The organism is Epibacterium ulvae (assembly GCF_018678075.1).
Classification (GTDB): domain Bacteria; phylum Pseudomonadota; class Alphaproteobacteria; order Rhodobacterales; family Rhodobacteraceae; genus Epibacterium; species Epibacterium ulvae_A.
This window is the reverse complement of record NZ_JAHHIR010000030.1, coordinates 1-56901: the sequence shown is the minus strand read 5'-3', so window position 1 is coordinate 56901 and position 56901 is coordinate 1. Positions and strand designations below refer to the sequence as shown.

Below are 56901 nucleotides of genomic sequence, written 5' to 3'. Positions count from 1 at the left end.
TGCGGTCGTTGGGGCCGGCCCGGCTGGTCTGGCCACTGCGATTTCGGCTGCGGAACGCGGGCATCACGTCACCCTGTTTGAACAGATGCGCACCATCGGTGGGCAGCTCAACATGGCGCGTCAGGTTCCGGGGAAAGAAGAGTTCCATGGCCTTGTGGATTGGTTTCAGGCACGTATCGCCTCTTTGCCGATCACGGTGCATCTGAACACACGCGCCGACGTTCAACTGATGTCCCAATATGATGAGGTCGTTGTGGCGACCGGTGTAACTCCACGCGATCCTGAGATCCCCGGACAGGACCTGCCGCATGTGCTCTCGTACATTGATGTCCTGCGCAACAAGGCAGCCGTGGGGGACCGCGTTGTGATCATTGGGGCCGGTGGTATCGGGTTTGACGTAGCAGAGTACCTTTTGCATCCCAGTGAACACACCTGCCCCGCGTCAGGGCCAGACCCGCAAGAGTGGCGCACGGAATGGGGCATCGGAGATCCGACGCAACATCGCTCTGGCCTTTTGCCTGAGGGGCCTAAACCGCCGATACCTGCGCGCCAGATCACCCTAACGCAGCGCAAGGCGGAACCGCTGGGGCGTGGGCTGGGCAAATCAACCGGTTGGATCCACCGCACCAAATTGCGACGGCAAGGCGTCCGTTTTGTACAAGGTGCGCAGTATCGCGAGATCACCGAGGCGGGCTTAATTGTGCAAATCCGCGAACAATCGCCCGAGCTCTTGGAAGCAGACACCGTCGTTCTTTGTGCCGGCCAAACCTCTGAGAATGGATTGGCCCAAGCCTTGGTCGCGCTAGGTTCGTCGCCCCATGTGATTGGCGGCGCGGATTATGCCGGTGAGCTGGATGCAAAACGGGCCATTGATCAGGGCACGCGACTCGCGGCACAGCTTTAACTGGCAAAATTGCTCAGTTCGCTTACAAATCTCGCAACAAACAAAGGTATTCAGCTGTCATCGGGAATTGAGGAGCAATCAAGCGCAACACCCTTAACCAGTTGAAGTCGCGATTGTTTCCCTGTTTCCAGAGTGAAAACGATTTCCCGAAAACCCTTGAATTATCCCACGCCCGCCGCGAAGCTGCCTCAATCTTCTTGCAAGACTGAGCACAGCACAGGAATGATTTAGGAGACGGAAATATGGATCGGCTGACCGAAATGGAAGCCTTTGCCAATGTTGTAGACCAAGGCGGTTTTACGGATGCAGCCAAGAAGATGGGCATCTCGAAATCTGCGGTCTCCAAACATGTCTCCAGCCTCGAAGCGCGGCTTGGTGCACGGCTTTTGAACCGCACAACCCGCCGGGTTTCGCCCACTGAAATTGGTCTGGCCTATTATGACCGCGCGCGGCGTGTGTTAAATGATGCCGGTGAAGCGGATGCGTTGGTGACATCGATGCAATCCGCACCTTCCGGCCTATTACGGATTTCGGTCGCGACTGATTTCGGCGTCAACCACCTGTCCCCTGTGCTGTCGGACTTCCTGCGTGACTTCCCGGATATCACCGTCAATATGGTGCTGAACAACCGTTATGTTGAACTGATCTCCGAAGGGTTTGACATGGCTGTGCGTATTGGTGAGCTGGAAGACAGCTCCCTGCGGGCCCGCAAGCTGGCGGACACAACCAAACGGATGATCGCGTCACCCGCCTATCTCGAAGAATTCGGCCGTCCGCAAAAGATAGACGATCTGAACCATCACAAGTTGTTGCATTATTCGAACCAATCCAGCGGCAGTGTCTGGCGTCTGACCGCTCCGTCCGGCGAAAAACGCCAGGTGCGCACCAGCGGCTGGTTGTCAGTAAACGACGGGCAATCGCTGCTGACGGCTGCGATCTCGGGCCTTGGGATCGCGTATCTGCCCAGCTACCTGTATGCGGATGCGATGTCAGAAGGTTTGGTCGAAGACGTCATGCCTGGCCTGCCGGTGGAAATCCAAGGCATCTATGCGGTCTACCCGCCGGGTAAATTCACCCAGCCCAAGGTCCGTGCCTTTATCGATTTCCTAGCGCAAGCCTACGCACACAAAGATCCCTCGGTCTGGTAAACCGTCTTCCCTCATTTGGGCGGTAACAAGACCACTTCGACGCGGCGGTTGATCTCTCGACCGGCCGCGTCTTGGTTTGTGGTCAGCGGTGCCATATACCCGGCGCCTGCGGCCTCCATCCGGTTGCGATCCACACCATAGACTTGTTGCAACTGGCGCATCACCGCTTCGGACCGTGCACGAGACAGCGCGGTATTGGGCGCGAGATTGCCGACGGTATCCGTGTGACCCACCAATAGGATCCGCTGCTCGGGCTGTGCCTCCATAAAAGTCGCCAGCGCGTCCAGGCTTTCATATCGCTCTTGGGCCAAGGTGGTTGAGCCGGATTGGAACTCTAACCCAGCCAAAACCGCATGGCCCGCACTGATCAGACGGCTGGTCAGGTCCTGGTCGGTGTCCGCTTGCGTCTGGGGCCGTGTCGGTTGGCTGACCTCAGCTTGCGGCGCGACAGTTGGGGTGACAATCACATTTGCATCACCCGTGCCGATCTCGACAAGCTGCACGAAATTCGCGCGCCCAAACCGCGACACCAGAAGCGTTATAAAATCCCCCGCAGCGGATTTCGCCGAAAGAAACAGGTAGTCCCCGAAATCAACCGCCATATCGGGCGCGGGCACCACATCCACGGCAAAGCGGAAATCAAAGCCGCCGCATTCCACGTCGTGACATTGAAACAGAACCTCATACCCCTGCGTCTCGATCTGGGATCTTAAAGGGTCAAACACCTGCAAGGTGGTCTGGCCGCCGTTGATCCGCCAGGTTCGCCGCAGCACGCGCCCCTCGGCCAACTCCATGGCCACGGCCCCATCACGCCATGGCCCAACGGGAATATCGTAGCGCGCAAAGGGCATGTCGCGATTGGCCAAGGCGTTTGCGCCCAGCGGCAATTCCAGTTCGCCGGCATGGGCCGACAGCGCGGCGCACAAGGCGATCATGCCGGTTAACGCCGTTCGACGATTTGGTATTCGCAGCATGTCAGATCATCACGCGCTTCTGAGTTCTCGGTAGTGATAGCCGCCGACGATGTTCAGACCCAGCTGATCATAAAGCGCATTTGCCCCCAGATTGGATTGGGTCACCAGCACCGCGAGTTTATGCGCTTTGTTGCGCAGCGCCCATTGGGCGGATTGATACATCATCCATTTGGCCAACCCCTTGCGGCGATGCTCAAACTGCACTTCTAACGCGTGCAGCATGGCGTATTCACCGTGGGTCGCAACAAAGGCCGAGGCCGCAGGTTGGTCATCCACCCGGCCAAAGATCGATGTTTTCGGCGCGACAACCCGTTTCATGATCGCAAGACGCGGTGCGTTGATGCCGCCTTCGGTCCAGATGTCCTTTTGAATGGCCAGAGGCGGCCAAACGGTAAAGGTCGTCACACGTGGAAGCACCGCTTCGGCCAGATCCGCCGTGCGGCCGGTGCGAATAAAAACCGGGTCCTTAACTTTGAAATCCTGTTCAGCCAGCCAGTGATCCAAGGCGTCATCGCCGTCCCGGATCATAAACAACGGGGTTTGGCCCATGTCCCGCATGGCTGAAATGGCGTTTTCCAGATCCGCAGGTTCGAACTCACCATCGACGGTTGCAGCGGATACCCGGCTGCCGCCGCCCCTGCCCTCGCGCAGGGTAACAGCCCCCAAACGTTCGACCCGCGCCGCAGGCCATGTTGCATCAATGACATCGTAAAAGGCTGGTTCAGCCACAGGCACCGCATCGCTCATATCTGCAACCCCGCCACCAGTGCGTTCAGCGCCGCTTCGATCCGCGCGCCATCGGTGCCCCGCAAGACGACATTGGCACCAAAGGCTCCGTTTTGTTGAAAAGGGTAGCAACCGATAGATAGATCCGCGAAATCATCGGCAACCTGGCTGAGGATCTCGGCAATGTCGCCTTCGCCGCGATCAACCCGCAACGTCTGCGACAAAAGCGGCGCGCCCCCAGCAATCGTGGCCAACACACCCACAACCATAGCCTGAAACACCGAAGGGACACCTGCCATCACATGCACATTGCGGATCGTGAATCCCGGCGCGGCCGAAACTGGATTTTCGATTAGTGCAGCTCCTTCGGGGATCCGCGCCATGCGGAGACGGGCGGCGTTCATCTCTTTTCCGGTTTCCTGGTAGTGCGCCGCGAGAATAGCGCGGGCATCATCACGTACATCCAGATGCACACCAAAGGCCCGTGCGATGCAATCGGCGGTGATATCATCATGGGTCGGACCGATGCCGCCGCTGCTAAAGACATGGTCATAATTGCCCGAAAGCGCGGTAACGGCCGTTACAATCGCCTGGGCATCATCGCTGACAACACGCACCTCTTTCAGGTCGATGCCGTGATTGGTCAATTCACCTGCGAGATAGTACATATTGGCATCTCGCGTGCGGCCAGACAGGATTTCATCGCCAATGACAAGCATGGCAGCAGTGGGGTTGGTCATCCGAGATCTCCCATATGTTGGCCTTATGTGTGCAAGATAGACCTGCCCACAGATCGTGCAACTGATCAATGTCACAAAGCCGTTGATTTTTCGCAATTGTCTGACATGCATAGGCCATGAATTTTCCAACGCCCCTGATCCCCGCCACGCTTGTGAAACGCTACAAACGCTTTCTTGCTGACTGTCAGCTTGAGGACGGGCAGGTGATCACCGCCCATTGCGCCAATCCGGGCTCAATGATGGGGTTGGCCGAACCGGGTATGCGTATCTGGCTGGAACCCAATGATGATCCAAAGAAAAAGCTGAAATACGGCTGGCGGTTGGTCGAACATGACGGCGGGCATTTTACCGGGGTTGATACCTCTGTGCCCAACCGAGCCCTGCGCGCGGCATTGGAAAGCCGCGCCGTGCAAGAGCTTGCCGACTACACCGATGTCCGTCCCGAGGTGAAATACGGTGAAAACAGCCGGATCGACTTTTTGCTCAGCGCGGCTGGGTTGCCGGACTGCTACGTCGAAGTCAAAAGCGTGACCCTATCGCGTCAGCCTAGATTGGCTGAGTTTCCGGACAGTGTGACAAAACGCGGCACCAAACATCTGATTGAGCTGGCCGAGATGGTCAAATTGGGCCACCGCGCGGTCATGTTGTACCTGATCCAACGCACCGATTGTGATCGTTTCACTTTGGCTGCGGACATAGACCCCACATATGCGGCGGCTTTTGCGGAGGCTAAATCCCAAGGTGTGCAACATTTGGTTTATGACACGGTAATTTCGCCTGACGGTATAGAGATTGGAAAGCCCGTTCTGACTGTATAACGCGCAAGCGTCAGGGGCACTGGCCCTTCGTCGGAAAACCCCTTAAATACGGGCCAACAGGTAAGCATTGGAGCCCTTGATGAGATCAAAAGACGGCCGCACCACCAAAGACGGCATCCGCATCTACCAAGACGCGGATTTTGCTGGCATGCACGCTGCAGGCAAGCTGGCGGCGCAGATCCTTGATGACATCGCACCGCATGTTTTCCCCGGCCAGACCACCGGTGAAATCGACCGTCTGATCACGGAAATGGTTGAGGCGTCCCGCTCGACCTCAGCCACGATCGGCTACAAAGGCTACCAGCATGCCAGCTGCATAAGTGTGAACCATGTGGTCTGCCACGGCATCCCAAGCGACAAAAAGCTGAAAGACGGCGATATTATGAATATCGACGTCACTGTGATCTTGGATGGATGGTTTGGGGACACCAGCCGGATGTTTGTAGCCGGCAAACTGCCCCGCAAGGCGGAACGTCTGATACAGGTGACCCACGACTCCCTGATGAAAGGGATCGAGGCCGTCAAACCGGGCAATACATTTGGTGATATCGGCCACGCAATTCAGGTCTATGCCGAAAGCCACCGGATGAGCGTGGTGCGTGATTTCTGCGGCCACGGTTTGGGCCAAGTGTTCCACGCACCGCCAAACGTGCTGCATTATGGCCGCCCCGGAACTGGACCTGTTCTGGAAGAAGGCATGTTCTTTACAATCGAACCGATGATCAATCTAGGCCGTCCGGAAACCAAGGTTCTGGCAGACGAATGGACCGCTGTGACCCGCGACAAATCGCTGTCCGCGCAGTTTGAACATTCAATCGGTGTAACCGGCGACGGGTTTGAGATTTTCACACTATCGCCCGCCGGTAAATTCCACCCGACATGCGCATAAAAAATGCAGGAGGTCACCCTCCTGCAAACTCAACAGATCAAGATGTTGAACAGGTTGGGGGGGGGGCCTTTATAGTTCACAATTTTTCTTGTGCGCTAACTCGACCAGAACTTCGTGGCGCTCATTTGCTGCCTCCAAAGCCTGTTTCGCATTTTGGTAGTTGCCGATAATTGCCGGCCAAAACAGAATTGCCGCCGCGACGTTTTTACCAGACGCGGTTTTTCCCTTTTCTGCCTCGGCGCGAATTTCTTCTAACTGTACCAGTTGAGTAGCGATTTGCTCACATGTCAGATCACGGTCACCTATATTAGACTTGGTTACAACGTCGGGTGAAACACAGGCGGAAACGGCAAGCAGGGACACCAAAAGCAAGCCGGGTGTTTTGATAAATTTCATAGTTTTTCTAGTACTTTCAATTTCTTTCCCAGCCTGTAGTTGGAATTCAGGCTTTTCGCGTGAGTTGTATAAATTGCAAGGACGCGAACGTGTAAAAATGGCTTTCCAAATCTCAAAAACGCGTCAAGACGTTGCTTGAAGATCACAATTCTTTGATCGCTTAGACAATACTCAGAAGTGCAGCAACCTCATCCATGCCTTCAAACACTTCCGCGTTGTGCTGTGCCAGCCGTGCGCCCGTGCCATGGGGGACATGGCCCAGACAGCGCATGCCTGCACGTGCGGCGGCCATAGCGCCGGTTTCGCTGTCTTCGATCACCACACAGTCGCGCGCTTGCACGTCAAAATGGCTTGCTGCCGCCAGAAAAATCCCCGGTTCAGGTTTGGCCACACCAAGCGAATGCGCCGAGAACATCGCATTTGGGTGAAACACCTCCCAAAGACCGTTTTGATCCAAGGTGATCTTCATCTTTGCTTCGCTGCCGTTGGAGGCCACACAAAACGGGATCTGCGCGTCCTCTAGCTGCTCCAACAGGGCGGGAATGCCAGGCACCAAATCGACCCCTTCTTCGAGGCGTGCGTACATTTTTGCATAGATCTGATCGACCCAACCATCCGCCAGATCTGCACCCATTTCGCGCGCTTTAGCCAAGACACCCTTCATCGTGCCGCCCACAAACAAATCCATACATTGATCCATAGTGACGTTCAGCCCGTGGGTCGCCAGATCCTCGATCAGCACATGATTGGTGGTGATTTCACTGTCCACCAGCACTCCGTCACAATCAAAGATCACCAATTTCGGCGTGGGATGGGTCACGGGCATACGGGTTTCCTTTGGGCTATTGGACCGCTTTGATAGCAGCGGAATGTAACGGGCTATGCGGCGCCGTCGAACCACATCAATGTTATATGGGTGTCGCCGTATTTGCGACTGCTCTCCAAACTGAACCCGGGCGGGCATTGCATGGGCGCGTTTTCTTCCCAGACAATCAGCGCGTCCTTGGCGAGCCAGCCGCCCGCCAGCGCCACATCCAGTGCCTTTTGACCCAGATCCTTGCCATAGGGCGGGTCGAGAAAGATCAGATCATAGGGTGCGTCCGGATTGGCGCCGATCTTCAAAACATCCCGTCGCATCAGGTGACAGTGATCTGAGGCGCGGCAAAGGTCTATATTCTTTTTGATCAGACCGGTGGAAACCCGTCCGTCATCAACAAATGTCACCTCAGCCGCGCCACGCGACAGCGCCTCCAACCCCAACGCGCCGGTTCCGGCAAACAGGTCCAAGACACGTGCATCAGGAATAGCGCCAGTGTGCGTCAAGACACTGAACAGACTTTCACGCACCCGGTCCGTTGTCGGGCGCAGATGGGCGCTTGCGTCGCCTTTCCCAACCGAGGCCAAGGCGCGACCACGAAAATCACCGGCGATGATCCTCATGCTTTCAACAGGGGCTTCAGATCCGCCGCAGGGTCCGCCACGACGGATTTATCAGCCGTTTTCCCGGCATCGATCAAACGCTTGGCCACCATATAGGCGCGCGGATCGTTCATCGCATCAACCGCAACCAATTGATCCCCTTTGAAATACCAAAACGAGCCCTGCGTGCCCTCCCCCTTGCGGGTGACAACGTGATCGTAGCCCGTGTTCAAGCCAGCGATCTGTAGTTTGACGTCATATTGATCCGACCAGAACCACGGCTGTGCGACATAGTCCGTGTCGGCTCCCATAATGTTCTGTGCGACCACTTCGGCCTGATCAATGGCGTTGGGCACGCTTTCCAACCGGATGCGCTGCCCTTTGAATGGGAACGACGCACAGTCTCCGGCGGACCAGATGGACGGATCGGAGGATCGCCCCTGTGCATCCGTTTTGATGCCATTGTCGATCTCAAGGCCCGCGGCCTCTGCCAATTCGGTGGCGGGCGCGATGCCAACGCCAACAATGACAAAATCCAGATCCAAGGTGCTGCCGTCGCTCAGCTCAGCTCCGGTGACCCGCCCATTGTCGCCCAGCAAACGCACAAGCCCGGTTGCTTCGCGGATTTCGACGCCATGGGAGTGGTGCAGCGCGCGGAAGTAGTCAGACGTTTCAGTCGCGGCGACACGTTGCAGGATGCGATCTGCCATCTCGACCAACACGACCGAGACGCCGCGTTTGGCGCAGACCGCCGCGGCCTCCAGCCCGATATAGCCACCGCCCACAATCAACGCGCGTTTGCCAGCCGTCACATCCGGTGACATGCCATCCGCATCCGCCAGATCGCGCACCACATGCACGCCCTCCAGATCGCCACCGATCGCCGCGGGCAAGCGGCGCGGATGCGATCCTGTGGTCAGGGCGAGCTGGTCATAGGACATCTCCCCATCATCCAGCGTCAGCGTTTTGGACGCGGGATCAATGGCTTGCACACGGGTGGCCAGTTTTACTGTGATTTTGCTCTCAGCGAAAAAACTCTCGGGCCGCAGGTAGAGGCGTTCTTTCTCCATCTCGCCCAGCAGGTAGGCCTTGGACAGTGGAGGACGTTGATAGGGCAGCGCGGTTTCCGCGCCGATCAATGTGATCTCGCCGTCAAACCCGCCCTTGCGCAGTTTTGCAACCAACGATGCTCCGGCCTGTCCTGCCCCAACTACAACGATATGGCCCATAAGGTGCTTGCCTCCTGATAACATTCTGGTCACGGTTCCGGTGGAACGTATATTCCGGGTGCTAGGAAACGCAAATGCAAGAAGAGGAACGCGCGATGATTTCTGTAGGCGACCAACTGCCTGATACTCAATTAACCCGCATGGGAGCAGACGGCCCCGAGCAGGTCGCAATCAGCGACTTGACCAAAGGGCGCACCGTTGTGATCTTTGCCGTCCCCGGCGCTTTTACGCCCACGTGTCACTCGGCCCATGTGCCAAGCTTCATCCGCACCAAAGACCAGTTTGCCGCCAAAGGCGTGGAAGAGATCATCTGTGTCTCGGCCAATGACCCGTTTGTTATGCAAGCCTGGGGCGCCGCAACCGGTGCCGCAGATGCGGGCATCGCAATGCTTGGCGATGCGGAAAGCACATTCACCGATGCGATCGGCATGCGGTTTGATGCGCCCCCTGCCGGTCTGGTCGGCCGCTCCAAACGCTATGCCATGCTGGTCACCGATGGTGAGGTCAAGCTTTTAAACCTCGAAGAGAGCCCCGGCCAGTGCGAGATTTCAGCTGGTGAGACCCTTTTGGACGCGATGTCCTAAGCCGCCATTCTGGGGGCGCAATAGGCTGCGCCCTCACTCTGCCAAAGCGTCCATTTTACGGGCCAGCTTGGCGTCCAAGGCGCTGATGCCGTCAACGTCATGGGTGGTCAGCACAACCTCCACCTTGTTGTAAACATTTGACCATTCTGGGTTATGGTTCCATTTCTCAGCCCAGATCGCGACTTTTGTCATCCAGGCAAAGGCGTCGACGAAATTGGCGAATTTGTAGGTTTTACAAATCGCATCGCGCCCGTCGACCATTGCCCAGCCAGCTTGAAACAACGGGTCCAGCAAAGGGCCGCGTGTCGCGTCAGACAGTTTCTCGGTCATTCTTGTTCCTCCACATCTGCTTTGCGGAAGGGACCATAGTCGGTGAGCACTTCAATCTCTTCCTCAATGGCCGCGCGTTCCGCCACCAAATACCGCTCAACCGCGTCCGCAAAGCCTGGATCACGCATCCAATGCAGACTGTGTGTCATGGTCGGCAAGTAGCCGCGCGCCAGTTTGTGATCACCCTGCGCGCCGGCTTCAACCCGTGACATCCCCCCGGCAATCGCCAGATCTATCGCCTGATAGTAGCACAGTTCAAAGTGCAGGCAGGGATGATGTTCGCTGCAGCCCCAATATCGGCCAAAGAGCGTCTCACGCCCCATGAAATTCAACGCACCGGCAACGTATTGCCCCTCGCGCTCGGCCAGAACCAGCGTCATGTCATCGGCCATCGTATCATGCGCGATATCAAAGAACGCACGGGTCAAATAGGGAGAGCCCCATTTGCGCGCGCCCGTGTCCTGGTAAAACGCCCAAAACGCATCCCAGTGTTCTGGACGCAGATCCTGCCCGCTGAAACTGTGGATCGTACCACCAAAGCTCTGCGCCTGTTTACGTTCCTTGCGGATGTTCTTGCGTTTGCGCGACGACAGGGACGCAAGAAAATCGTCGAAATCCGCGTAGTCATCGTTCAGCCAGTGGTATTGCTGCCCGTTGCGAACCAAAAGCTGCATCTCTTCGCCAATTGCGCGTTCGGTGTCCGTGCAAAAGGTGATGTGAAGCGAGGACAATTGGTTGTTTTCCGCCAGCTGCACCGCGCCTTGCACCAGAGCAGAATGGCCAAGGCCTTCGTAACCGGGACGTACCAAAAACCGCCGACCAGTGGCGGGCGTGAACGGGACCGCGACTTGCAGTTTTGGGTAATAGCGACCGCCGGCATTCTCGTAGGCATGGGCCCAGTTGTGGTCAAAAACATATTCGCCCTGACTGTGCCCTTTTGCATAAAGAGGGGCGCATGCGATCAAAGTGCCGTCCTGAAATGCAGCCAGATACTGCGGCTGCCAGCCCGTTCCGGGTCCAACAGAGCCGCTTTTTTCCAAAGCGAGCAAAAACCGATGTGTCGTAAACGGATCCAGCGGGCGACCGCCGTCTTCAACTTCGGGGCAAGCACAGGCGTCCCAATCCGCCCCGCTCATCTGTTCGATGCTGGCCAATACCTGGATTTCGATTGCGGATCCGTCCATTGCCATCCCCTGCGCGATGTTGTCTAGGCTTTGCCAGTATCTGGGAAACGCCACATGCGGTTCAACCTCCGTTCGTCTCTGACGGCAGGCACATGTTCACAATACCGGCACTATGCGCCGCCACGCCCCGACATTGAGCGTGACAGTCATTTTGATCAGCGCTTGCGCAACGGGCTTACTTGATCTGGAACACCGCGTCGATTTCGACGGCAACGCCCATCGGCAGCGAAGGCGAGGACACGGCTGACCGCGTATGACGGCCCGCATCGCCCAGAAGTTCAACCAACAGATCAGAGGCCCCGTTGACGACCTGTGGCTGCTCGGTAAAGTCCGCGGTCGAGTTCACGAATGCACCCAGCTTTACCACCCGCACCAAACGGCTCAGATCACCCCCACAGGCGGCTTTCAGCTGCGCCAACAGGGACAAGGCACAACGCCGTGCCGCCGCCTGCCCTGCTGCGACGTCCACATCCGCGCCCAATGTGCCGGTGATCAACCCGTTCTCATCCGCTGAAATCTGACCAGAGACATAGACCATGTCGCCTGCAACCACATATGGGACATAGTTCGCCGCCGGGGCCGGTGCCTCGGGTAGGGTCAGACCCAGTTCCGCCAGGTTCGCATCAATGGTCATGTTTTCATTCCTTACAGTCAAAGAGGGTTTTGGCGCAGGCTAGCGCCGGCATCGCTTCAGGAAAAGAACAAAGGGGCCCATCAGAGGACCCCTTTGCGACACATTAAAATACAAACGCTGGAGTTTAACTTTCCCGGAAGGCCCGCACAAAGTAATCCGCCAGAGGCTTAACCAGATAGGTCAGCGGTGAGCGATCTTCGGTCCGAATGTAGCTCTCTACCGGCATGCCGGGAATCAAAACAGCGTTCTCGGGCAAGCGTTCCTGCTCACCTGGATCCAAACGGATTTCCGCCCGGTAATAAGATAGGCGCGATGCTTCATCCTCGAAAGAGTCGGCAGAGACCTGGGCCACGGTGCCAAACAGCTCTGGCGTTTCACGTTGATCCAACGCAGAAAAGCGCAAGGTCACCGTTTGGCCAACGAAAATCTGATCCACATCCGTGGGCGCGACTTCTGCAGCGATCACCAAAGGACGATCTTGCGGGACAAGATACAGCACCGGATCGGCTGGGCGAATGACCGAACGCGGCGTGTGCACTTCCATCCCGTAGATGATACCAGACACCGGCGCCGTGATATCCAGGCGCTCCAGACGCTCCAACAGGCTGCGCCGGTTTTCGGCTAGCTCCACCTCTTGGAAGCGCAGATCACGCAGACGAGTGATCGCCTCTTCGCGCTGCTGGGTGCCCAGCTTCAGGATTTCGATGTCCAATTCGGTAATCCGACCGCGCGCCTGTGCTTCTGACGCAACCAGTTCACCCAAGCGCCCCTCAAGATCCGCCTGGGTCCGGCGCAAGTTCAAAACGGTGCCAGCCTGAGCCAACCCGCGATCCAAAAGCGATTGTTGGTTGACCAGTTCTTGATCAATCAACTCCAACTGCAGGCGCATGGATTTTTGCTGCGCTTGAACACCGATGATCTGTTCATCAATTTGGTTGCGTCGCTTCTCTAGCTGATCGGATTCCCGTGCCACACTGTCTTTGCGGGCCATGAACAGACGTCGTTGACCCAACAAAAAGTCGATCACATCCGGGTTCTCATCCGCCATTTCGATCAACAAAGGATCAAAAGAAATGGCCTGCGCATTGTCACGCTCGGCCTCAAGACGGCCGCGTCGGGCCATGACTTCGAACAATTGGCCTTCGGTGATGGCCAGCTGGGAGTCCAACACGCTGGAATCAAGTTTCACCAGCAGCGCGCCAAGCTCAACCGCGTCGCCCTCACCCACTAGAATTTCAGAGACAACGCCGCCGTCGATGTGTTGGACGACCTGACGGTTCCGGTCCACTTCGATACGGCCCGTTGCAATGATCGCCCCGGCGAGGTTCGACATGACGGCCCAGGTTCCAAACCCACCGACCAAAAGCAGCAGCGCAAGAAACCCGATGAACAACGGCCGGCGTGCCGACCATTTCTGTGTATCGCTCATGTTACACCCCCGGCCTTTGCTTGGCCTATTGGTTTCTTCTTGGCAGCCGCTTGGATGTTTTTATGGTTGGATACCATTTCAGCAAGAACATTGTCCTTGGGCCCAAACGCAGCCTGCGCGCCGTTTTCGATAACCAACAGCATATCACATTCCTGAATAGCCGCCGGTCGGTGCGCCATGATCAGAACCGAGCGCCCTTCCTTTTTCATCTGACGGATCGCGGCGTTAAGCGCCATCGAGCCTTCGTTGTCGAGGTTTGAATTGGGCTCATCCAAGATTACGATCGCAGGGTCGCCATACAGGGCGCGCGCCAGTCCGACACGCTGCATCTGGCCACCTGACAATCGACCACCGCCCGCGTGAACCGGCGTGTCATAGCCTGCTGGCAGTTTCAGGATCATCTCATGCGCGGCGGCTTTGGACGCACTTGCCACAACTTGCTTAGCATCCGGATTGGGTGCCAAACGGGCGATATTCTGGCTTACGGTGCCTTCAAACAGCTGAATGCGTTGCGGCAGATAGCCAATATGCTGTCCCAGAACGTCCGGCGCATATTGATCCAATGACGCACCGTCCAAACGGACCGAGCCGGCAGCCGGACGCCATGTGCCCGTCAAAGCGCGCGCCAGTGTTGACTTACCCGATCCAGATGGGCCGATCACGCCAATCGCCTGGCCCGGTTCGACCTTAAAGGTCACGTTGCGCAACTGTGGCCGGTTCTCACCGGGTGGCACCACGGCCAACCCTTTGACATCCAGACGTGCTTTGGGTTTTGGCAATTCGGTGCGTTCGCGTTCTTCCGGAACTTTGCCAAGCAATTCGGCCAAGTTATCCCAGCCCTTAAAGGCCCGTTGCACCATGGCCCATTGACCCAGCCCCATTTCGATCGGCGCCAATGCGCGGCCCATCAGAATGGAACCCGCGATCATGGCACCGGGCGTCATGTTCCCTTGCAACACGAGATAGGCACCAAGGCCCAGCATCGCGGATTGCAAAAACAGGCGCAGGGTTTTGGTCAGTACCGTGAAACCACCACCCGTGTCACTTGCCACCACCGTATCGCTCAGCGCGGCATCGCGTGCCACTTTCCAACGATGGAACGCGGCGGTGCGCATGCCCATGGATTGGATCATCTCGGATTCTTTGCGGATCTCTTCGGACAGCAGATTGGCCTTATGCCCCGAGGAACTCGCTTGTGACTGCGGTTTCTTGGAGAATACCTGGTTCAAAATTGCAATCGCAACCAAGACCAGCCCGCCTCCGACCGCCAAGAGCCCCAACCACGGGTGGAAGAGTGCAATCCCGGCTAGGAAAATCGGCGTCCAAGGAAGGTCGAACGCGGCGCCCAAAACGGGCGACGACATCAGACGTTGAATGCCTTCCAAATCCTGCAGACCCGTTTGGGCCACCGGGTCGCTGTCCAAGGCGGATTTGCGGACCATTGCGTCAAATACACGCCGGTCCAACGCTGCTTGAAACCGTGCGCCGATGCGGGCAAGAATCCGCCCACGTGCATAGTCCAAAAGCCCCATCATCCCATAAAGGAAGAGGACAAGAATCGATAGGGCAACCAATGTTGCCTCTGATCGGCTGCCAAGAACCCGGTCATAGACCTGCATCATATAGAGCGGGCCGGTGAGCATGAGTAAGTTCACGAAAAAGCTGAACAATCCGACGGTCCAATACAGGTGTCGGCTTTGTCTACGCACAGAGCGCAGCTCGTTAATTCCGTCTTGTGTTTTATTTTTTTGCATGTTCGGAGTGCTGAAACCAATTTTCGACCATATATGCGCTTACATAACCCATACGTACAGGGTTTCTTTTGCCCTGTTCCTTATGTGCCACAAAATGATAAACAGCGACTTTAGCCCCCTGGGACGCCAGGAAAATAACTGTATGTGAACGAAGCATATTACCTGCGCCCCCTTACGGCGCTTTGAGACGAGACGGCGGTAACATGAAAATGAAGATGCGTGCGATCCTTCCTGCACTGTTCCTTGTGGCGGCCACTTTGGTGTCCGGCTGCGCAAAACCTACAGGCGAACAGATCGCCGAAGGCACCATTGCTGACCCCCATGAACAGCGCAATCGCGCGGTTCATGAGTTCAACCGTGGTGTCGACCGTTTTGCATTCCGTCCTGCCGCCAAGGGCTATGTTGCGATCGTACCGCCCGACATGGTCACAAGCTTCGGTCTGTTTGCTGAAAACCTGTCGATGCCGGGGCAGGCCGTGAACTCTGTTTTGCAGGGTAACTTCAAACAAGCCGGGATTGCGCTGTCGCGTTTTGCGATCAATTCTATCCTCGGGATTGGTGGTCTGGGCGATCCGGCCTCTGATTTCAACGTCCCACGTGTCGACACCAATTTCGGTGAAACGCTGCACGTCTGGGGGGTCGGCGAAGGCAGCTATGTCGAACTGCCTTTCTTTGGCCCGTCCACCGCGCGTGATGCGACTGGTCTGGTCGTCGACTTTTTCACAAACCCAATTGGATATGCCAAGAACAATCCCGCCGATAACATCGACGTATACGCCGAGATCGTGCGTCGTCTCGGGGATCGTGGCACATATTCCGATACAGTGGATTCGATCCTCTATGAGAGCGCCGACAGCTATGCTCAGGCCCGCTTGATCTATTTGCAGAACCGCCGGTTCGAGCTGGGCCAGGCCTCTGAGAATGCAGAGATCGATCCGTTTGAATTGAGCACGGAAGGATTTTAAGTCATGGACCGTCGAAATTTCCTATTGTCCCTGGGCGCAAGCCTGTCATTTGCTCCGGCTGCGGCCTGGGCGTTGGACAACACAAGCGCTAGCCGATTGATCGACAACCTTGTTGGAGACATCAACAACGTGATCGAATCCGGCAAAGGCGAAACCGCGATGTTCCGCGAGTTCGAGCGTATCTTTGCGAATTACAGCGACACATCCTACATCGCCGCCTATGCGATGGGTGTCGAAGCCCGTCGTGCGAGCAATAGCCAAAAGAAAGCCTTCTCCAAAGCATTCCAGGGCTACATTTCCCGCAAATACGGGCGCCGTTTCCGTGAGTTTGTTGGTGGCCGACTTGAAGTGACAGGCGTCAAGAAGGTCAAGAAATGGTATGAAGTCGACACCGTCGCCTATCTGCAAGGGCAGTCGCCGTTCAAAGTGACGTTCCTTGTCTCTGATCGTTCCGGTCAGGACCGTTTCTTCAATATGTTCATCGAGGGCGTGAACCTGCTGCTGACGGAACGTACCGAAGTTGGCGCGATCTTGGATCGCAACCGGGGCGACATCGACAAAACAATCGCGGAACTCAAGAAACTCGGCTGAGACGACCCACAGTTTCGACAGACAAAAAGGCCCCGCTTGGGGCCTTTTCTTATTTGTGCGGATACGTTGGGGGTCTCAGTTGCCAAAGATCCCGCGCAACACATTATCGATCGCACTACCAAGCCCCTGCCCCTGTCCGCCACCTTGTGGCGCGCGGCGCGGCGGTGGTTCATGGCGCACTTCTGGCACCTGCAATTCAGGCGGTGCACGCATGGGCAAAGGTTTCGGGGTCAGCCCGTCATGGACCCGCACCATCGTCTCTTTCCAGATTTCAGCGGGCAGACCGCCACCGGTCACCCCTGTCAACGGCGTGTTGTCGTCATAGCCCATCCAGACACCTGCGACGTAATCCGCAGTGAACCCGATGAACCAGGCATCACGGGCCGCCTGGGTGGTGCCGGATTTACCGGCCGCCTGCCATCCGGGCAACTGCGCACGGGTGCCGGTGCCATTGGTGATGACCTTGTCCATCATCCAGATCAGCTGTTGTGCTGCTTGGGTGCGGATCACCCGTTCGCCGATACCACTGTCATTGCGCAACAACGGTTCGTTGTCCTGCGACAGCTGCAGTTCAACCAGCCCATAGGGCGCCACAGACGACCCACCGTTCAAAATACCCGCATAGGCTCCGGTCATCTCCAACAAGCTGCTCTCGGACGCGCCAAGGGCCAGTGCAGGGCCATCCGCCAGACTGCTTTCGATACCAAAGTCGCCAGCAACCTGACGCACCAGATCTCGTCCCACCGCTTCGGAGATTTTGACCGCAGGAATGTTCAACGAGTCCTTGAGCGCCCGCGTCAACGTCACATTGCCGTAAAAGCGATGCGTGTAATTCTTGGGGCACCACTGCCCAGACCCCGGAATATTCAGACAGTATTCCGCATCCAACACCACATCATAGGGCGAATACCCCAGTTCAAGCGCGGTGGCATAGACAAAGGGTTTGAACGAGGATCCGGTCTGGCGTTTGGCCTGTGTCGCGCGGTTAAAGACGCCAGACACACGCGTCTGGCGCCCGCCAACCATCGCACGCACCGCACCATCGGCGCTCATCACCACAATTGCGGCCTGCGCTTTGGATCCTTCACGCACCTTATTGGTAAAGACATAGTCCAGCGCATCCTCGGCGGCTTTTTGCAGCCGTTGATCCAGTGTTGTGCGCAGAACCACGTCTTCGGTTGTCTCCTGCCCCAGGAAGTCGGGGATCGTGTCCATCACCCAATCGGCGAAATACCCGCCTGCACGGGCCTGCGCCGCCTTGGACAAGAGTGCGGGGTTTTCTTGGCTTGAACGGGTCTGCGCGGCCGTCAGATAGCCCTGCTCATTCATCAATCGCAAAACCGTCGCGGCGCGGTCTTGGGAGCGTTGCAGGTTGTTTGTGGGCGCCAAGGTGCTGGGAGCGGTCAAAAGCCCCGCCAGCATCGCGCTTTCGGCGGCGTTCACCTGATTGGCCGATTTGCCAAAATAACGTTGCGCGGCAGCTTCGACACCATAAGCACCGCCACCAAGATACGCTCGGTTCATATAGATAGAGAGGATCTCATCCTTGCTGTATTTGACCTCCATCGCCAGGGCAAACAGCGCTTCCTTGGCCTTGCGTCCCAGCGAACCACGTCGACAATCCGCCTCGTAAGCGGCCTCACTCTTCCAGTCCTGTGGATCGTAGGCAACGCCCAGACACAACAGTTTGGCTGTCTGTTGGGTGATTGTTGAGCCGCCGTGGCCAGACAATGGCCCCCGTCCTTCACGCAGGTTGATCCGTACCGCCGAGGCCACGCCGCGCGGACTGATGCCAAAGTGGCGATAGAATCGTTTGTCCTCGGTTGCGACAAAAGCGTGTTTCAGATGGGGCGAGACGGTTTCGGTCGTCACCACGCCACCAAACTGATCGCCGCGCCAGGCAAAGACCTCGCCGTTGCGATCCAGCATCGTCACCGAACCTTGCGCGCGCCCGTCCACAAAGCCGCGGAAATCAGGCAGGGAGATGTAAATGTTGGCCACAGCAGTCGCCAACAGAAAGCCCGCCACCAGACCAATACGCCAACCTGCCCCCCAAAGAGTGGCAAAGATCCGCCCAATGAACCAACGGATCCAGCCGAAAACACCCCGTCTACGTGGCGTGGCGGCCTTGGTCTTCGGTTTGCGCTTGCGCCCAAATACGACGCTTAAAAAGCCTTTACCGGCACGCTTTGGTTTGCGCGCCTTCTTCTTTGGTTTCTTACGGGCAGATCCATACCTGTTGTCCGCAACCAGAGACTTTTGTCCTGTTTTTCGTACCATGCCTATATCCTGCCCGGTTTGCCCGTTTTACCAACATTACTAACCGCAATTTGCTGGGTTGAGGGGCAGTTTGTTAGGAATTGCCCTTCGTTTTCTGCTTCATTTTTGTGCATTGATCAGTTTTTAAGCAAATTTTTTCATCTCAGCCACTTCCTGAGCACCCGAAAGGCGCGCCCTCCGTTTCATCGACTCGTCACAATCGTTTTGCTGCCAGTGCGAATGAACGGGCGCAATGCCCGAGAAAGGGTGTTGAGATGAAAATGATCATTGCAGCCATCAAGCCCTTCAAGCTGGAGGAGGTCCGCGAAGCGCTGACCCAAATCGGCGTGTCGGGACTGATGGTGACAGAAATAAAAGGCTTTGGTGCGCAAGCAGGGCATACCGAAATCTATCGTGGAGCTGAATACGAAGTGAACTTTGTTCCCAAGGTTAAGCTTGAGATCGTAGTTCCTGAGGCGCAGGCAGAACAAGTGGTGGAAACCATTACTCAGACTGCTCGCACCGGCAAAATCGGCGATGGCAAGATCTTTGTGCTGGATGTGGCACAAGCCGTACGCGTGCGTACCGGCGAAACCAACCACGAGGCGCTATAAAGCGTCCACAGGGAAGGAAATACGGACATGAAAAAATATACTCTTCCGCTAGCCGCGGCGGCACTTGTTGCCCTGCCCGGTCTGGCACTGGCCGACGATCCAGTTCCGGGTGTAAACCCGTCGACGGATACGGTCTTTATTTTGAACTCACTGCTGTTCCTGATGGCAGGTTTCCTGGTTTTCTGGATGGCCGCAGGCTTCTCCATGCTGGAAGCTGGTCTGGTACGTGCGAAAAACGTAACCATGCAGCTGACCAAAAACATGGCGCTGTTCTCGCTGGCCGCCATCTTTTACTGGCTGATCGGCTATAACCTGATGTACCCGCTGGGCACATGGTCCGTCGAAGGCGTTCTGTCTGGCGTTTGGGGCCCTGGTGTTCTGGAAGCTGTTGGTGTTGGCGCAGATGCTGTTGATGACTACGGCTATGCCACAACCGGTTCCGACTTCTTCTTCCAGCTGATGTTCTGTGCGGCAACTGCGTCGATCGTATCCGGCACCCTGGCCGAGCGTATCAAACTGTGGCCCTTCCTGATCTTCACAATCGTTCTGACCTCCGTCATCTACCCGCTGCAAGCGTCGTGGAAATGGGGCGGCGGCTTCCTGGACGAAATGGGTTTCCTGGACTTCGCGGGTTCCACCGTTGTTCACTCCGTAGGTGGCTGGGCGGCTCTGACCGGTGCCATCATCCTCGGCCCACGTATCGGCAAGTACAAAGACGGCAAAACCGTTCCGATGCCTGGTTCCAACCTGGCTCTGGCCACACTGGGTACGTTTATCCTGTGGATGGGTTGGTTCGGCTTTAACGGCGGTTCACAGCTGGCGATGGGTACCATCGGCGACGTTGCTGACATCTCCCGTATCTTCTCCAACACCAACGCAGCTGCGGCTGGTGGTGCCGTTGCGGCCTTGATCCTGACCCAAGTCTTGTTCAAGAAACCTGACCTGACCATGATCCTGAACGGCGCGCTGGCCGGTCTGGTAGCAATCACGGCTGAGCCTCTGACACCTACTCTGGGCATGGCGACCTTGATCGGTGCCGTTGGCGGTGTAATCGTGGTCTTCGCGGTTCCGTTCCTGGATAAACTGAAAATCGACGATGTTGTTGGCGCAATTCCGGTTCACCTGTTTGCCGGTATCTTCGGCACCCTGGTTGTTCCTCTGACCAATTCGGACGCAAGCTTAGGTACCCAGATCTATGCGATCTTGGTTGTTGGTATCTTCACTGTTGCCGCCTCCGGCCTGGTGTGGCTGATCCTCAAAGCCGTGTTCGGCATCCGTGTCTCCGAAGAAGACGAAGTCAACGGTCTCGACATGGCAGAGCTGGGCATGGAAGCCTATCCTGAGTTCTCGCCAAGCTAAGTCTTAACACTTACCTTAAACATGAAAGCCCCGGGTTCGCGCCCGGGGCTTTTTCGTTGTGGGTGACGTCTGTTGCTGATGACATCGACAGGCCAGACAGAAAAAAGCCGCCAAGCTCTCGCATGGCGGCTTCAATTATCTTGGTGATGAACGGTGGCGTCAGACGCCTGCTTTTACGATCGCTTGCGCCAGGATCGGCACCGTGTCTGCGTTCAGACCGGCGATATTCATGCGGCTGTCGCCCACCATATAGATCCCATCATCTGCTCGCATCTTCTCAACCAGATCAAAAGACGTGCCCAGCAATGAGAACATGCCGCGGTGCTGCGCGATAAAGCCAAACCGGTCAGATCCGGTCAGCTTTTGCAGCTCATCCGCCAGCTGTTGACGCAGACCCAACATGGCCAGACGTACATCTTCCAGCTCGGCTGCCCAATCGGTGCGCAGCGCGTCGTCATTCAGGATCGTGGTCACAATCCGCGCGCCGTGATCTGGTGGGAAGGAATAGTTCTGGCGGTTCAAAAACGCCAAAGTCCCTTGGTTCAACGCGCGCGCACCAGCGTCTTGCGAAATCGCCATCAACAGACCGGTACGTTCACGGTAGATACCAAAGTTCTTGGAACAGCTTGCCGCGATCAAACACTCAGGCACAGAAGAGGCCACCAGACGCACGCCCTGCGCATCCTGTTCCAGACCATCACCAAAGCCCTGATAGGCAATGTCGACCATCGGGATCAGGCCTTTTTCGACCACCAGATCCACCACGGCCTGCCATTGGGTCAGGTTCAGGTTTGCACCGGTCGGGTTGTGACAGCACCCGTGCAGCAGAACCACGTCGCCCATATTGGCGGTCTTGAGGTCCTCAAGCATGCCATCGAAATCCACGCCGCGCGTCTCACTGTCGAAATAGCGATAGGCGACGGTTTCGATGTTCAGATATTTCAGGATCGACAAATGGTTCGGCCATGTCGGGTTTGAAACAAAAACACGTGCGGCAGGGTTCGCATTGCGGATCAGCTCAAACGCTTGGCGTACCGCGCCTGTGCCGCCGGGTGTTGCTGCTGCTGCGATCTTGTCGCGCGCAACCGCCTCACCCAGTATCAGGTTGATCATGCCGTCCGCATAAGCCGGATCCCCTGCCAGACCCACATAGGACTTGCTGGCCTGGGTTTCCCAGATCTTTTGCTCTGCAGCTTTCACCGCACGCATCACCGGTGTGACCCCTTCGGCATTCTTGTAGACACCGACGCCCAGGTCCACTTTGGACCCGCGCGGGTCTTCGCGGAATTTCTGCATGAGCGCGAGGATCTTGTCCGCCGGTTGTGCTTTTAGATTTTCAAACATCAGTTCTCTCCAGTCGCGATCGGCAAAGTTGGAAAGGCACCCCATTCCACCCATGAACCGTCGTAAAGCGAATAATCAGTCTTCCCCAAGCGCTCCAGCGCGAGACACAGGATGGCAGCTGTCACTCCTGATCCGCAGGTCGTGATTGCGGGTTTGTTCATATCGACACCGGCCTGTGCAAAAACAGCGCGCAGATCAGCCGCCTCTTTTAGCGTCCCGTCGGCATTCAGAACCGTGCCAAAGGGCACGTTCTTTGAGCTGGGGATATGTCCGGCCCGCAACCCTTCGCGGGGCTCCGGCGCTTCGCCGCGGAACCGAGGGGCGGCGCGGGCGTCGATGATTTCATGGTCGCGCAGTTTCGACGCGGACGACACCTGTGTGGCATCGCGCACCAAATGGTTCTGCACCCGAACCGTCATATGGCGGTCGCGGATCACCGGCGGCAGATCTTCGACGGCGCGCCCTTCGGCCTTCCACTTGGGCAAACCGCCGTCCAGCACGGCCACATTGGTCTGCCCCATCAGACGGAACAACCACCAGACACGCGCGGCTGAGAACAATCCCTGCCAGTCATAGATGACAACCTGATGTCCGTCGCCCACGCCCATGGCCCGCAGACGAGACATGAACTTTTCCACCGGGGGTGCCATATGCGGCAGATCCGATCGCTGGTCCGAGACATCGTCGATGTCAAAGAACCGCGCGCCCGGAATATGCTCGGCGTCAAATGCCGCCTTGGCCGTTCCTGCGGCCTCTGGCCCACTTCCCACTGGCGGCATGGATGCATCCAAAATGCGCAAGTCGGGATCTTTTAAATGCGCTGCCAGCCATTCGGTCGAAACAAGTGTCTTTGGATCGTCCTGCATTCATGCCTCCCCGGAAAACCTGCAAGCATGGGTACTACCGCGCCTTAGACTGTGCAAGACGGGCCAACTGGTCATTTGGGATAAATTTGCCGCAGCTAAGGCTCTAGCTGTGATCTTTGAGCAGACGCTGCTTTTGACGCGACCAATCGCGCTTGGCCTCGGTTGCGCGTTTGTCGTGCAGCTTCTTACCCTTGGCGATGCCGATTTTGATCTTGGCCCGGCCCTTGTGGTTGAAATACAGCACCAGGGGCACAAGCGTCATGCCTTTGCGCTGTGTGGCATTCCACATCTCGGCCAGCTCACGCCGGGACACCAACAGCTTGCGCCGCCGCCGTTCCACATGTTTGAATACCTTGGCCTGCTCATAGGGCGGAATGTAGGAGTTCACCAACCACAATTCACCATCTTCCACCGCCGCATAGGAATCCGCGATGTTTACCCCGCCGCCACGCATCGCTTTAACTTCCGAGCCATACAGAACAACCCCGCACTCAAGATCGGTGTCGATTGCGTAATCGAAACGTGCGCGCCGGTTTTCGGCGACAACTTTGTAATTCGGGTCAGTGTTTTGTTGCTTCTTGGCCATGGGAGGCAGATGTAAGCGGGCTGCACGCCAGACGCAAGAGAGCGCGTGTCGCTCCGCGTGCCAGAAAACGCAGACACCTCAGCCACGCGCGGATGTGTGATCGGCCAATGACACAGCCGTCGACGCGCGTGCCCCCACCCTCAATACGGCCCCGGCCCATAGTGATGGATGTTCAAAAACACCGCCCCTGCGCTTAACCCGCGATAGGCATGGTGTTGGTCCGCTGCAAAACGATACCCCTGCCCCTGGTCAAGCTGACGTTTCTGCCCCGCGACCTCAACCTCCATCGCGCCGGACAAGACGTAGACATCCTCAACCAGACCCGCGACATGGGCTTGTGATTGATGGAACTGGCCTGCGTTCAACGTGATCTCAAAGGTCTCCACTCCCAGCGCCGCATCAAACGGGAACACAATGCGCACCGAAATACTGCCGGGAAACTGGACGGCTTCATAGCCTTCGGTGCAGGTCGCCTCTTGCAACAATGCTGACAGAGAGACCTGAAATCCTTGGGCAATTTTCCACAAGGTCGCAATGGTCGGGCTGGATTCCTGACGTTCAATCTGCCCCAGCATTGCTTTGCTCACGCCGGTCAACTCGGACGCCTTGCTGAGGCTTAAGTTCTGATCATTCCTCAACCGCCGCAAATTCTGCGCAATGGTGTCTTCTCTCATACCTGACCAGTACCTCGTGTCGTGCGGCCTCAAATCGCCCTTGTGCGTTATAGCGCACAAACCTATATTGGACGTTATAACGCACGAACTCTAAACGCAGCCGCAGGAAATGGAAAGCCACATGGCCACGCCTTTGAAACTGTCTCATATCGCAGCCGGTGCTATAGCGGTTTTGGTGGGCTACACCAGTTCGGTTGCTATTATTTTTCAAGCAATTGACGCAGTTGGCGCAACGCCTGCGCAAGCCGCCAGTTGGATGATGGCGCTGGGGCTTGGCATGGGGCTCACCTGTCTCATTCTGTCGCTAAAATACAAGATGCCGATTCTCACGGCCTGGTCGACGCCGGGGGCTGCATTGATTGCGGTGGGAATGGATGGCGTCACTCTGGGTCAGGCCGTCGGTGCCTTTGTCTTCTCTGGCCTTTTGCTGACCCTCACTGGCATGACGGGATGGTTCGAAAAATTCGCGCGTCTCATTCCGGATACGCTGGCCAGCGCCCTGTTGGCCGGGATCCTGTTTCAATTTGGCCTCGCCGCCTTTGAAGCGCTCAACACAGACCCAACTTTGGTTTTGATCATGGGCGGATGTTTCGTGGGTGGGCGGCTCTATTTTTCGCGCTATACCGTGCCTGTGTGTTTCGCCATCGGCTGCCTTTGGGCGTGGAGTGCGGGCAGTTTCGGGACGGTGACTGGTCTGAATTTCGCCATCAGCGCGCCGGTGTTTGTGATGCCTGAGTTCTCATTGCAGACGCTCATTGGTCTCGGCCTGCCGCTTTACATCGTCACCATGTGCTCGCAGAATATGCCGGGCGTCGTGACGTTGCGCAGCGCAGGCTATGCGCCGCCCGTGTCTGCCAGCCTGACGGTGACCGGGCTTGCGTCCCTGCTGCTCGCGCCGTTTGGCGGTTATGCATTCAACCTTGCGGCCATCACCGCAGCCATTTGCGCAGGGCCCGAGGCCGATGATGATCCCACAACCCGGTACAAGGCCTCCATTGTGGCCGGCGTCTTTTACTGCGCGGTCGGTCTGGGCGGTGCGGCGGTCATCAGCCTCTTTTTGGTGGCGCCACCCGCGTTGGTCGCAACGATTGCTGGCCTCGCCCTTCTTGGCACCATCGGCAACAGCCTGTCGCATGCGTTGCTGGATGCAGAGGGGCGCGAAGCAGCGCTGATCACCTTTATGATCACAGTGTCTGGCATCAGTTTCTGGGGCATTGGTGCCGCCTTTTGGGGGCTGGTTGCGGGAATCATTGTGAACCATGTGCTGACCACACCATCCAGAAAAGCACGCCGCACCCAAGAAAACCTCCACCTGCACGCAGCAGAACCTAACCAAAGCCACCAAAAGTAACCGAACACGCCCCCGAGATATTGCCATTATTGCGCAAATAGTGTCCCTGTGGGCCAGAATTAAGGGAAACAGCAAAATGCCGATGTACCGATCCAGAACCTCTACCCATGGCCGCAATATGGCTGGTGCGCGTGGCCTTTGGCGCGCGACCGGCATGACCGACACCGATTTTGGCAAACCCATTATCGCCATCGTGAACTCCTTCACCCAATTTGTCCCCGGCCACGTCCACCTCAAGGACCTCGGCCAGATGGTTGCGCGTGAGGTTGAGGCCGCAGGCGGTGTTGCCAAGGAATTCAACACAATTGCTGTGGATGACGGGATCGCCATGGGCCACGACGGAATGCTGTATTCCCTGCCCTCGCGCGAAGTGATCGCGGACAGCGTCGAATATATGGTCAACGCCCACTGCGCGGATGCGATGGTCTGTATCTCCAACTGTGACAAGATCACGCCGGGCATGATGATGGCCGCGATGCGCCTGAACATTCCGGTGATCTTTGTCTCGGGTGGTCCGATGGAAGCAGGCAAGATCGATATTGCCGATCTCGACATGAAGAAGATCGACCTGGTTGACGCGATGGTGGCTGCCGCCAATGACAAGTTCACCGATGAGCAAGTGCAGCACATCGAAGAGAACGCCTGCCCGACCTGCGGGTCGTGCTCTGGCATGTTCACCGCCAACTCGATGAACTGTCTGGCCGAAGCGCTGGGTCTGGCCCTGCCGGGTAATGGCTCTACACTCGCAACCCACGCAGACCGCAAACATCTGTTCCTGGAAGCCGGTCGCAAGATTGTTGAGATCACCAAGCGGCACTATGAGCAAAACGAAAAGGGTCTGCTGCCGCGTGAGATCGCGACATTCGACGCCTTTGAAAACGCCATGAGCCTCGACATTGCGATGGGTGGCTCCACCAATACCGTCTTGCACCTGTTGGCAATTGCCCATGAGGGCAACATCGATTTCACCATGACCGACATGGATCGCCTCAGCCGGCATGTGCCGTGCCTGTGTAAAGTCGCACCAAATACTGAGAATGTGCATATGGAAGACGTCCATCGCGCCGGTGGCATCTTCTCGATCCTGGGTGAGCTGAGCCGCGCAGGTCTTTTGCACACGGATGTGCCAACCGTGCACTCCAGCTCCATGGGCGAAGCGATTGCCAAATGGGACATCAAAGTTGCCAACAACACCGACGCCGAAGAGCTGTTCAAAGCGGCCCCAGGCGGCGTGCGCACCACCGAAGCCTTCAGCCAATCCAACCGGTACAAAGAGCTGGATACCGACCGCGAAGGCGGCGTCATCCGCTCCAAAGAGCACGCATTTAGCCAGGACGGCGGCCTTGCGGTTCTGTTCGGCAATATCGCGCGCGACGGCTGTATCGTGAAAACCGCGGGTGTGGATGCATCCAACCTGACCTTCACCGGCTCTGCCTATGTCTGCGAAAGCCAGGACCAGGCGGTGAACGACATCCTGACTGGCAAGGTCAGCGAAGGCGACGTTGTGGTGATCCGCTACGAGGGTCCACGCGGTGGGCCGGGCATGCAGGAAATGCTCTACCCGACGTCCTATCTGAAATCCAAAGGCCTGGGTAAAGCCTGCGCGCTGCTGACGGATGGTCGCTTCTCTGGCGGAACATCCGGCCTGTCCATTGGCCACGTCTCCCCCGAAGCGGCAGAGGGCGGCGTGATCGGTCTGGTCGAACACGGTGACACAATTGAGATCGACATCCCGAAGCGGTCCATCCAATTGATCGTCTCGGATGAGGTGCTCGAAGAGCGTCGCAAAGTGCAGGATGAGAAGGGCTGGGTACCCGCAGAGCCACGCAAGCGCAAAGTGTCCACCGCGCTCAAGGCCTATGCAAAGCTGACAACCAGCGCGGCCAAAGGTGCCGTGCGCGAGGTCTAATAGCCCGATCTGGTAACAGCGAAATGTTTAAGTGAAACGGCCTGCCTCGCGCGGGCCGTTTTTATGTCAAAAGTACAACTCCCGCGCCCGCACGATCCATCGGCGATGCCGATGCCCCGTTTGATCTTGGGCCTAGCGCCGCTTCGCGGCGCTAGGCCCAATGGGATGAGGGCATTTTAAATGCCTGAAAGACGGGCGGGAGCAATTGCTCGATCGTCATACCTAGGTGGCAAATCTCGAACTTTACACGCCGAGTTTGGCGTGGACCTCATCCAAGTCGATCTCCCCTATCGGCATCTTGTTCGCAGGGTTCTCAAAATCGTATTTGAACACTTCGAAATCGCGTTTGTAGATTTCATAGACCAGATGCATCGACAGATCGTCGAAGTAGTCTTCTACTGGATGGGCGCGTTTGGGGCCGTGGCCTTCGCTCTCGTTGAAACGCGGAATGGTCGCAAGATCCACCGGATTGGGGGTCTCAATCGCGTCCATCACCTGCTGCATGCCCTCGTTGAATTTCTCGGTCCAGATGATCTTGTCATACCGGCCACCGTTACAAATGAACGTCGAGGCATGCCCGGAGGTCGATGACCAATGGATATCCGGGTCCATCGGCCGGCGGAACCGCACCGTATCGCGTACGAAGAGCAGGAACCGGCGAAAGCTCTTGATCTGGTCAAACTCCTGTTTGCCATCATCGCCACCCACCTCGATCCCATACTCGTAGGTCAGTTTTGGCACCAGATTGCCGCGATAGCGTTTTCCATTGCGCTGGATGCCGCAGATCTTGTCAAAAAACGAGCTGAGCACTCGTGTGTAAGGGTTGCGCACACAGGTAAAGGCATAGGCCTCCTGCGCTTTGACCACCTGACTGATCGGATCTTGGCTGTGATCCAGCGCCCATTTGTGCAGCCCATCGGTTGCATCATGGATGTCGCCGTCAAAAAATCGCCCGTGGTCTGAGTAATACATGATCTGACCAATGGTCGAGCACGCGCATTTGGGCACAACCCGATATACAACGCTTTGGCTTTCGGTCATCCAGGTTCCAGGAAACCCCATGTGCACTCCTTATTTCTTACAGCCTAAGAGATTATCGCAAATCCGCTGCATTCTTAAGACTTAAGGTAAAATACAGTACATTGCGGTTTATTCACCCTGTAATCCCGCTTATCAAGGGAAACAATTCCCAGTGTCAGGATTAATCGTTTCATAAATGGCCAAAATTGCCTACATTCTTCTGTGTCACAAAGACCCCGAGGCCGTTGTGCAGCAGGCCAACCAACTGACGGCTGTGGGTGACTATATCTCTATCCATTTTGACGCCCGCGCGCCAAAAGCGGACTACGACAGTATTCGCAAAGCGCTGGCAGATAACCCCAACGTCGCCTTTGCCAAGAAGCGCGAGAAATGCGGGTGGGGCGAATGGTCCCTGGTTCAGGCGACGTTGCATGCTCTGGAAACCGCCGCACAGAGTTTCCCGCGCGCCACTCATTTCTATATGGTTTCCGGCGACTGTATGGCGATCAAGACGGCAGAGTATGCCCATCGGTTCCTGGACCAGCGTGATTTGGATTTCGTCGAAAGCTTCGACTTTTTCGAAAGCGACTGGATCAAGACCGGGATGAAGGAAGACCGGCTCATCTATCGCCATGTTTTCAATGAACGCAAAAACAAAGCCCTGTTCTATGCCAGCGTCAACTTGCAACGAAAGCTCAAGCTGGACCGCAAGATCCCAGCCGATCTTCAGGTGCAAATTGGCAGCCAATGGTGGTGTCTGCGCCGCCGAACCGTGGAACGCCTGCTGGATTTTTTGAAAAAACGCAAAGACATCATTCGGTTTTTCCGCACTACTTGGATTCCGGATGAGACGTTTTTTCAGACGCTGGTCCGTCACCTGGTGCCAGAAAAGGAAATCGAAGCCCGCACCCTGACGTTCTTGATGTTCAGCGACTACGGGATGCCGATCTCCTTTTACAATGATCACTATGATCTGTTGCTCAGCCAGGATTTCCTTTTTGCCCGCAAGATCAGCCCCGACGCAAAGGAGCTGAAACTGCGCCTCGGCAAACTCTATGCGGCTCATGATGTCGCGTTTTCGATCTCAAACGAGGGGCGCAATCTGCATCAGTTCCTGACCAAACGGGGACGTGTTGGACGCCGCTTCTCACCACGGTTTTGGGAGACCGAAAGCTCGCTGGGACGCGAGCGTGAGTTGATGATCATCACCTGCAAGAAATGGCATGTCGCCAAGCGAATTTTGGAGCCCATCCAGCAGGTTACAAATGTTCCCTGCCTTCAATATCTGTTCAACGAGGAAGACACACCGTTGCCCGATCTGGGCGGCATTGAGGGATCGTTGAGCAAGCGCACCCGACACCGCAGGGCCTTGATGCGCATGTTGTTTGAATATTTCGACAGCGACCGCATGGTGGTTTGCATGGATCCGGCCTCTTTGGATCTGATCCAGGATTTCTATTCAGACCGCTCCAAAACACGTCTGTTGCAGATCGAGTGTAATTTTGGCGACAGCTACCTGTCCGGTCATGCCCGCCGTGTGGGACTGGCGGGAGCAGAGACTTCCGCCCAGTCTCTCGAGCGTCTGTTGCCGACGATCCGCAACGACATCTTGTTCGAGGCCGACCGTCTGCGGGACGCCAATCTCGACCATCATGTCATTCTGCGTGAAACCAACGATCCCGAAACAAATCGGCAGAAACTGCAGGAGTTTCTCTCCATCTCCGAAGAGCAGGCGGATCGGATTTTAAGCACCGATCACCTTTTTGCGGACTAACCGCACCGACAGTCAGTGCGTTACTTCTTCTTAAACAACTGCATCAGCTTATTTTTACGCTCAGCCACTGCGTCGCCAACCGCATAAAAATTGTCTTCGACATCATCCACCAGCGGATCCACGCGACGGGCCTTGAACCGGCGCCAGCGCACGTAGATCGCCCAGAACACGGCCGCCAAACCGATCAGGATCACAATGCTCCGCCAATTGGTGATCTTGGCATCTGGCCCTTCGACCGGCTTCAAAGACACCGCATTCGGGAAAATCGACAAGAACTGGTTGCGCCAACCGTAATGGCGGATCGCGACCCATTCAGGGGTATCCTTGCTGGAAATCGCATCATTGGCTTCGGTATACAGGTTCGCCGTGTCGAATTTGAAATACGGCGGCCAGCTCCAGCCGGTGTCTTCGTTGCGGTACACAATCGCATCGCCGTCCGGGCGCACCGCCTGGATGAATTGCACATCACGGCTCGTCAAATTTTGCGTCTGCGCATCAGGGCTGGACCAGAAGACGCGGGTCCAGTCGTTCAATTCCTGACGCTCTTCATAGGTGTTGACGATGCGAACAACGTCATATTGCGGAAGCGTGTAATGAAAAAAGGCCGCAACTCCGCCCCAGAACACCAAGGCAAGACCCCAACGCAAATAGCCCATAACATCGCCTCCAAAAAATTCGCAACGCAGCTTTCCCACGTCTCTTCTATGTGGGGCATGCAAAGCAAAAGCCCAAGCGTCAAGTGGGGCAAATGTGACAATTTACGTCTGATGCAGGAAAACGCCGCCGAGAACACCCGGCGGCGCTTCGAAATCAGCCCACGATGTTGAATTCAGGGCCGTAAGGATACTTGGTGATATTCTCGTTGCTGTCATCGGTGATGACCAGAATATCATGCTCACGGTAACCACCCGCACCCGACGCGCCTTCGGCGATGGTCAGCATCGGCTCCATTGAGATCACCATGCCCGGTTCAAGCACGGTGTCGATGTCTTCGCGCAGCTCCAAACCGGCCTCGCGACCGTAGTAATGCGACAGCACCCCAAAGGAATGGCCATAGCCAAAGGTCCGATATTTCAGCAGATCGCGTTCCTCAAAGAAGGCGTTGATCTGTTCGGTCACCTCCGCGCAAGAGGCACCGGGTTTCAACAGCGACATGCCGTATTCGTGGGCTGCAACATTGGCCTGCCAGATTTCCAGGCTGGCCGCGTCGACCTCTGCGACAAACATCGTGCGTTCCAGCGCGGTGTAATAGGCCGAGATCATCGGGAACGTGTTCAACGACAGAATATCGCCGCGTTGCAATTGGCGTCCGGTGACGGGATTATGCGCCCCGTCGGTATTGATCCCCGACTGGAACCAAACCCATGTGTCACGATATTCCGCATCTGGAAAGCGTTTTGCGATCTCCAACTCCATCGCGTCACGCCCCGCCATGGCGACGTCAATTTCACGCACGCCTTCCTTGACTGCATCCCGAATAGCGTAGCCGCCAACATCCGCAACCGCAGCGCCGGCCCGGATCAATTCGATCTCAGCCGCAGATTTGCGCATGCGTTGCTGCATGGTCGGTTCAAACAGATCAAACAACTGGGAAGGCTTCAAAAACGCCGCAAGCTTGTCGTGCTGCAGCAGGGTCAGATGGTCGCTTTCGTATCCGACCGTGGCCCCTGCCCCTGTGACAGAACAAATCGCGCGCCAGAAGTTGTCGCGTTGCCAATCCGTATAGGTGATGTTGTCGCAGAATGCGCGCCGCCACGGCTGGCCCGCGTCAATGCCCGCACTGATGGTGACAGCCGTATCGGCAGTGACCACAAGCGCATAAGGCCTACCAAAGGCACAATAGGTAAATCCCGAATAATACGAGATATTATGCATAGACGTGAATACTGCCGCTGAGACACCATGGGTCTCCATAATCTGGCGTAACCCCGCGATGCGGGCTTCATACTCAGCAATAGAAAACTGTAATGGCGCTTTTTCGCCATTGTGGAACCGATACATTTCAGGACGTGCAGTCATGCTGGATCCTTCCTTTCTCAAAGAAAGCTCCCGGCGTTCAGGACATGATATGGAACCGGTCCATAATCTTGGCAAAAGCAGATCATGTGGCGACGCCATCGCCCGACCGTACCAGAACTAGAACCGTCTGCTGCGGCCCAGGACAAGCAAAATCTTGGCCACAACCGCCGAAAAAACACCGGCACACGTCGATTTGACCGCCGTGCTTAAAAGCCGCGCGCGCACTGGATTTAAGTACTTTGGTAATCTGGATTTAGAAAACTGTATGGACAAGAACTACAATCCTTGTTTTCGATACGACAAACCGTATGCAAGGAATCCTGCCCCATGACTGTCGCCGCAACCGACCTGAAATCCCTCCTAACAGATCCCTCCCTTCTCGAAACACGCGCCTATATCGGCGGTGCTTTTATGGACGGTGAAAACGGTGCGTTTGACGTCATAAACCCGGCGCGCGGAGATGTTGTTGCCCAAGTCGCGGATCTGTCACGGGCGCAGGTTGCAGGCGCCATTGCCCAGGCGGAGGTTGCCCAGAAAGAATGGGCGAAATGGACCGGCAAAGAACGCGCGGTGTTGATGCGCCAGTTTTATGATCTGATCATGGAGCATCAGGAAGACCTCGCCATCATCCTGACCGCCGAGATGGGAAAACCGCTGGTCGAGGCGCGCGGTGAAATCGCCTATGGTGCTTCCTTTATTGAATTTTTCGGCGAAGAGGCCAAGCGTATCTATGGAGAGACGATCCCCGGCCACCAACGCGACAAACGCATCACGGTGTTGAAGCAGCCCATCGGCGTTGCAGCGTCGATCACCCCGTGGAACTTCCCCAATGCGATGATCACCCGCAAAGCAGGCCCCGCGTTGGCGGCAGGCTGCGCCTTTGTTGCGCGCCCGTCTGAAGAGACCCCATTGTCGGCAACTGCCCTGGCGGTTCTCGCCGATCGCGCGGGCATCCCGGCTGGCGTGTTTAACGTTGTTCCCAGCCTTAACGCGGCGGAAATCGGCCAAGAGTTCTGTGAAAATGATGCGGTGCGCAAGCTGACCTTTACTGGTTCCACCAATGTGGGTCGCATTCTGCTCCGCCAGGCCGCCGACAGCGTGATGAAATGCTCAATGGAGCTGGGCGGCAACGCGCCGTTCATCGTCTTTGATGACGCGGATCTGGATGCCGCCGTTGACGGCGCGATCATGTGCAAATTCCGCAACAACGGCCAAACATGTGTCTGCGCCAACCGGATTTACGTTCAAGCCGGTGTCTATGACGCCTTTGCCGAAAAGCTGCGTGCCAAAGTGGCCGAGATGAAGATTGGCGATGGGTTTGACGCCGACACCGCCTTTGGTCCGCTGATCAACGCAAAAGCCATCACCAAGGTCGAGGAACACATCGCCGACGCCACCGCCAAAGGCGCGCAGGTGATCTTGGGCGGCAATCGCTCTGATCTGGGGGGCACCTTCTTTGAGCCGACAATCGTGACCGGTGCGACAACCGACATGATCTTTGCCACGGATGAGACCTTTGGCCCGATGGCACCTTTGTTCAAATTCGAGGACGAAGATGAGGTGATCGAATTGGCCAATGACACGATCTTTGGCCTGGCCTCCTATTTCTACGCCAATGATCTGAGCCGCGTGCACAAAGTGGCCGAGGCGCTGGAATATGGAATCGTCGGCGTCAACACGGGCATCATCTCAACCGAAAACGCCCCCTTTGGCGGCATCAAGCAATCGGGCCTGGGCCGCGAAGGCAGCCATCACGGGATCGAGGACTACCTTGAGATGAAATACATCTGCATGTCCGTATAAGATAACCACCCTAAGCACCTCAAAGGGCCACTTGGACATCGCCTGTGTGGCCTTTCATATTTGTGAATCAAAAGCGTCACACGGTCGTTACACTCACAGGTCATCCCCCTTCCGAATTCACATATTGGGAGAACTACAGATGTCCGCGCGCCTTCTTTGCCTGACATCCGCCCTGGCCCTGAGCGCTGTTCAGGCTTCGGCTGAGATGAACTTCAACCGTATCGCTTCTTTCCCGGTCATCAAGAACATGGCCGAAGGCGAAGACACCTCACGCGAAAGCTCGCCTGAAATCATCGACGCAACTGCGGATGGTATGACGCTGGTCTACACCGACAGCCCGCTGGGCGCCCTGGGTCTGATCGACATCACCGACCCCGCGCACCCTGCGCCAAAAGGCAACATCGACCTGGGCGGCGAGCCGACTTCGGTTGCGATTGTTGGCACCACGGCTTACGTCGGCGTAAACACCTCCGAGAGCTACACCCAGCCGTCGGGCTTTTTGAAAGCCATCGACACCAACACCGGTGCAGAAGTTGCCGCCTGTGATCTAGGTGGCCAGCCTGACAGCGTTGCCAAGGCAAAAGACGGCTCGTTCATCTCGGTTGCGATCGAGAACGAGCGTGACGAAGACCTGAACGACGGCATCATCCCACAGCTGCCCGCTGGTAACCTGGTGATGATCAACACCACCGACGGCGGTCTGGACTGTGCTTCGATGAAAATGGTGGACCTGACCGGTCTGGCCGACATCGCAGGCTCCGACCCCGAGCCCGAGTATGTGTCGATCAACGGTCTGGGCGAAACTGTTATCACCCTGCAGGAGAACAACCACATGGTTGTGGTCTCCAAAGACGGCGAAGTTCTAAACCACTTCTCTGCCGGTTCTGTTGACCTGAAAGACATCGACGCAACCGACGAACGTGGCGCGCTGATCTTCACCGAAAGCCAAGACGGCCGCCTGCGCGAGCCTGATGCGGTGACCTGGATCGACGACACCCATTTCGCCATTGCAAACGAAGGTGACTACAACGGCGGCTCGCGCGGTTGGACCATCTTCAACAAGGACGGCACCGTTGTTTACGAAAGCGGCACCGACTTTGAAAAAGCCATCATCCAGATCGGCCACTACCCGGACAAACGTTCCGACGCAAAGGGCGTCGAGCCTGAATCCGTGACCTTTGGCGAATTCGGCGGCACACCTTATGTGTTTGTCGGTGCCGAACGCGCCTCTGTTGTGGGTGTCTATGACGTCACCGACCCGGCCAACCCGGTCCTGAAACAGCTGTTGTCTTCGGGTGTTGGTCCAGAAGGCTATGTCACCATCCCCGAGCGGAACCTGCTGGTCTCTGCCAACGAAAAAGACCTGATCGAAGACGGCGGCGCACGTGCGCATGTGATGCTGTTTGAATATCAGGACGCACCTGCTGTTTACCCGCATCTGACCTCGGAAGGCGCGGATGAGCTGATCGGTTGGGGCGCGATCTCTGGCATGGTTGCCGACGCAGACGGCATGATCTACGCCGTGAACGACAGCTTCTATGGCTTCCAGCCTTCGATCTTTAAGATCGACCCAAGCCAGACACCTGCCCGTATCGTTGATGTGGTCCGTATCCACCGTGCAAACGGCGATGCAGCTCAGAAAATCGACCTGGAAGGCATCACTCTGGACGGCAAGGGCGGCTTCTACGTAGCCTCCGAGGGCCGCACCGAACGCGCGATCCCGCATGCGATCTATCATGTGTCCGCCGAGGGCCTGATCAAAACCAACAAAGGCGAAATCACCATCCCGGCTGAACTGGCCGCGGTTGAAAAGCGCTTTGGTTTTGAAGGTATCACCAAAATGGGCGACACCCTGTGGATGGTTGTTCAGCGCGAATGGAAAGACGACCCCAAGAACCACATCAAACTGGTGTCCTATAACCTGGAAACCGAAGAGTGGGGCGCAGTTCATTATCCCAAAGCCGAGCCCGCAACCGGCTGGGTTGGCATGTCGGAAATCGTAGCCCACGGTGACTATATTTATGTCATCGAGCGCGACAACCAGCATGACGACCGCGCGGTGACCAAAAAGATCTACCGCATCCCAGCCGCTGAGATGGTTCCGGCCGCTCTGGGTGGTGACCTGCCCGTCGTGTCCAAAGAGCTGGTACGCGACCTGCTGCCAGATCTGAAATCCACCGGCGGCTATGTTCTGGACAAGGTCGAAGGCCTGGCGATCCTGAACGACGGCACAGCCTATGTTTCCACCGACAACGACGGTGTGGACGACAGCTCGGGTGAGACAATGTTCTGGTCCTTCGGCAAAGTCGAATAAGACCTAACACGTAAAACAATCTGGGAAAGGGGTCCGTTTGGGCCCCTTTGTCCATTTGGACACAACAAAAAACCCGCCGAATTGATCTCGGCGGGTTTCAAGAATCCTAAGGGAGGAGAAGAGGATCAGTTAACAGCTTTGGCTTCGATCCCAGCAGGCGCGCTGGTCTTCGCATTGATCGCAATCCGGCGCGGTTTCAACCCTTCCGGAATTTCGCGCTGCAGATCGATATGCAACATCCCGTCCGCATGGCTCGCCCCTGTCACACGAATATGGTCCGCCAGCGTAAAGCGGCGCTCAAACGCGCGGGTGGCGATGCCACGATGCAGATAAGAGCCCGCAGGTGCTTGTTCGGCTTTGTTTGCGGCGATGATCAGGGCGTTTTCCTTGACCTCGACCCGCAGCTCCTCTTCGGAGAAGCCGGCAACAGCGATGGAAATGCGATAGGCATCATCCGCGGTCTTTTCGATATTGTATGGGGGGTAGCTGGACTGGGATCCATCTGCGCTAAGCGCGCGGTCCATCAAATCCGCAATTTGGTCAAAACCTATGGTTGCACGGTGCAATGGTGCAAAATCAAACGTACGCATGTCGTTCTATCCTCATTCAAGAGCGATATATGTCAGTGCCTTCCGTATCGGACAGGCGGTTCAATGTTCTGGCCCCGCTGTGGGCGACCCGAACACGATCAAGATAGGCATGCGTTTTGGGGTTTCAAGGGATCGCCGCGTCTAATCAGCGGCCCTTACAAATTTCGCATTGCTGCGCGCACCGGATCGATTGACTTTGCGATCAATGGCAGAGGTTGAGACAGAAACGCGATTGCGGCGCAGTTGCGCTTTTAGTTCTGCAACCCGTTGTGGAAGCGCCATGCCAAAGGCCACTTTCCGCCCGCCATATGTTCCGCTCCCCGACACCAGCGCCAAGATACGCCCGCGCGTGCCACCCCGAACAAAAACCGGCGCCCCCGAAGAGCCAAATGTGACGTTGCAATCGATCACATATAACCCGCGCTGTTCGTCCAGAATGTTGCAATGGCGTTGCCGCGACAGCGCTTTGTCACGCCCCCGCCCATAGGAGGTCACTGAGATGTCGTGGCCACGGGGATCACCGCTGTGCAGGGCAAACGGATCCGCATCCAATAGGGTGATCGGCGCGCGCAGGCGCACCAGTGCCACATCGTGGCGAATATCCTCGGACGTCAACCGTCCTCCGGGCGTGAAAATCGGGTCAACTGCGATCTGCAGTGCCTGACGCTCTGCAATGGACACCCCATCACGCAGCCCAGCGCGGAAAGTGATCTCTTCCGGTTGCGCCAATTTTCCGGATCGTTTGTAGACACAATGGGCCGCCGTCAGCACCAGATCCGCCGCAATCAACGTGCCGGTGCAATAGCCGTCGTTCTTGACTTCGAGCCGCCCAACCCCTTCCCATCCCAACAGATCGTCGCGATCGGTCAAACGGCGCAACCCGCTGGTCTCGGCCATGCTGAACTGCACACAGCACAGCAGCGCAAACACCGCGCCTATTGCCACACGCCACATCATGGTTTTACAAATTTGGCGCCGGTTTCACCCGGCCCATCCCCGACACGCACGCGCCGCGCGCCAACAGGCGCTTGGAACGTGGAGCCATTTCTGGCTGTCAGATTTGCCCGCAGCAGGTCCAGATCTTCGGCCAGGGACGCCCCAAGCGAGACACGCTCCCCTTTGACCTCCGCCTTGGCTGAGATCACCGACACAATGCGCGGCGTGTCAGTTTCAAACGAAAACACCGGCGCGCCTGATGAGCCAAAGTCCACGTCGCAAGACATCACCAAAACCCCGCGCTGGCGCGCCATGATCCCGCAAACCTCTTGCAGGGACGGCACCTCGGCGCGGTCATGCGCATAGGAGACGACGCCGATCTTGTCGCCTTTGCGCGGTCTGGCATCGGTTTCAAATGGTATGACGGTCGTGTTGCGGATTGGGCGTTGCAGTTGCAGCAGCGCGATGTCGTTGCGCACGTGGCCTGACGAGACTTCGCCATTGTAAACATAGGACGGATGCACCGTCGCACGTTGCACAGAACGATAGGCCGAAGCACGGCCATTGCGCCATCCGGCGAGGAATTCGATTGTTGTGGGGTCAAATTGCACACTGGTATCGGGATCAAAAAGACAATGCGCTGCAGTCAGAACCAAATCCGGCGCAATCAGCGCCCCGGTGCACAGGCCCTGTCCATTCAGATCCAAACGCCCGACGGCATCCCACTTTCGACCGGCATCCAGTGTTTCCAGACGCTCCAACCGGCTGTCCTGTGCAAAGGACGGTGTGGCCAATACACCCGAAACCGCGACCAAAGCGGCTGTGATAATTTTGCTAATACGCACGCGGCGCGACCCCAATTCCCAAAAATCAATTCTATGAAACCACTGTTGTGGCGGACTGGGGCGAAAATGGGGCAAACCGCAAGTTTTAAGAAGCCGTTAACGCGGACGTGTCCTAAAAGTCGCGGTTTACCGCAGACGCGGCACGGGATCATCACGGTCACCCCCGGAAAGCGCGGGTGGTTTTGGCCCGCCCGTGGCCCAATCCAGCAGCTCAACCGTATGGACAACAGGCGTTTGCGCGGCAGAGCCGATCTGCATCATACAGCCAATGTTTCCCGCAGAAATCACATCCGGTGTGCGCGCCTCCAAGGTCTTGACCTTCCGCGCCTTTAACGCGTCCGAGATCTCGGGTTGCAACAGGTTATAGGTCCCGGCTGAACCGCAGCACAAATGCGGATCCTTGGGCTCTACCACCGTGAACCCTGCGCGTTTCAACAGATCCTTGGGGGCCGCTTTGACCTGTTGCCCGTGCTGCAAGGAACAGGCCGCATGATAAGCAACCGTCAGCCCCTGATTATCACCTTCCGGCAGATCGAGGCGCTGCAACAGCTCGGTGATATCAACGCACAGATCAGACACCGCCTGTGCCTGTTGCGCCAGATCGGTATTGCGGAACATATGACCGTAGTCTTTGACCGTTGTGCCGCACCCGGATGTGTTGATCACAATCGCATCCAGACCTTCGCGCGCGATCTCAGCGCTCCAGGCGTTGATATTGCGGCGGGCGGCGGCGTGGCTTTCGCTTTCACGACCCATGTGGTGGGTTAGCGCTCCACAACATCCTGCGCCCTTGGCGACCACAACTTCGCAGCCAAACCGGCGCAACAGGCGGATTGTGGCGTCATTGATGTCGGTGTTCAGCGCCTTTTGGGCGCAGCCGGTCATCAAGGCAACCCGCATGCGCCGCGCGCCTTTGGGTTGGAAACTTTGCGGATCATCATTGCGCGACACCGGCGGAATGACCTTGGGCGCCATCTCCAACATCGCCCGCAACCGCGGATCTGGTAGAAACCGGCGCACCGGGCGCGCGATCTTGGCCCCCAACAAGGCAAGGCGAAAACGTCCCGGATAGGGCAGAATGCGCGACAAGATCCAACGCAAGCCACGATCCATCAGCGGGCGCTTGTATCGATCCTCGATATAGGCGCGTGCCTGATCCAGCAGATGCATGTAATGCACACCCGATGGGCAGGTCGTCATACAGGCCAAACAACCCAGGCAGCGATCAATGTGTTTTACGGTTTTGGCGTCCGGCTGGCGTTCATTTTCCAGCATATCCTTGATCAGGTAGATCCGCCCGCGTGGGCTGTCGAGCTCATCGCCCAGCACCTGATAGGTCGGGCAGGTCGCGGTACAAAACCCGCAATGCACGCAGGATCGCAGGATGTCATTGGCCCGTTTGAGACCGGGATCACGCAGCTGCTTTTCGGTGAAATTGGTTTGCATCGCTTATCCCATCAATCCCGGGTTCAAGATCCCACGGGGATCAAATTCAGTCCGCAACCCTTGGGCTAGGGTCTCCAACGGGCTGGGCTGTGGCTCAAACCGTGCGAAAGGCTGCACCCCATTTGCCGAGCGCACCAATGTGCTGTGACCGCCGATCCCTCCCCGTAAGCCGCGCAGATCTAGCGACGGATCCACGAGGCTCCACACCAGCCCGCCGGCCCAATCGACCAGGTGGTCGCCGGGAATTCGGTCGATAAACGCGGGCATATCGCTGGGTTTGATCGAGCTGCGCCACACCGCGCCGACCTGCCCATGAAATGGCTCTACATCGCGCACCATCCGCCAAAGCGCATCTGCATCCAGCAGAGATTGCGGCTGCGCGATGCCCTGCAATTTTTTCTGCAATTGCTGCATCCGATATTGAACCGAGCTTTCAAAGCCTTCCAACCGGATCATCGTTTGTGACGGCGCATCTCCCTGCGATGGCACGCGCGCAGCGCCGGTTACGTCAAAGGGCGACCTCATCGCCGCCGTAAACACCTGCAGCGATTGCGCGGGGGCCAGCCCTTCCCAGACCAACGTACCCGTGCACTCGGGCTTAGGCAGAACTTTGAAAGACACCTCGCTCATCACGCCCAAGGTGCCATGCGCCCCGGCCATCAGCTTGACCAGATCGTAGCCGGTGACATTTTTCATCACTCGCCCACCGTTTTTCAACACCGTGCCGCGGCCATCGACAAAACGCACACCAAGCAGGAAATCGCGTGCAGCGCCCGCCTGGACACGACGCGGCCCCGAGCTGTTGCTGGCAAAGGCACCGCCAAGTGTCGGCGCGCCGTTTGTGCCCAAAAGCCCACGATAGTCCGCAGGTTCAAACGCCAGTTGCTGGCCTTCCTTCACCAATTGGCTCTGCACCTCGTCCAACGGGGTTCCAGAGCGGGCAACCATGGTCAACGCGCCGGGTTCATAGAGCGTCACACCGGTCATTGCGCGGGTGCTCAACCCGGTGCCAGCGGTGGCTATCCCACGGGTGCCCCCACTTGTGATCGACAGCGGCCCGTCAGCTTGGGCAATCGCGGCGGCCAGTTCTGTTTCATCTGTGGGGGTGATCATGTTCAACTGTCCTGGTGTAAAAGGCGCATTAGGCATTGCGACGCGTCGCCGTGACCGACAGCGGAAAGACCTTGGCCGGGTTCAGCAGCCACTTTGGATCAAACACGTCCTTGATACGCAGCTGCGCCTCCAGATCGTCCGCCGAGTATTGGTGCAGCATCAGATCGCGTTTCTCGACACCGACGCCATGTTCACCGGTCAGACAGCCACCAACCTCAACACAGAGCTTCAGGATTTCGGCGCCCAGCGCTTCGCAGGTTTCAAGCTGTCCCTCTTGATTGGCGTCAAACAGGATCAGCGGATGCATATTGCCGTCGCCCGCGTGAAAAACATTGGCCACGTCCAGCCCGTACTCGCGCGACAGCTCACCAATGCGCCGCAGCACGTCCGGCAGGGTCGACACAGGGATGGTGCCGTCCAGACACATATAGTCATTGATCTGCCCCATCGCGCCAAAAGCCGCTTTGCGGCCCAACCAGATCCGCCCTGCCTGATCGGCATCTTTAGCCTCGCGCAAATCAACGGGGCTGTGGCGCTCAGCAATCTCGACAATCCTGGACAGCTGCTCGTCGATTTCTGCCGGGCTGCCCTCCACCTCGACAATCAACAGCGCTTCGCAGTCTGGGTATCCGGCTTTGGCAAACGCCTCACAGGCCCGGATGCAGGGGCGGTCCATAAATTCGATCGCAACCGGCAGGATGCCCGATTTAATAATGTCGGACACACACACACCCGCGACCTCGTTGCTGTCAAAGCCGATCAACACGGGTCGCGCCCCTTCGGGTTTGTGCAGGATGCGCAATGTGGCCTCGGTCACGACGCCCAATTGACCCTCTGATCCGCAAATCACACCGAGCAGATCCAAGCCGCCCGCATCCAGATGTTCGCCGCCGATTTCCACGATGCTGCCATCCATCAGCACCATGGTGACACCCATCAGATTGTTGGTGGTGACGCCATATTTCAAACAATGGGCGCCGCCCGAGTTCATTGCGATATTGCCAGCAATCGCACAGGCCAATTGGCTGGAGGGATCGGGTGCGTAAAAGAACTCCTCATCCTCAACCGCGCCAGTGACACTCAGATTGGTGCGCCCGGTCTGAACCCGAATGATCCGGTTGTCATAGTCGGTCTCCAGCACGTCGTTCATCCGCGCGACGCCCAGGATCACACAGTCTGCGGTGGGCAAGGCCCCACCCGCAAGCGAGGTTCCCGCCCCCCGTGGCACCACCGGCACGTTATTGGCATGGCAAATCCTCAAAACGTCCGCGACCTGCTGGGTGGTTTCCGGCAACACGGCCAACATCGGCGGGCAGCGATAGGCGGTCAGAGCATCACATTCATAGGCCCGTGTCTCAGCCAGATCGGAGATGATGGCATCTGCGGGAAGAATGTTGGACAGCTCTGCCACCAATTTGGCCTTTTGGCGCAGAACCATCGCGTCGGGCTTGGGCATTTCCATTTTGCGTTTCCTTGCTGACAAGCGACCAGATGCACTTTGGTAAAAATATATTACCAATTTTACCACCTGACAAGCCCCCGCCTGTGGCACTAAGGTGCGCGAATGATTTGGCTGAACCGTATCGCATTGTTTTCACCACTAGATTTCGCAGGTCTGGTATTTGTTCTTGTGGCTTGGGTCTGGATTGGTTGGCGGATCGAGCATCCCGCTCAAAACCGCCCGTCTGTGTCTTTTCTGATGGCCGATTTCCGGCGCGACTGGTTGCACACGATGGTCACCCGCGAACCCCGTGTATTTGATGCGATGATGGTTGGAAGCCTGCGACAGGGCACGGCGTTCTTTGCCTCAACCACGATGCTAGCGATTGGAGGGGGACTTGCCCTGATCGGCAACACGGAACAGGTTGCGGGCCTGGCCAAGGACTTTATGCACACCGAGGCACCGACTTTTGTCTGGGAGGCCAAAATTCTGGTTGTGCTTCTTCTGCTCTGCAATGCGTTTTTGAAATTCGTGTGGTCCAACCGGTTGTTCGGATACGGTTCTGTCCTCATGGCGGCAGTCCCAAATGACCCCGACGCACCCTTGGTCTACCAACGTGCGGCGCAAGCCGCTGAGCTCAACATCACCGCTGCGCGCAGCTTTAACCGGGGCCTGCGGGCCACTTATTTTTCGCTGTCCACCTGCGCCTGGCTGATTGGGCCCATCGCGCTTTTGCTTGCTACTTTTGTTACGCTTGCGGTCCTCTACCGGCGGGAATTTGCATCAAGATCGCGCGAGGTCTTGCTGAGCACACCTGCGGATCACGCAAAAGAAGACCACAGTGGCACGCAGACAGAATAGGTTTTGATCATGACCCGCATCGCATCGACACTCGCCCTTTTATGTTTCAGCACATCCGCTCTTTGGGCGGACGCGCCGAAAGTTGTCGCGGCAACCGCGACACAACATGGCGAAAGCTGGAGCTTTTCCGTCACCATCCGCCACCCGGATACGGGCTGGGATCATTATGCCGATGGCTGGCGGGTTCTGGATTCCGATGGAACGGAGCTTGGACTGCGAACACTGTTTCACCCACATGAGAACGAGCAGCCCTTCACACGTTCCCTCGGCGGGGTCCACATCCCGGATGGCGTGACCGAGGTGTTCATTCAGGCGCGTGACAATGTGGATGGATGGGCCGAACCGCTGACCGCAGTTACCCTGTCGCAATAACGCGGCTTAACTGCGGTGGTACGGGCTGCCTGCCAGAATGGTCGCTGCGCGGTAGATCTGTTCGGTCAACATCAGGCGCACCATCATATGTGGCCAGACCATTTTACCAAATGAGATGGAGAAATCCGCCTCGGCCCGCAAACCAGGATCAATGCCATCAGCGCCGCCGATAACAAAGGCCAGGTCCTGGCGCCCACCATCGCGCCAACCGGCCAGTTTTTGGGAAAATTCAGGGGAGGTCAGCAGCTTGCCGCGCTCATCCAACGTGCACAACAGCGCCCCTTTGGGCAGCGCTTTGCGCAACAGGGCAGCTTCTGCACCCATGCCAGCGTTTTTCTTGTCTTCCACTTCCACCACCCGCGCAGGCCCCAGGCCAAGCGCACGGCCCGTGCGGTCAAAGCGCGTGATATAGTCATCAATCAGGGTCTTTTCCGACCCCGAGCGCAACCGCCCCACGGCGCAGATGTGAATACGCATCTGAAAACGCCTTCTAAGTCGGCCGCACAAGGTTGCGACCGCATCGAATGTTTTTGGTCTGTATCGGCGTTAGACCGTTACAGGTGCCACCGGTGATTGCCCTACGCCTGCGGGCTGCCACATCTTTTCGATCTGGTAGAACTCGCGCACTTCGGGGCGGAACAGATGGACGATCACATCGCCTGAATCGATCAGAACCCAGTCGCCTGTGTCCTTGCCTTCGACTTTACAGCCAATGCCATATTCCTGCTTGAGACGGTCCATCAGCTTTTCTGACATCGCCGCAACCTGGCGCGTCGAACGACCCGAGGCCACGATCATGTAGTCACCAATAGACGTTTTGCCTCGCAGATCAATCTGCACGACATCTTCGGCTTTATCATCATCAAGTGAGGAAAGAATGCGCTCAAGCAGCTTTTCGCTGGTTGGCGTTTCAGAGGTAGCCTTAACGGCCAGAGTGTGGCCGTTGGTGCTGGCCACGTCAGCTTGGGGTGACAGGACAATGTCCTCCTATTAACGCGCCGCATGCCCCGGCGCCGGGTGGTTCGACCATAGCAGAAAGCCCCCGGGTTTTCAACGTGAGCTAAAAACCAGAAGGCGAATCGAGCTGGCTATCTGCCTGATTCCGCCTGCCGAGGAAAGGCAAAAGGCCGCCAAACCCTCTCTTTGCCTGCTTTCCATGCAAATTCGGGGTGTTTCAATGCCAGTCAAAGCCTTGATCGCAGCCCGCGCGGGCTGTATCTGACCTGCATGACCCTGGAATTCGCACAATTTATAGAACTGCAAGATCGCGCCCGCCTGCGCGAGCGCTTCTATGGTGCTGCCCGCACGGTTCTGGCCCGCCTATAACGCGCGTGCACAGCCAATCGCCAGCCATGACAACTTTCAAGGGGAGAGGACCATATGTCCCCCAAAACGCTCTATGATAAAATCTGGGATGCCCACGTTGCCCACGAGGCCGATGATGGCACTTGCCTGCTTTATATCGACCGCCACCTGGTTCACGAAGTAACCTCGGCACAGGCTTTCGAAGGCCTGCGTCTGGCCGGTCGCACCGTTCACGCGCCTGACAAAACCATTGCTGTGCCGGACCACAACGTCCCCACAACGCTGGACCGTGCCGACCCGGCCACCATGACCCCGGAAAGCCGCATTCAGGTGGAAGCGCTGGACACAAACGCCAAGGAATTTGGCGTCCACTACTATCCAGTCTCCGATGTCCGTCAAGGCATCGTGCACATCGTCGGCCCCGAACAGGGTTGGACCCTGCCCGGCATGACCGTTGTGTGCGGCGACAGCCACACCGCCACCCACGGTGCGTTTGGCGCATTGGCCCATGGTATCGGCACTTCTGAGGTTGAGCACGTTCTGGCCACCCAGACGCTGATCCAGAAGAAGTCCAAAAACATGAAGGTGGAGATCACCGGCAAACTGAAGCCGGGCGTCACCGCCAAGGACATCACGCTCGCGGTTATCGGCGAAACCGGCACCGGCGGTGGTACCGGCTATGTGATTGAATATTGTGGCGAAGCCATCCGCGACCTGTCCATGGAAGGTCGCATGACCGTCTGCAACATGGCCATTGAAGGCGGCGCGCGCGCAGGCCTCATCGCACCGGATGAGACCACATATGCCTACGTCAACGGTCGCCCGCACGCTCCAAAAGGCGCCCAGTTCGAGGCAGCGCTGGCTTGGTGGAAAACTCTCTTCACTGACGAAGACGCGCATTTCGACAAGGTTGTGACCCTCAAAGGCGAAGACATCCAGCCGGTTGTCACCTGGGGCACCTCTCCCGAAGACGTGCTGCCGATCACCGGTGTGGTTCCCCACCCTGACGATTTCGAAGGCGGCAAAGTCGACGCGGCCAAACGCTCCATCGAATACATGGGGCTGGTGCCAGGTCAAAAGCTGACCGACATCGAAATCGACACTGTCTTCATCGGGTCTTGCACCAACGGTCGTATCGAAGACCTGCGTGCCGTTGCCGAAGTTGTCAAAGGCAAGAAGATCAAAGACGGCATGCGTGCCATGATCGTTCCGGGCTCTGGCCTGGTCCGCGCCCAAGCCGAAGAAGAAGGCCTGGCCGAGATCTTTGAAGCTGCCGGTTTTGAATGGCGCATGGCCGGTTGTTCCATGTGTCTGGCGATGAACCCCGACCAGCTGAGCGAAGGCGAGCGTTGCGCTGCAACCTCCAACCGGAACTTTGAAGGTCGCCAGGGGTACAAGGGCCGTACGCACCTTGTGTCGCCCGGCATGGCCGCTGCTGCCGCATTGACCGGCAAGCTGACTGACGTTCGCGAGCTGGTGTAAGGAGCAAGCATTATGGACAAGTTTGAAACCTTCACAGGTATCGCGGCCCCAATGCCGCTGGTGAACATCGACACCGACATGATCATCCCCAAAGTGTTCCTGAAATCCATCGCCCGCACCGGCTTTGGCAAGAATCTCTTTGACGAGATGCGCTTTAACCGCGACGGCACTGAGATCGAAGACTTCGTGCTGAACAAACCGCAGTATCGCAGCTCGCAGATCTTGATTGCCGGCGACAACTTTGGCTGTGGCTCCTCGCGGGAACACGCGCCATGGGCGTTGGAAGATTTTGGCATCAAAGTGATCGTCTCGACGTCATTTGCCGACATCTTCTTCAGCAACTGCTTCAAAAACGGCATGCTGCCGATTGTTCTGCCCCAGGAACAGGTCGACATCCTGATGAAGGATGCCGAAAGAGGCGAAAACGCCCGGATGACCGTGGATCTGGAAGCGCAAGAGATCACCACGTCAGACGGCGACGTGATCAGCTTTGACGTTGATGCGTTCAAAAAGCACTGCCTGCTGAATGGTCTCGACGACATTGGTCTGACGCTGGAAAAAGCGGACTCGATCAAGACATTCGAGGAACAGGCTTCACAGGCACGTCCTTGGGTTTAACCTCGGTCTAACTTGGGCCTAACCACCATTAAACAGTTCACAAAGGCCGCTCCGTTTGGGGCGGCCTTTTGCGTTGCGTGAACCACAAATCCGCCACAGATCTGCCTTAATTGGCCCCCTCCGCAAACCTGCGGCTAAATACTGACGATGCGGTCGTTGCTTGAAAAGCCAACGCAAACTGCTGATTTTCCACGTGAATGATGATGCATTCGGGCACCACCTCACCCTACACGCCAACAAAACTTTCAAAAAAACGTAATCTCTCCTTGAGCGAATTAAGGCAATCGTGATGGAATGGGGCAAAAATGAGGCAGAGCACTCCTTCCAAAATGAGGGGCGCTTCAAAGTATGGCGATGAGCGCAGCAAATGTGCCGGGCCTGTTTGAAGGATGAAGACGTGATAGCTCGGATTGCAACAGCAGCCGTGCGTGGATTTTTGGTGACGTTGCTGATCGCAATGCCATCATTGATTTTGACGCAAGACGGCAACGGAACACCCGAAATGGTGGTCTTTTTGGCGCTATTGGCCGGGGTTCTGGTGTTTTTCGAATACAACTCCCTCTCACCCAGCTTTATCGAATTTCGCGACGCACCGCCGCTGAACCGCATCCGCTATGGTACGCTTTTTGTCATGGCCACCGGTCTGGCGCTTTTGGTACGTCACGACGCCAATCCAAACGGATTGACCACCCTGTTGCGTGGGCTTGGGTATCTACTGGGCCAGATCTTCGATTTTCCGCTGTCTCCGGTGCAGCTGATGACCCTGATGTTGCCCGAGGGCACCGCCCCAGACACCATCAACACGGTCCGTTCCGCCGCAGGTCTTGCTTGTTTCGTTGCATTGGTCGCAACCGCGCTGCTGGTGTTTGCAATACGGATCACCGGTTGGCCGCTGCCGGGCGGATCGTTCAACGTCTGGACCAACCTGCCGCTATTTGACCCGACCACAGGCGGCGACGTTGTCAATCGCATGACCCGTGACGGACGGTTGAACGTGATTTTGGGCGCACTTCTGCCCTTTGCCATTCCCGGCGGGATCAAGATGATCGATGCCTTCCTCGGAACCGCCAGCCTCGGACATCCGATGCTAATGATCTGGGGGATCGCGCTCTGGGCCTTTGTGCCTGCGTCAATGGTGATGCGCGGTGTTGCGATGCTGCGGGTGGCGGACCTGATCGCCGCACAACGCCGCCGCACCTATGCGGCATCTGACAACTTGCAAACCATATGAAAGCAGCGGTCGCAGCCTGCCTTGTCCTGCTGACCGCCCTGCCCCTTTGGGCCGAAACCTTTCGCATCGCGCTTTATAACACCGAGTTGTCGCAAAAAGGACCGGGCTTGTTGTTGCGCGGTCTAGAACAACACTCCCTCCCGCGGGCGGATGCGGTGATCGATGTGATCGAAAACGCCGATCCTGATATCCTGGTGCTGCAGAATTTTGACTGGGACCTGCAGGCCCGCACACTGAAAGCGCTGCAAAGCCGCCTGTCGGAGCGCGGTCTGACCTACCCCCACCTCTTCACGGCCCGCCCCAACAGTGGGATGCCAACAGGGCTGGACATGGACGGCGACGGGCGCACCGGCGGGCCGCGCGACGCACAAGGCTATGGCGATTTTGTCGGCGCCCACGGTATGGCGGTCCTGTCACGCTACCCCGTGATGTCCGACCAACTGGTCGACCTCTCCGACCAGCGTTGGACGGGTTTTCCCTGGGCCGACCTGCCCCAATTCCCGGATGAACGCCCCTTTCCCTCGGCTGAGGCGCAGGCACAGCAACGCCTGTCTTCGACCAATCACTGGATCCTACCGGTGCGCCTGTCGCAGGACGCGCAGGTAGACCTGATGATTTTTAACCCCACACCGCCAGTGTTTGACGGCGCCGAAGATCGCAACGGCAAACGCAACCACGATGAAATCGCGCTGTGGACGCATGTTCTGGACAGCGACCTCGCACCGGCCCATCCGGTGATTGTCATCGGCGACGCAAATCTGGATCCCTTGGGCGGCGATGGTCTGCACGCGGCCATTCAAAGCCTGCTGAACCATCCCCGATTGCAAGATCCCCGCCCCACCGATCCCGCCGGTCATGAGGCTACGGTCAACTGGCAGCAAACCGGGCCGTTGCGTGTCGACTACATCCTGCCCGACGCGCGCCTCATGGTTCGCGCCGCTGGTATCGCCTGGCCAGATGATGCGAACACCGCAGCAGAACATGCCAGCCGACACGGTCTGGTGTGGTTGGACGTCGATATCCCCTAAGACCGCGCCCAAAGCCCCTTATTTTCAGCCCTCTTATTGACCCCACCGAACAGGAACGTTACCCCCGGTGCGACCGATTTCAAGGAGACTGAGGATGTCTAACCCATCGATTCTGATTCTGCCCGGCGACGGGATTGGCCCCGAGGTAATGGCCGAAGTACGCAAGATCATCACCTGGTTTGGCGACAAGCGTGACGTTCAGTTCGATGTGAGCGAAGACCTAGTCGGCGGCGCAGCCTATGACGCCCACGGCACCCCGCTGCACGACGACACAATGGCCAAAGCGCAAGAGGTGGACGCAGTGCTGCTCGGCGCGGTTGGCGGCCCGAAATATGACGTGCTCGACTTCTCGGTCAAGCCGGAACGCGGCCTGCTGCGTCTGCGCAAGGAAATGGACCTGTTCTCCAACCTGCGCCCGGCACAGTGTTTTGACGCGCTTGCGGATTTCTCGTCCCTGAAAAAAGACGTGGTTGCCGGCCTCGACATCATGATCGTGCGCGAACTGACCTCTGGCATCTACTTTGGTGAGCCACGCGGCATCATCGAAGAAGGCAACGAACGCGTGGGTATCAACACCCAACGCTACACCGAAAGCGAGATCGACCGCGTTGCGCGCTCCGCCTTTGAACTGGCGATGCGTCGCGGCAAAAAACTCTGCTCGATGGAAAAAGCCAACGTCATGGAAAGCGGCATCCTGTGGCGCGAAGTTGTGACCGAGGTCGCCAAAGACTACCCCGAGGTCGAGCTGTCGCACATGTACGCAGACGCAGGCGCGATGCAGCTGTGCCGCTGGCCCAAACAGTTCGACGTGATTGTCACCGACAACTTGTTTGGCGACCTTCTGTCGGATGCGGCCGCAATGCTGACCGGCTCGCTGGGCATGCTGCCCTCCGCTTCGCTGGGTGCACCAATGGAAAACGGCCGCCCCAAGGCGCTATATGAACCCGTACACGGGTCCGCTCCCGACATCGCAGGCGAAGGCAAAGCCAACCCAATCGCCTGTATCCTCAGCTTTGCAATGTCACTGCGCTACAGCTTTGACCTCGGCTCCGAGGCAGATCGCCTGGAAGCAGCCGTTGAACAGGTTCTGGCCGACGGCGTGCGCACCGCTGACCTCTTGGGCGAAGACGGCGTCACACCGGTCACCACATCCGGCATGGGTGATGCAGTAGTGGCGGCATTGGACGCCGGCCTCTGATCCAGCCTCCTGGGTTGAAACAATGAACGGATCGGGGCTTGCCTCGGTCCGTTTTTCTCTATCTTTTTGCGCGCCGAGACAGCAAAAGCTTGTTTCTTCGTGGCGTCTTATGACACGCTCGCGCTATCACGAAACCTCTCTGTAATTTGGTGTGCCGGTATGAACGCAAAAGCGACCCTCTATGCGCTGTTGGCCTACGGGATCTTTTCCACCCACGATGTGATCGTAAAATTCGTGAGTGAGACCCAATCCGCATTTCAGATCGTGTTCTTCAGCTGTTTGCTGTCCTTCCCGCTTTTGACAGTGATGATGGTGCGTGACAAAACCCTCGGCAATCTGCGTCCGAAAAAGCCAAAGTGGACCATCACCCGCGCGGTCATTATCCCGGTCGTGCCCCTGTGTGCATTTTACGCGTTCTCTGTGCTGCCCCTTGCGCAGGCCTATGCTTTGTTTTTTGCAACACCGCTGCTGATCACACTGCTGTCGATCCCAATTCTACAGGAACGCGTTGGACTGCCGCGGATGGCGGCGGTTGCGGTTGGATTCATCGGTGTTTTGGTCGTGCTGCGCCCTGGCGAAACCGAACTGGGCCTCGGTCACGCGGCCGCCCTGATCGCCGCTTTTGGCAATGCGTTCCAGTCGGTCATCTTACGCAAAATCAGCAACGATGAACGCTCCGTTGTCCTGATGCTTTACCCGATGTTGGCGACGGTTGTCGTGATGGGGCTCGCCCTGCCCTTCACCTATGTTCCCTTGCAAGCCAGTGAGCTTGGCAGCCTCGCCATCGTGGCCTGCTGCGGTTTCTTTGCGACCTTGCTTTTGGTCAAATCCTACACCCACGGCGAAGCCGCAACCGTCGCGCCGATGCAATATTCCCAGATCATCTGGGCCACGTTCTATGGCACGCTTTTGTTTGGTGACACCGTTGATTTCATGACACTTTTGGGTGCGGCTATCATCATCTCCAGCGGTATTTTCATCGTCATGCGCGAAGCCAGCGGCGGACGTTCCGACAACACGCCCGTTCTCAAAACCCGCAGCCGCGCGGTCACCAGTATTGGCCCCAATGTCTCGGTCTTTTTGCGCCAAAAAACACGTCGAAAAACCAAGTGAATGGGACTTGCATCGCCCCAAACCTGAGTATAGTCAACCCTCCACGGTCGGAGCGTAGCTCAGCCTGGTAGAGCACTGTCTTCGGGAGGCAGGGGCCGGAGGTTCGAATCCTCTCGCTCCGACCAATTATTTCAACGGCTTAGATAGTCATGCGTCAGCTTCAACTTATAGTCGGCTCGGATTTGATCCGGAATTACTTGATTATGGAGCTGGAAAATCGGACAGCAGCCAAAGGAAAACGGCCGAGTGGGCGGCCATCCACTTCAACGGCATTGCAAATCTTTCTGCTTCACTAGCTTACCAAAATGATCACCTGACCACAATCGCGGGAGGTGCACATGCCTAAGCTCAATCGCTTTGAATGGTTGAAGGCTGTTCTTCAATGTGCCGACCTCAATTCATCAACAAAAGCCGTTGCCTCAGCGCTCTCTGTCCAGTTTACCAACGACAAGACAGGGCAGCTGAACCCCTCCCTCAACACTCTGGGCGAGTTCCTCGCGGGCATGTCACTTGCGACCATCAAACGCTGCCTGAAGCAGCTTATCGAGTGCGGCAGGCTGTTTCGCACTGAAGGGCGAGGCGCTGGTAATCACACAGAATACGCCCTGCTCACACGCTGCAAAATCATCCCCTTTCGCCGGAAAAAAGGCACGCCGGTGAGCTTTCCTATATAAGGGATAAACAATCAAAAGAACAAATCCCTTCGCTTGAGCTGAATTTGTCAGATGGAAGGCCATCCAGCTCGGTGCTCAGAGCAGCCCGCAAGCCATCTTCGTACCACGAATGGTGTACGCTTATCGGATTTGGGGAACCTTCTCGGAACAAATGCTGAGCTCAAGGATCTCGCGCTTGCTTCCCTTGTTTCATGAAAACGGACAACCATGGACCTGTCGCGGTTTGATGCCGCTCCTTTGATAGCATTTACTGCCCCAAAGGAGACTGGCTATGAAACTGAAACGGACAGAAGAATTCCGCCAAGATGCGGTGCGTATCATACTTACCAGTGGGCTTGCGCGCAAGCAAGCAGCGATAATCTGGGCGTTGGCATGTCGACGCTGAACAAATGGATCACGGCGCATCGCGGGACACGGACGTGGTGCCGAAAGAGGATTTGAGCCTCGCTCAAGAGAATGACCGGCTTCGTCGCGAGAACCGCATTCTCAACGACTTGCAAGGATAAGAAAACCGTCTGGGGGACTGCTTTCCCGCAGTAAGGGGAGAGTTTTAAAAAGGCCACGGTGTTCTTCGTGGGCCAAAAGCCGTGAGGTTTAAGTTCATCCACTGCCCGGCAGTCAGAACGTAGTTTTGATGAGAGGGGAAGAACACAGGTCTGTATTTTCAATTGATCTGATGTGACGTGTTATGGCTGTTAGCCCGCTTGGGTTGCGGGCGTACCACAGCCACCCAGCCAGCCGTCGGCAGCGATCTGATATGGTCACGCTGGCACGTATCAAAAAACAATCGCGTCTCAGCCTTGGCAGCTATGGTAGTCTACGGATGACGGAAGAGCTGAAGGAGATCGGCTTGGACGTCGGGCACCGCCGTCCAAGCCGCCCCATCTCGGCAGATTTGGCAAAGCAATCGACCGAGAAGGGGAGAGCGATCATAAGTTCAACATCGCACCGAACCTGCTGGATCGTGACTTCAACGCTGATGCGCCCAACCAAAAATGGGCTATGACTCAAAACGCAAGCATGCCAAACACGGGATGCTGTCACCCGTCGACGACGAAAGCAGACAGCAAAACGTGAACCAAGAGGTGTGTCGAGAAAACTAGGGGCTATTCACTTACAGCAAGTGAGGCCGGGCCCGCTCTGAAGTAGTTTGACGAACTGCGAGAGGTTCTTTCAAGGTCAGCCCGCGCCCTTGGAAATTCATTCGTTTGTGAAACACGTGTGATAAGAACGGGCAACGATACAGTTATCACTCAACCCGGCGACAAAAGAACAACTGGTGCGGTTCATCTAAACCCGACTGGCCATAGGCTGATCGCTCAGCTGGTCTACGACAAAATTTGGGGCCGCCAATAATCTCAAGATAACGGACCCAGCCGACTACGTGGAATAGCCCCCCTGAAAGGGGTCTATTCCAGTTGGAAAATTTTTGCTACTTCTGATCCAAACCTTAGGCGGCAGGTCGGCTTCACGAATTCCCGGGAGCGGTTTTGAGAATTCCCTCCAACGATGCACCGTGCAACGGATGTACATCAGCAGCAGCAAGGTTAGGTTTGGACCTATTTTTGGAACGCACTGGCCCTACTCTATTGGGCCATACGCTTTCTATGTAGGGTTAGATCAGAACAAGAAACGAGTCCCTCCTATGGCCCAATCCTCACAGACGACCTCCCCCCTGTCCTTTGACACCCCGGAAGCGGTGATCGCTGCCTATACCCAGATCAATCTGGTGGGGGGTGAGCGGGTTCCGACGGCCGCCGCCTTGGATGTGGTGAACCCGGCCACCGGCGCGACCTTGGGTCAGGCTGCGGCCAGTGACGCGGCTGAAACCGACACTGCGGTTGCCGCCGCCAAAGCAGCCCAGGCGGCCTGGGCCGCAACACCTGCCCGTGCCCGTGGCAAGATCGTTGCCGAAGCCGCCCGCGCCGTGGCCGCCCATTCCGAAATGATCGCCCAAGTTCTGGCGCGCGAAACCGGCAAGGCGATCCGTACCGAATGCCGTGGTGAGATCACCGTGGCCGCTGACATCCTGGAATTCTACGGCAGCCTCGGCTCCGAGCTTAAAGGCCAGACTGTTCCGTTTAACCCGCGCATGCTGACCACCACCACGCGTGAGGCGCTGGGTGTTGTGGCGGCGATCCTGCCGTGGAACGTCCCGCTGGTTCTGGGCGCGTTGAAAATCGGCCCGGCGCTGGTTGCGGGTAACACTGTCGTTGTCAAAGCCTCCGAGGAAGCGCCCTTTGCCACCTTCCTGATGGCCGAGATCATGATGCAATTCCTGCCGGCCGGCGTGTTGAACGTGGTCAATGGCGATGGTGCCAATTGCGGTCACGCGCTGACCCATCACGCGGACATCGCCAAAATCACCTTTACCGGATCCGAAGCCGTGGGTGAGACGATCTATAAGGTCGCTGCAAGCCGGATCATCCCGGCCTCGCTGGAACTGGGTGGCAAGTCGCCCATGATCATCTGCGCCGATGCGGATCTGGACAAGGCGGTTGCAGGCGCGATTTCTGGCATGCGCTTCACCCGTCAGGGTCAAAGCTGCACCGCTGCCAGCCGGATCTATGTGCATGACGATCTTTATGATGCCTTCATGGAAAAGATCGAAGCGCAGCTGAACACGCTGGTCATTGGCGACCCGCTGGATGAAGCCACCGATGTGGGCACCGTGATTAACCAAAAACAGATGGATGTGATCCAAGGGTTCGTGGCCAAGGCCGAAGCCACCGAAGGCGCTGACATCCTGCGTTTTGGCACCCTGCCCGCCGATGCCGATCTGGCACCGGATCTGTTCATGCAGCCCACCTTGTTGGCCGGTCTCGATGAGGATCACCCCTGCGTCACGCAAGAGATCTTTGGCCCCGTCGCCGCCGTTCAGCGCTGGTCCGACTATGAAGATGTGATCGCCAAGGCCAACGGCACCCACTACGGTCTCGCAGCATCAGTCTGGACCAAGGACCTGTCCACAGCACTCGACAGCACATCGCGTCTGAATGCGGGCTACGTGCAGGTGAACCAGAACCTGACCATCCAACCCAACGTCTCTTACGGCGGGTTTGGCCGTTCAGGCTTGGGCAAAGAAGCCTCACTGGAGGCAATGCTGGAACACTTCACACGGTCCAAGACCATCGTGATCAACTTCGATTAAGGCATAAAACATGGATCATGTTTTTCTTCTGTCCGCAGCGACCTTCGCTGCGGGCTTTTTGCGTGGAGTGACCGGATTTGGCTTTGCGCTGGCGGCGGTGCCGATCTACAGCCTGATCGTCTCCCCCATATTCGCGGTCATCCTGGCGCAAATTCTGCAAGTGGCAGCGGCACCGGTCGATCTGGTGCAAAACCACAAGATCATCGATCGCCGTGCCCTCGGCCTGTTGATCCTTGGCTCCCTGCCCGGCGTGGTGGTAGGGGCTCTGGTGGCCACGCAATTGTCGCCAGATCTGCTGCGTCTGGTGATTGCGGCGCTGGTGATGTTGGGGCTGGTGGCCCTGATGGCCAAGATCAAACTGCCCGGTGGACGCGGACCTGCCCTGGTCGCGGGGAGCTGTGCGGGGCTACTCGCCGGTCTTGCCGCCATGCCCGGACCACCGGCGGTGGCCTATTTTCTGGGACGTGGCACCGACAAACGGGTCAGTCGCGCATCGCTTTTGGTGTTCTTTGCCTTCACGGCGCTGGCTGCGCTCAGCTTTGTGGCGCTGACCTCGGACGTATTGGAATGGTCGATGGGGTTGAGTGCGGCATTGGCTTATCCGGCGCTGTTGCTGGGCACATGGGCGGGCACCAAATTGTTTGAACGTCTTGGCGATGGATCTTATCGAACCGCTGCCTTGGGCGTGCTTTTGGTCTCGGCCCTTTTGACTGGCGCAAAGGGGCTACAGGGCCTGCTGTAACCCCCCCTAAACACGCAAACGGCCGCTGGATTAGCGGCCGTTTTATTTGTGTATTTTGGTCCGTTTGTTGGATCAGGATTTGCCCTTCCAGGGGACGAGGAAGGCTTCGGATTTGCGCATTAGGATGTCGATGCCAAAGCCGATGAGGC

53 protein-coding genes, 1 tRNA gene and 1 pseudogene (1 of these 55 only partly in view) are annotated in these 56901 nt (G+C 57.2%); 27 read left to right on the top strand and 28 right to left on the bottom strand.

Annotated elements, in window-relative coordinates; translation table 11 throughout:
- Both KMP13_RS08070 and KMP13_RS08065 read left to right on the top strand, forming a co-directional pair.
- On the top strand, positions 1-904 hold the final stretch of the coding sequence (locus KMP13_RS08070; RefSeq protein ID WP_215265332.1) for an NADPH-dependent 2,4-dienoyl-CoA reductase. It extends 1130 nt beyond the left edge of the window; 904 of the gene's 2034 nt are visible here — the last part of the coding sequence; its start codon lies off the left edge, out of view; its stop codon occupies positions 902-904.
- A 242-nt stretch (positions 905-1146) separates the two neighbouring features.
- Positions 1147-2052 carry a LysR family transcriptional regulator gene (locus tag KMP13_RS08065; protein WP_215265331.1) on the top strand — a complete coding sequence of 302 codons (906 nt, stop codon included), beginning with the start codon at positions 1147-1149 and terminating at the stop codon, positions 2050-2052.
- 11 nt (positions 2053-2063) lie between these two features.
- Here KMP13_RS08065 and KMP13_RS08060 read toward each other — a convergent pair whose 3' ends face one another.
- From KMP13_RS08060 to KMP13_RS08050, 3 genes are read right to left on the bottom strand one after another with little or no spacing between them, the layout of a single operon-like run.
- Positions 2064-2987 carry an OmpA family protein gene (locus KMP13_RS08060; RefSeq protein WP_215265330.1) on the bottom strand — a complete coding sequence of 308 codons (924 nt, stop codon included), beginning with the start codon at positions 2985-2987 and terminating at the stop codon, positions 2064-2066.
- 48 nt (positions 2988-3035) lie between these two features.
- Complete coding sequence (locus tag KMP13_RS08055; RefSeq protein ID WP_215265329.1) at positions 3036-3773, bottom strand: GNAT family N-acetyltransferase; 738 nt, start codon at positions 3771-3773, stop codon at positions 3036-3038.
- On the bottom strand, positions 3770-4492 hold the full coding sequence (locus tag KMP13_RS08050) for a competence/damage-inducible protein A (RefSeq protein WP_215265328.1): 723 nt from the start codon (positions 4490-4492) through the stop codon (positions 3770-3772). Before KMP13_RS08050 ends, KMP13_RS08055 begins: the two co-directional genes overlap by 4 nt.
- Before the next feature lie 116 nt (positions 4493-4608).
- Between KMP13_RS08050 and sfsA the strand changes: the two genes are divergently transcribed.
- Positions 4609-5310 (top strand): DNA/RNA nuclease SfsA, encoded by a 702-nt coding sequence (gene sfsA, locus KMP13_RS08045; protein WP_215265327.1) that lies wholly within the window; start codon positions 4609-4611, stop codon positions 5308-5310.
- 79 nt (positions 5311-5389) lie between these two features.
- Positions 5390-6199 (top strand): type I methionyl aminopeptidase, encoded by an 810-nt coding sequence (map, locus tag KMP13_RS08040; RefSeq protein ID WP_215265326.1) that lies wholly within the window; start codon positions 5390-5392, stop codon positions 6197-6199.
- A 69-nt stretch (positions 6200-6268) separates the two neighbouring features.
- Here map and KMP13_RS08035 read toward each other — a convergent pair whose 3' ends face one another.
- The 4 genes from KMP13_RS08035 to KMP13_RS08020 form a co-directional block, all read right to left on the bottom strand.
- A complete protein-coding gene (locus KMP13_RS08035; RefSeq protein WP_215265325.1) occupies positions 6269-6595 on the bottom strand; it encodes a hypothetical protein in 327 nt (108 codons plus the stop codon).
- 160 nt (positions 6596-6755) lie between these two features.
- On the bottom strand, positions 6756-7421 hold the full coding sequence (locus KMP13_RS08030) for an HAD family hydrolase (RefSeq protein ID WP_215265324.1): 666 nt from the start codon (positions 7419-7421) through the stop codon (positions 6756-6758).
- Between the two features lie 53 nt (positions 7422-7474).
- Positions 7475-8035, bottom strand: coding sequence for a 16S rRNA (guanine(966)-N(2))-methyltransferase RsmD (rsmD, locus tag KMP13_RS08025; RefSeq protein ID WP_215265323.1), 561 nt, complete (start codon positions 8033-8035; stop codon positions 7475-7477).
- Entirely contained in the window at positions 8032-9243 is a 1212-nt protein-coding gene (locus KMP13_RS08020; RefSeq protein ID WP_215265322.1) for an NAD(P)/FAD-dependent oxidoreductase, read from the bottom strand. Before KMP13_RS08020 ends, rsmD begins: the two co-directional genes overlap by 4 nt.
- 95 nt (positions 9244-9338) lie before the next feature.
- Between KMP13_RS08020 and KMP13_RS08015 the strand changes: the two genes are divergently transcribed.
- Positions 9339-9827 (top strand): peroxiredoxin, encoded by a 489-nt coding sequence (locus tag KMP13_RS08015; protein ID WP_215265370.1) that lies wholly within the window; start codon positions 9339-9341, stop codon positions 9825-9827.
- A 33-nt stretch (positions 9828-9860) separates the two neighbouring features.
- Here KMP13_RS08015 and KMP13_RS08010 read toward each other — a convergent pair whose 3' ends face one another.
- The 5 genes from KMP13_RS08010 to KMP13_RS07990 form a co-directional block, all read right to left on the bottom strand.
- A complete protein-coding gene (locus KMP13_RS08010) occupies positions 9861-10157 on the bottom strand; it encodes a 4a-hydroxytetrahydrobiopterin dehydratase (protein ID WP_215265321.1) in 297 nt (98 codons plus the stop codon).
- Positions 10154-11341 (bottom strand): GNAT family N-acetyltransferase, encoded by a 1188-nt coding sequence (locus tag KMP13_RS08005; RefSeq protein WP_215265320.1) that lies wholly within the window; start codon positions 11339-11341, stop codon positions 10154-10156. Before KMP13_RS08005 ends, KMP13_RS08010 begins: the two co-directional genes overlap by 4 nt.
- Before the next feature lie 175 nt (positions 11342-11516).
- Entirely contained in the window at positions 11517-11975 is a 459-nt protein-coding gene (locus tag KMP13_RS08000; RefSeq protein WP_215265319.1) for a RidA family protein, read from the bottom strand.
- Positions 11976-12099: 124 nt separating this feature from the next.
- Positions 12100-13404, bottom strand: coding sequence for an HlyD family type I secretion periplasmic adaptor subunit (locus KMP13_RS07995; protein ID WP_215265318.1), 1305 nt, complete (start codon positions 13402-13404; stop codon positions 12100-12102).
- Positions 13401-15158 (bottom strand): type I secretion system permease/ATPase, encoded by a 1758-nt coding sequence (locus KMP13_RS07990; protein WP_215265317.1) that lies wholly within the window; start codon positions 15156-15158, stop codon positions 13401-13403. The genes KMP13_RS07995 and KMP13_RS07990 overlap by 4 nt, the downstream gene beginning before the upstream one ends.
- 215 nt (positions 15159-15373) lie before the next feature.
- On the opposite strand from KMP13_RS07990, the gene KMP13_RS07985 reads away from it, so the two are divergent.
- Positions 15374-16123, top strand: coding sequence for an MlaA family lipoprotein (locus KMP13_RS07985; protein WP_435370346.1), 750 nt, complete (start codon positions 15374-15376; stop codon positions 16121-16123).
- A gap of 3 nt (positions 16124-16126) precedes the next feature.
- Positions 16127-16714 carry an MlaC/ttg2D family ABC transporter substrate-binding protein gene (locus KMP13_RS07980; protein ID WP_215265315.1) on the top strand — a complete coding sequence of 196 codons (588 nt, stop codon included), beginning with the start codon at positions 16127-16129 and terminating at the stop codon, positions 16712-16714.
- A gap of 75 nt (positions 16715-16789) precedes the next feature.
- Here KMP13_RS07980 and KMP13_RS07975 read toward each other — a convergent pair whose 3' ends face one another.
- Positions 16790-18994 (bottom strand): transglycosylase domain-containing protein, encoded by a 2205-nt coding sequence (locus tag KMP13_RS07975; protein ID WP_215265314.1) that lies wholly within the window; start codon positions 18992-18994, stop codon positions 16790-16792.
- A gap of 254 nt (positions 18995-19248) precedes the next feature.
- Here KMP13_RS07975 and KMP13_RS07970 point away from each other — a divergent pair, with 254 nt between their 5' ends.
- Entirely contained in the window at positions 19249-19587 is a 339-nt protein-coding gene (locus tag KMP13_RS07970) for a P-II family nitrogen regulator (RefSeq protein WP_215265313.1), read from the top strand.
- Positions 19588-19614: 27 nt separating this feature from the next.
- Entirely contained in the window at positions 19615-20946 is a 1332-nt protein-coding gene (locus KMP13_RS07965) for an ammonium transporter (RefSeq protein WP_215265312.1), read from the top strand.
- A 159-nt stretch (positions 20947-21105) separates the two neighbouring features.
- Here KMP13_RS07965 and KMP13_RS07960 read toward each other — a convergent pair whose 3' ends face one another.
- The 4 genes from KMP13_RS07960 to KMP13_RS07945 all read right to left on the bottom strand — a co-directional run bounded on the left by KMP13_RS07960 (position 21106) and on the right by KMP13_RS07945 (position 24416).
- Positions 21106-22290: an aromatic amino acid transaminase gene (locus KMP13_RS07960; protein WP_215265311.1), complete on the bottom strand. Its 1185-nt coding sequence runs from the start codon at positions 22288-22290 to the stop codon at positions 21106-21108.
- On the bottom strand, positions 22290-23156 hold the full coding sequence (sseA, locus tag KMP13_RS07955; RefSeq protein WP_215265310.1) for a 3-mercaptopyruvate sulfurtransferase: 867 nt from the start codon (positions 23154-23156) through the stop codon (positions 22290-22292). The genes KMP13_RS07960 and sseA overlap by 1 nt, the downstream gene beginning before the upstream one ends.
- Before the next feature lie 103 nt (positions 23157-23259).
- Positions 23260-23742 (bottom strand): SsrA-binding protein SmpB, encoded by a 483-nt coding sequence (smpB, locus tag KMP13_RS07950; RefSeq protein ID WP_215265309.1) that lies wholly within the window; start codon positions 23740-23742, stop codon positions 23260-23262.
- A gap of 140 nt (positions 23743-23882) precedes the next feature.
- Positions 23883-24416: a helix-turn-helix domain-containing protein gene (locus KMP13_RS07945; protein WP_215265308.1), complete on the bottom strand. Its 534-nt coding sequence runs from the start codon at positions 24414-24416 to the stop codon at positions 23883-23885.
- Between the two features lie 121 nt (positions 24417-24537).
- Between KMP13_RS07945 and KMP13_RS07940 the strand changes: the two genes are divergently transcribed.
- A complete protein-coding gene (locus tag KMP13_RS07940; RefSeq protein WP_215265307.1) occupies positions 24538-25767 on the top strand; it encodes a benzoate/H(+) symporter BenE family transporter in 1230 nt (409 codons plus the stop codon).
- A 76-nt stretch (positions 25768-25843) separates the two neighbouring features.
- Positions 25844-27676, top strand: coding sequence for a dihydroxy-acid dehydratase (gene ilvD, locus KMP13_RS07935; RefSeq protein WP_215265306.1), 1833 nt, complete (start codon positions 25844-25846; stop codon positions 27674-27676).
- Between the two features lie 243 nt (positions 27677-27919).
- On the opposite strand, the gene KMP13_RS07930 is transcribed toward ilvD, so the two are convergent.
- Complete coding sequence (locus KMP13_RS07930; RefSeq protein WP_215265305.1) at positions 27920-28738, bottom strand: sulfotransferase family protein; 819 nt, start codon at positions 28736-28738, stop codon at positions 27920-27922.
- A 154-nt stretch (positions 28739-28892) separates the two neighbouring features.
- Between KMP13_RS07930 and KMP13_RS07925 the strand changes: the two genes are divergently transcribed.
- A complete protein-coding gene (locus tag KMP13_RS07925; RefSeq protein WP_215265304.1) occupies positions 28893-30470 on the top strand; it encodes a DUF5928 domain-containing protein in 1578 nt (525 codons plus the stop codon).
- 20 nt (positions 30471-30490) lie between these two features.
- On the opposite strand, the gene KMP13_RS07920 is transcribed toward KMP13_RS07925, so the two are convergent.
- Complete coding sequence (locus tag KMP13_RS07920; RefSeq protein ID WP_215265303.1) at positions 30491-31126, bottom strand: DUF1523 family protein; 636 nt, start codon at positions 31124-31126, stop codon at positions 30491-30493.
- A gap of 154 nt (positions 31127-31280) precedes the next feature.
- Positions 31281-32489: an aminopeptidase P family protein gene (locus tag KMP13_RS07915; RefSeq protein WP_215265302.1), complete on the bottom strand. Its 1209-nt coding sequence runs from the start codon at positions 32487-32489 to the stop codon at positions 31281-31283.
- A gap of 327 nt (positions 32490-32816) precedes the next feature.
- On the opposite strand from KMP13_RS07915, the gene KMP13_RS07910 reads away from it, so the two are divergent.
- Positions 32817-34292 carry an NAD-dependent succinate-semialdehyde dehydrogenase gene (locus tag KMP13_RS07910; protein ID WP_215265301.1) on the top strand — a complete coding sequence of 492 codons (1476 nt, stop codon included), beginning with the start codon at positions 32817-32819 and terminating at the stop codon, positions 34290-34292.
- Positions 34293-34431: 139 nt separating this feature from the next.
- A complete protein-coding gene (locus KMP13_RS07905; protein ID WP_215265300.1) occupies positions 34432-36606 on the top strand; it encodes an esterase-like activity of phytase family protein in 2175 nt (724 codons plus the stop codon).
- A gap of 125 nt (positions 36607-36731) precedes the next feature.
- Here KMP13_RS07905 and KMP13_RS07900 read toward each other — a convergent pair whose 3' ends face one another.
- The 6 genes from KMP13_RS07900 to KMP13_RS07875 all read right to left on the bottom strand — a co-directional run bounded on the left by KMP13_RS07900 (position 36732) and on the right by KMP13_RS07875 (position 42998).
- Complete coding sequence (locus tag KMP13_RS07900; RefSeq protein ID WP_215265299.1) at positions 36732-37196, bottom strand: Hsp20 family protein; 465 nt, start codon at positions 37194-37196, stop codon at positions 36732-36734.
- Positions 37197-37337: 141 nt separating this feature from the next.
- Positions 37338-38093: a trypsin-like serine peptidase gene (locus tag KMP13_RS07895; protein WP_251363732.1), complete on the bottom strand. Its 756-nt coding sequence runs from the start codon at positions 38091-38093 to the stop codon at positions 37338-37340.
- A gap of 56 nt (positions 38094-38149) precedes the next feature.
- The gene (locus KMP13_RS07890) at positions 38150-38971 is read right to left on the bottom strand and encodes a trypsin-like serine peptidase (protein ID WP_435370347.1); all 822 of its coding nucleotides are present in this window, start codon (positions 38969-38971) and stop codon (positions 38150-38152) included.
- A 132-nt stretch (positions 38972-39103) separates the two neighbouring features.
- Entirely contained in the window at positions 39104-40423 is a 1320-nt protein-coding gene (glcF, locus tag KMP13_RS07885; protein ID WP_215265298.1) for a glycolate oxidase subunit GlcF, read from the bottom strand.
- Positions 40424-40426: 3 nt separating this feature from the next.
- Positions 40427-41533 (bottom strand): FAD-binding protein, encoded by a 1107-nt coding sequence (locus tag KMP13_RS07880; protein ID WP_215265367.1) that lies wholly within the window; start codon positions 41531-41533, stop codon positions 40427-40429.
- Positions 41534-41564: 31 nt separating this feature from the next.
- Positions 41565-42998: an FAD-linked oxidase C-terminal domain-containing protein gene (locus tag KMP13_RS07875; RefSeq protein WP_215265297.1), complete on the bottom strand. Its 1434-nt coding sequence runs from the start codon at positions 42996-42998 to the stop codon at positions 41565-41567.
- Positions 42999-43100: 102 nt separating this feature from the next.
- Between KMP13_RS07875 and KMP13_RS07870 the strand changes: the two genes are divergently transcribed.
- Both KMP13_RS07870 and KMP13_RS07865 read left to right on the top strand, forming a co-directional pair.
- Positions 43101-43838 carry a DUF599 domain-containing protein gene (locus KMP13_RS07870; protein WP_215265296.1) on the top strand — a complete coding sequence of 246 codons (738 nt, stop codon included), beginning with the start codon at positions 43101-43103 and terminating at the stop codon, positions 43836-43838.
- A 9-nt stretch (positions 43839-43847) separates the two neighbouring features.
- A complete protein-coding gene (locus tag KMP13_RS07865; RefSeq protein ID WP_215265295.1) occupies positions 43848-44210 on the top strand; it encodes a hypothetical protein in 363 nt (120 codons plus the stop codon).
- Between the two features lie 6 nt (positions 44211-44216).
- On the opposite strand, the gene rlmH is transcribed toward KMP13_RS07865, so the two are convergent.
- Both rlmH and rsfS read right to left on the bottom strand, forming a co-directional pair.
- On the bottom strand, positions 44217-44687 hold the full coding sequence (gene rlmH / locus KMP13_RS07860) for a 23S rRNA (pseudouridine(1915)-N(3))-methyltransferase RlmH (protein WP_215265294.1): 471 nt from the start codon (positions 44685-44687) through the stop codon (positions 44217-44219).
- Positions 44688-44756: 69 nt separating this feature from the next.
- Entirely contained in the window at positions 44757-45167 is a 411-nt protein-coding gene (gene rsfS, locus KMP13_RS07855; protein WP_353055693.1) for a ribosome silencing factor, read from the bottom strand.
- Between the two features lie 423 nt (positions 45168-45590).
- On the opposite strand from rsfS, the gene leuC reads away from it, so the two are divergent.
- From leuC to KMP13_RS07800, 11 genes and pseudogenes are all read left to right on the top strand, one after another.
- Positions 45591-46997, top strand: a complete 1407-nt coding sequence (gene leuC / locus KMP13_RS07850) for a 3-isopropylmalate dehydratase large subunit (RefSeq protein WP_215265293.1) — start codon at positions 45591-45593, stop codon at positions 46995-46997.
- A gap of 12 nt (positions 46998-47009) precedes the next feature.
- Positions 47010-47615, top strand: coding sequence for a 3-isopropylmalate dehydratase small subunit (gene leuD, locus KMP13_RS07845; protein ID WP_215265292.1), 606 nt, complete (start codon positions 47010-47012; stop codon positions 47613-47615).
- Between the two features lie 397 nt (positions 47616-48012).
- On the top strand, positions 48013-48846 hold the full coding sequence (locus KMP13_RS07840) for a hypothetical protein (RefSeq protein WP_215265291.1): 834 nt from the start codon (positions 48013-48015) through the stop codon (positions 48844-48846).
- The gene (locus KMP13_RS07835; RefSeq protein WP_215265290.1) at positions 48843-49874 is read left to right on the top strand and encodes an endonuclease/exonuclease/phosphatase family protein; all 1032 of its coding nucleotides are present in this window, start codon (positions 48843-48845) and stop codon (positions 49872-49874) included. Before KMP13_RS07840 ends, KMP13_RS07835 begins: the two co-directional genes overlap by 4 nt.
- 94 nt (positions 49875-49968) lie before the next feature.
- Entirely contained in the window at positions 49969-51072 is a 1104-nt protein-coding gene (leuB, locus tag KMP13_RS07830; protein WP_215265289.1) for a 3-isopropylmalate dehydrogenase, read from the top strand.
- Positions 51073-51231: 159 nt separating this feature from the next.
- Positions 51232-52185, top strand: coding sequence for a DMT family transporter (locus KMP13_RS07825; protein ID WP_215265288.1), 954 nt, complete (start codon positions 51232-51234; stop codon positions 52183-52185).
- 48 nt (positions 52186-52233) lie between these two features.
- Positions 52234-52310: transfer RNA gene (locus KMP13_RS07820), tRNA-Pro, on the top strand.
- 213 nt (positions 52311-52523) lie between these two features.
- Positions 52524-52859 carry a helix-turn-helix domain-containing protein gene (locus tag KMP13_RS07815; protein WP_215265287.1) on the top strand — a complete coding sequence of 112 codons (336 nt, stop codon included), beginning with the start codon at positions 52524-52526 and terminating at the stop codon, positions 52857-52859.
- 271 nt (positions 52860-53130) lie between these two features.
- Positions 53131-53858, top strand: a pseudogene (locus tag KMP13_RS07810) (transposase); the annotation flags it as partial.
- Between the two features lie 646 nt (positions 53859-54504).
- Positions 54505-56010, top strand: a complete 1506-nt coding sequence (locus KMP13_RS07805) for an aldehyde dehydrogenase family protein (RefSeq protein WP_215265286.1) — start codon at positions 54505-54507, stop codon at positions 56008-56010.
- 10 nt (positions 56011-56020) lie between these two features.
- Positions 56021-56752, top strand: a complete 732-nt coding sequence (locus KMP13_RS07800) for a sulfite exporter TauE/SafE family protein (protein ID WP_215265285.1) — start codon at positions 56021-56023, stop codon at positions 56750-56752.
- Positions 56753-56901: the final 149 nt, after the last annotated feature.

Excerpts from the sequence above, each read along its gene's own strand:
- KMP13_RS08065 (WP_215265331.1), top strand. The coding sequence starts at position 1,147 with ATGGATCGGCTGACCGAAATGGAAGCCTTTGCCAATGTTGTAGACCAA.
- KMP13_RS08060 (WP_215265330.1), bottom strand. The coding sequence starts at position 2,987 with ATGATCGCCTTGTGCGCCGCGCTGTCGGCCCATGCCGGCGAACTGGAA.
- KMP13_RS08055 (WP_215265329.1), bottom strand. The coding sequence starts at position 3,773 with ATGAGCGATGCGGTGCCTGTGGCTGAACCAGCCTTTTACGATGTCATT.
- KMP13_RS08050 (WP_215265328.1), bottom strand. The coding sequence starts at position 4,492 with ATGACCAACCCCACTGCTGCCATGCTTGTCATTGGCGATGAAATCCTG.
- sfsA (WP_215265327.1), top strand. The coding sequence starts at position 4,609 with ATGAATTTTCCAACGCCCCTGATCCCCGCCACGCTTGTGAAACGCTAC.
- map (WP_215265326.1), top strand. The coding sequence starts at position 5,390 with ATGAGATCAAAAGACGGCCGCACCACCAAAGACGGCATCCGCATCTAC.
- KMP13_RS08035 (WP_215265325.1), bottom strand. The coding sequence starts at position 6,595 with ATGAAATTTATCAAAACACCCGGCTTGCTTTTGGTGTCCCTGCTTGCC.
- KMP13_RS08030 (WP_215265324.1), bottom strand. The coding sequence starts at position 7,421 with ATGCCCGTGACCCATCCCACGCCGAAATTGGTGATCTTTGATTGTGAC.
- rsmD (WP_215265323.1), bottom strand. The coding sequence starts at position 8,035 with ATGAGGATCATCGCCGGTGATTTTCGTGGTCGCGCCTTGGCCTCGGTT.
- KMP13_RS08020 (WP_215265322.1), bottom strand. The coding sequence starts at position 9,243 with ATGGGCCATATCGTTGTAGTTGGGGCAGGACAGGCCGGAGCATCGTTG.
- KMP13_RS08015 (WP_215265370.1), top strand. The coding sequence starts at position 9,339 with ATGATTTCTGTAGGCGACCAACTGCCTGATACTCAATTAACCCGCATG.
- KMP13_RS08010 (WP_215265321.1), bottom strand. The coding sequence starts at position 10,157 with ATGACCGAGAAACTGTCTGACGCGACACGCGGCCCTTTGCTGGACCCG.
- KMP13_RS08005 (WP_215265320.1), bottom strand. The coding sequence starts at position 11,341 with ATGGACGGATCCGCAATCGAAATCCAGGTATTGGCCAGCATCGAACAG.
- KMP13_RS08000 (WP_215265319.1), bottom strand. The coding sequence starts at position 11,975 with ATGACCATTGATGCGAACCTGGCGGAACTGGGTCTGACCCTACCCGAG.
- KMP13_RS07995 (WP_215265318.1), bottom strand. The coding sequence starts at position 13,404 with ATGAGCGATACACAGAAATGGTCGGCACGCCGGCCGTTGTTCATCGGG.
- KMP13_RS07990 (WP_215265317.1), bottom strand. The coding sequence starts at position 15,158 with ATGCAAAAAAATAAAACACAAGACGGAATTAACGAGCTGCGCTCTGTG.
- KMP13_RS07985 (WP_435370346.1), top strand. The coding sequence starts at position 15,374 with ATGCGTGCGATCCTTCCTGCACTGTTCCTTGTGGCGGCCACTTTGGTG.
- KMP13_RS07980 (WP_215265315.1), top strand. The coding sequence starts at position 16,127 with ATGGACCGTCGAAATTTCCTATTGTCCCTGGGCGCAAGCCTGTCATTT.
- KMP13_RS07975 (WP_215265314.1), bottom strand. The coding sequence starts at position 18,994 with ATGGTACGAAAAACAGGACAAAAGTCTCTGGTTGCGGACAACAGGTAT.
- KMP13_RS07970 (WP_215265313.1), top strand. The coding sequence starts at position 19,249 with ATGAAAATGATCATTGCAGCCATCAAGCCCTTCAAGCTGGAGGAGGTC.
- KMP13_RS07965 (WP_215265312.1), top strand. The coding sequence starts at position 19,615 with ATGAAAAAATATACTCTTCCGCTAGCCGCGGCGGCACTTGTTGCCCTG.
- KMP13_RS07960 (WP_215265311.1), bottom strand. The coding sequence starts at position 22,290 with ATGTTTGAAAATCTAAAAGCACAACCGGCGGACAAGATCCTCGCGCTC.
- sseA (WP_215265310.1), bottom strand. The coding sequence starts at position 23,156 with ATGCAGGACGATCCAAAGACACTTGTTTCGACCGAATGGCTGGCAGCG.
- smpB (WP_215265309.1), bottom strand. The coding sequence starts at position 23,742 with ATGGCCAAGAAGCAACAAAACACTGACCCGAATTACAAAGTTGTCGCC.
- KMP13_RS07945 (WP_215265308.1), bottom strand. The coding sequence starts at position 24,416 with ATGAGAGAAGACACCATTGCGCAGAATTTGCGGCGGTTGAGGAATGAT.
- KMP13_RS07940 (WP_215265307.1), top strand. The coding sequence starts at position 24,538 with ATGGCCACGCCTTTGAAACTGTCTCATATCGCAGCCGGTGCTATAGCG.
- ilvD (WP_215265306.1), top strand. The coding sequence starts at position 25,844 with ATGCCGATGTACCGATCCAGAACCTCTACCCATGGCCGCAATATGGCT.
- KMP13_RS07930 (WP_215265305.1), bottom strand. The coding sequence starts at position 28,738 with ATGGGGTTTCCTGGAACCTGGATGACCGAAAGCCAAAGCGTTGTATAT.
- KMP13_RS07925 (WP_215265304.1), top strand. The coding sequence starts at position 28,893 with ATGGCCAAAATTGCCTACATTCTTCTGTGTCACAAAGACCCCGAGGCC.
- KMP13_RS07920 (WP_215265303.1), bottom strand. The coding sequence starts at position 31,126 with ATGGGCTATTTGCGTTGGGGTCTTGCCTTGGTGTTCTGGGGCGGAGTT.
- KMP13_RS07915 (WP_215265302.1), bottom strand. The coding sequence starts at position 32,489 with ATGACTGCACGTCCTGAAATGTATCGGTTCCACAATGGCGAAAAAGCG.
- KMP13_RS07910 (WP_215265301.1), top strand. The coding sequence starts at position 32,817 with ATGACTGTCGCCGCAACCGACCTGAAATCCCTCCTAACAGATCCCTCC.
- KMP13_RS07905 (WP_215265300.1), top strand. The coding sequence starts at position 34,432 with ATGTCCGCGCGCCTTCTTTGCCTGACATCCGCCCTGGCCCTGAGCGCT.
- KMP13_RS07900 (WP_215265299.1), bottom strand. The coding sequence starts at position 37,196 with ATGCGTACGTTTGATTTTGCACCATTGCACCGTGCAACCATAGGTTTT.
- KMP13_RS07895 (WP_251363732.1), bottom strand. The coding sequence starts at position 38,093 with ATGGCCGAGACCAGCGGGTTGCGCCGTTTGACCGATCGCGACGATCTG.
- glcF (WP_215265298.1), bottom strand. The coding sequence starts at position 40,423 with ATGCAAACCAATTTCACCGAAAAGCAGCTGCGTGATCCCGGTCTCAAA.
- KMP13_RS07875 (WP_215265297.1), bottom strand. The coding sequence starts at position 42,998 with ATGGAAATGCCCAAGCCCGACGCGATGGTTCTGCGCCAAAAGGCCAAA.
- KMP13_RS07870 (WP_215265296.1), top strand. The coding sequence starts at position 43,101 with ATGATTTGGCTGAACCGTATCGCATTGTTTTCACCACTAGATTTCGCA.
- KMP13_RS07865 (WP_215265295.1), top strand. The coding sequence starts at position 43,848 with ATGACCCGCATCGCATCGACACTCGCCCTTTTATGTTTCAGCACATCC.
- rlmH (WP_215265294.1), bottom strand. The coding sequence starts at position 44,687 with ATGCGTATTCACATCTGCGCCGTGGGGCGGTTGCGCTCGGGGTCGGAA.
- leuC (WP_215265293.1), top strand. The coding sequence starts at position 45,591 with ATGTCCCCCAAAACGCTCTATGATAAAATCTGGGATGCCCACGTTGCC.
- leuD (WP_215265292.1), top strand. The coding sequence starts at position 47,010 with ATGGACAAGTTTGAAACCTTCACAGGTATCGCGGCCCCAATGCCGCTG.
- KMP13_RS07835 (WP_215265290.1), top strand. The coding sequence starts at position 48,843 with ATGAAAGCAGCGGTCGCAGCCTGCCTTGTCCTGCTGACCGCCCTGCCC.
- leuB (WP_215265289.1), top strand. The coding sequence starts at position 49,969 with ATGTCTAACCCATCGATTCTGATTCTGCCCGGCGACGGGATTGGCCCC.
- KMP13_RS07825 (WP_215265288.1), top strand. The coding sequence starts at position 51,232 with ATGAACGCAAAAGCGACCCTCTATGCGCTGTTGGCCTACGGGATCTTT.
- KMP13_RS07815 (WP_215265287.1), top strand. The coding sequence starts at position 52,524 with ATGCCTAAGCTCAATCGCTTTGAATGGTTGAAGGCTGTTCTTCAATGT.
- KMP13_RS07805 (WP_215265286.1), top strand. The coding sequence starts at position 54,505 with ATGGCCCAATCCTCACAGACGACCTCCCCCCTGTCCTTTGACACCCCG.
- KMP13_RS07800 (WP_215265285.1), top strand. The coding sequence starts at position 56,021 with ATGGATCATGTTTTTCTTCTGTCCGCAGCGACCTTCGCTGCGGGCTTT.